Below are 56,566 nucleotides of genomic sequence, written 5' to 3' on the forward strand. Positions count from 1 at the left end.
AGCCTCATCGAGGTCGACGGCGAGACCGTCGGCTCGGCGCTGATCGGTCAGTCGTTCACCGATGCCGAGGGGGCCGCCCTCCCCGAGTGGTTCCAGTCCCGCCCCTCGGCGGCGGGCGACGGCTACGACGCGGCGGCCTCCTCGGGCAGCAACCACGGGCCCGAGAACCCCGATCTGATCGCGGCGATCGAGCAGCGCAAGGCCGCGATCGCCGAGGCCGACGGGGTCGACCCCGCGAGCATCCCGATGGATGCGCTCACGGCCTCGGCCTCAGGGCTCGACCCGCACATCAGCCCGGAGTACGCCCGCCTGCAGGTGGCGCGGGTGGCCGGAGCCCGCGGTCTCGACCCGTCGGAGGTCGCCGCCCTCGTCGAGCGGTTCGTGCAGCCGGCCGACCTGGGCTACCTCGGCGAGCCCACGGTGAACGTGCTGCAGCTGAACATCGCGCTGGCCCGGCTCGACTGACCCGCGCCGCGCGGCGGGTGCTCGATCTACAACGTTGTATGATCGAGCACCGACTGCGAAAGGGGCGAGGATGGCGGCGACGCTGCACGACGTGGCCCAGCGGGCCGGTGTGTCGATCAAGACCGTCTCCAACGTGGTCAACGACTATCCCCACGTGAGCGCGGTCACCCGCGCCAAGGTGCTCGAGGCCATCGACGAGCTCGGCTACCAGCCGAACCTCTCGGCCCGCAGCCTCCGCTCGGGGCGCAGCGGCGTGATCGGCCTGGTGCTGCCCGAGCTCAGCCTCAGCTACTTCGCCGAGCTCGCCGATGCCGTGATCGCCCGCGCCGAGAAGCACGGCCTCGTGGTGCTGGTGGAGAAGACGGGCGCCGACCGCGACCGCGAGATCGCCGTGCTGTCGAGCCCCAGGATGCGCCTGACCGACGGCCTCATCTTCAGCCCGCTCGGCATGGGGCAGGGCGACGCACCTCTGCTCGCGGTCGACTACCCCATGATCCTGCTCGGCGAGCGCATCTTCGGCGGCCCGGTCGACCACGTGACGATGCGCAACGTCGAGGCGGCCCGCGCCGCCACCGAGTTCCTGCTCGACTCGGGCCGGCGGCGCATCGCGGTGGTGGGTGCGCACCGCGGCGAGGTGCTCGGATCGGCGGCTCTGCGCCTGCAGGGCTATCGCGAGGCGCTCGAGGCTGCGGGTGTCGACTACGACCCGGCGCTGGTCAGCCACACCACGCTCTGGCATCGCTCGAACGGCGCCGAGAGCATGCGCGAGCTGATCGGCGCGGGGGTGGAGTTCGACGCGGTGTTCGGCCTCAACGACGCCCTCACGCTGGGTGCGATGCGGGTGCTGCAGGAGGAGGGGCTGCGCATCCCCGACGACGTGGCGGTGATGGGCTTCGACAACATCGAGGAGGCGCAGTTCGCGGTGCCGAGCCTCTCCACCGTCGATCCCGGCCGTACCGAGATCGCCGAGACGGCGGTCGACCTGCTGGTGGAGCGCCTGGGCGGCGCGGCCGCGCGGCCGCGCGAGCCGAGGGAGCTGCTCGTCGACTTCCGCGTGGTGGCACGCGAGTCGGCCCCGGAGCCCGCCCGCGCGTGAGCTCCCGTCGGCGGCGCGGTTGACAGCGTCGGCACCCGGCGTTACCGTGTCATTTACAACGTTTACTTACAACGTTGTAAACGCACCCGTCCTGACAACGTCGTCCCGCCGTCGACACAGAGGTCGCCGGTAGAAAGGCTCATCATGAAAAAGCTCCTCGCGTCGGCAGCGCTGCTGTCGGTCGCGGCTCTCGCGCTCTCGGCCTGCTCGGCCGACTCGGGTTCGCCGTCGGGTGACGGCCCCGTCGAACTCACCTTCTGGCACGGCTACACCGAGGCCGACGGCGACGTGCTGCAGGGCATCGTCGACGACTTCAATGCCTCGCACGACGACGTGGAGATCACCACCGAGGTGAAGACCTGGGCCGTCATCGACGACACGCTGCTCACCGCGCTGACCGCCGACGAAGGCCCCGACATCGTGGCGATGCCGGGCGAGCGACTGCCCGTCTACGCGTCGAAGGGCGCCTTCGCCGACCTCACCGACTTCTACGCCGACCCCGACTCCAACACGGCGGAGCTCAACCCCCAGGCCGTCGAGATGGAGACCGTCGTGGGCACCCCCTACGGTGTGCCCACCGGCTTCGTGCCGCTCGCGGTCTACTACAACAAGGCGCTCTTCGCCTCGGCCGGAGTCACCGAGTTCCCCACCACCTGGGACGAGTGGGTCGCCGCCGCCAAGCAGCTCACGGTCGACGAGAACGGCGACGGCACCCCCGAGCAGTACGGCATGGTGCTGCCCGACCACGCCACCGTCGCGAACGGTGTGTGGCCGAGCCTGTTCTACGGCAACGGCGGCGACATCGTGGCCGACGGCACGGATGCGGTGATCGACTCGCCCGAGAACGCCGAGACCCTGGAGTACTGGAGCAAGGCCGTCGCCGACGACAAGATCTCGCCCACCGGGGTCGACGGCGTCGGTGCCGACGAGCTGTTCAGCTCGGGCAAGGTCGCCATGACCATCGGCGGCCCGTGGATGGCCTCGATCGCCACCGAGAACGACATCGACTACGGCATCGCGGCCATCCCCGCGGGCCCCGTCGACCAGGCGGCCTCGGCCATCGGCGTGTCCATGGCCATCACGGCTCAGGCCGACGACGCGAAGGTCGCTGCGGCGAAGGAGTTCTTCTCCTACTTCTTCGAGCCCGAGGTCGCCACCGCGTGGTCGCTCGGCTCCGGCTGGCCGCCCCTGCGCACCGACATCCCGGCGGCCGACGTGGAGTCGAACCCCACCGTCGCCGCGCTCACCGCCATCTCCGACACCAGCCGCGCGCTCCTGCCCGGTGTGGTGAACAGCTCCGACGTGCTCACCGAGGTCGACGTGGTGACGCAGAAGGCGCTGGCCGGAGGCGACGTGCCCGAGCTGCTCGGCGAGGCCCAGACGGCCATCCAGGCCGCCCTCGACGACCAGTAACCGCATCCACCGACTCGCGTGCGGGTGGCGGAGAACCCACCGCCGCCCGCACGCCGAAGGACCACCATGACCGCACCCACCGCCTCCCGCCCGCGCTACCGGCCCCCGGCGCAGCTCGGCGGCCGCGGCCCGATCCGCGGCCGGGCCAAGCGCAGGCTGCAGATCGCCGCCTTCCTCGCCCCGGCGCTCGCGATCCTCGCGCTGTTCGTCTTCTGGCCCATGCTCTCGGCGCTGCGCCTGTCGTTCACCGACGCGAGCGGCTTCGGCCGCGAGCAGTACATCGGCCTCGAGAACTACGTCGAGGTGTTCACCGACCCCGACATCGTGCGGTCGATGGGCAACACCCTCCTCTACGCGGTGCTGTTCGCCCCCGCCGCGATCGTGCTGGCGCTGCTGCTCGCCATGGCCATCAACAGTCCCCGGCTGCCGCTGCGGGGCGTGTTCCGCACCTGGCTGTTCCTGCCGTTCATCGTCTCCCTCGCGGTCGCCGCCTTCGCCTGGCAGTACCTGCTCGACCCCCAGGTGGGCCTGCTCAACTACTGGCTGCAGGTGTTCGGGGTGCGCATCGGCAACGTGCTGCAAGACCCCGTGCTCGCAATGCCGACCGTGGCGCTGGTGGCGGTGTGGAAGAGCTTCCCGTTCTACATGATCGTCTTCCTCGCCGGCCTCCAGGAGATCCCCTCGAGCCTCTACGAGGCGGCGAAGATGGATGGCGCCGGGCCGTGGTCGAGGTTCCGTAACGTCACGCTCCCCCTGCTCGGCAACACCACCGGCTTCGTGGTGATCATCGCCACGATCGCCGCCCTCCAGGCCTTCGACCAGATCTACGTGATGACCGGGGGCGGCCCCTACAAGAGCACCCAGACCGTCGTGATGCAGATCTACCAGTCCGGCTTCAAAGACCTCGACCTCGGCTTCGCGTCGGCCCTCAGCTACGTGCTGCTGGTCGCGACGCTCGTGCTCAGCCTGGTGCAGTTCTTCATCACCAGCCGCCGAGAGAAGGACGCCTCCTGATGACCTCGCTCTCCTCCCGCGTCGCGGCCCGCCGGGTCGGTTCGGGCCTGTTCTTCGTGGCCATGCTCGTGGTGGCGCTGCTCGTGCTGCTGCCGATCGTCATCATCGTCTTCACGGCCTTCAAGCCGGTGGCCGAGGTCAACGCCTTCCCGCCCTCGCTGGTGCCGGGCGACTGGACCCTCGACAACTTCACCCGCATCTTCACCGAGCTGCCGTTCGCCCGCCTCATCCTCAACAGCTTCGTCTTCGCCGGCGGGGTGACGCTCTGCGCACTGGTGTTCGACTCGCTCGCCGCCTACGCCCTCGCCAGGATGGACTTCAGAGGCAGCCGGGTGCTGCTGGTGATCATCGTGGCGAGCCTCATGATCCCGTTCCAGGCCACCCTCATCCCGATCTACCAGCTGGTGGCGGAGTTCGGCTGGGTGAACACCTTCTGGGGCCTCATCATCCCGCGGGCGGCGGATGCGTTCGGCATCTTCTTCCTGCGCCAGTTCTTCCTCTCGCTGCCCCGCGACCTCGACAACGCGGCCCGCATCGACGGGGCGAGCGAGTTCCGCATCTTCCGCAGCATCGTGCTGCCCAACGCGGTGCCCGCCCTGCTCACCCTCGGCATCTACACCTTCGTCAACAACTGGAACGACCTGCTCTGGCCGCTCGTGTTCACGACGAAGCAGGAGATGGGCACCATCACCTCGGGACTGACCCTGCTCACCGGCCCGAGCGGCATCGTGCCCTACGGCGTGATGATGGCCGGCTCGCTCATCGCGGTGGTGCCGCTGGCCGTCATGTTCCTCTTCGTGCAGCGGCGCTTCATCGAGAGCGTCGCCAGCACCGGACTCAAGTAGAAGGAGACCCCGTGTCCCGCTGGTACGACGACGGCCGCCTGCACTTCGGCCTCGGCATCGAAGACACCTTCGTGCCGCAGGAGCGCCCGGGTGAGCGCGCCATCGACGAGTACGCACTCACCGACCACGACGAGCTCGTCGAGTCCGACCTCGCGCTCGCGGCCTCGGTGGGGGCGGAGTTCCTGCGCTGGGGGATCCCCTGGTACCGGGTGAACCCCGAGCCCGGACGGTTCGACTGGCAGTGGCTCGACCGGGCGATCGACGCCTTCGAGGCCTCGGGGGTGCGCCCCGTGATCGACCTGCTGCACTACGGAACGCCGCTCTGGCTCGACGAGCAGTTCGCGCATCCCGATTACCCGGCCCGGGTGGCCGAGTACGCGCACGCCGTCGCCGCGCGCTACGCCGGCCGGGTGAGCGACTACACGCCGGTGAACGAGCCGATGATCCACGCGCTGTTCAGCGGGGAGTACGCCTACTGGCCGCCGTACCGCAGCGGTGCAGCCGGACTGGTGGAGCTCACCGGCGCGCTGGCCAGGGGCTTCGTGCTCACCCAGCGGGCGGTGGCCGACGCCCTCGGCGACCGTGCCGTGTTCGTGCACGTCGACGCCACCCTGCGCTACGCGGGCGACGTGGATGCGCCCGAGCACCGCGAGACGGCGGCACGGCTGACCCGGCAGGCCTTCCTCGTCGAAGACCTGGTGACCGGGGGAGTGGGCCCCGCGCATCCGCTGGCCGGCCTGCTCGCCGAGCACGGTCTGGGCGACGACGGGCTCGCCTGGTTCGCCGAGAACGCCGTGCAGCCCGACGTGATGGGGGTCAACTACTACCCGAGGCACTCCACCGAGCTGTTCGAGGCCGGGGTGCACCACGGTGGCGGCTTCGCCGACCCACGACCCACGCTCGACGACGGCACGGCGGGGCTCGTGGCGTCGCTCAGCACCTATGCGGAGCGGTACGGGGCACCGGTGATGCTCACCGAGACCTGCGTGACGGGCTCGGTCGCCGAACGCTGCGCCTGGCTCGACGACTCGGTCGCGGCCCTGCGCCGCGCGAAGGAGGACGGTCTGCCGCTGGTGGGGTACACCTGGTGGCCGCTCTTCGACATGTACGAGTGGACCTACCGCCACAGCGATCGCCCACGCGCCGACCACCTGCTCACCATGGGCCTGTTCGATCTCGTCGAGAACCCCGACGGCCCGCTCATCCGCCGCCGCAACCCGGTGGCCGACCGGTTCGCCGCCTTGGCCGCCGAGGCCGCCGCCGCACCCGCCCCCGCGCCCACCACCGAGGACTGACATGACCACCGCACGACTCTTCTTCGACACGCGCCTGCCCGTGGGCGCGGTCAACCGCCGGCTGTTCGGCTCCTTCGTGGAGCACCTCGGCCGCTCCGTCTACGACGGCCTCTACGAGCCGGGGCACCCCGCGGCCGACGAGCGCGGCTTCCGTACCGACGTCATCGAGCTGGTGCGCGAGCTCGGCGTGAGCGCCATCCGCTACCCGGGCGGCAACTTCGTGTCGGGCTTCCGCTGGGAAGACAGCGTGGGCCCCGTGGCCGAGCGCCCCACCCGGCTCGACCTCGCGTGGCACTCCACCGAGACCAACGAGGTGGGGCTGCACGAGTTCGCCTCCTGGCTCGAGAGCGTCGGCAGCGAGCTCATGCTCGCCGTGAACCTCGGCACCCGGGGCACGCTCGAGGCGCTCGACCTGCTCGAGTACTCCAACCTCGCCTCGGGCAGCGCGCTTGCGGACCGTCGAGCGGCGAACGGCCGCGAGGCTCCGTTCGGAGTGCGGATGTGGTGCCTCGGCAACGAGATGGACGGCCCGTGGCAGCTCGGCCACCGCTCCGCCGACGACTACGGCAAGCTCGCCGCGCAGACCGCCCGCGCCATGCGCGCCTTCGACCCCGATCTCGAGCTCGTGGTGTGCGGCTCGTCGAGCGCGCACATGCCCACCTTCGGCGAGTGGGAGCGTGTGGTGCTCAGCCACAGCTACGACGACGTCGACTACATCTCGTGCCACGCCTACTACGAGGAGAAGGACGGCGACCTCGCCGGCTTCCTCGCCTCGGCGGTCGACATGGACCGCTTCATCGAGACCGTGGTGGCCACCGTCGATCACGTGAAGGCCGTCAAGGGCAGCGACCACGTGGTGAACCTCTCGTTCGACGAGTGGAACGTCTGGTACAACGAGCGCTTCGAGAAGGTCGACAAGATCACCGGCGTCGACAACTGGCCGGTGGCCCCGCGGCTGCTCGAAGACGCCTACACGGTCGCCGACGCCGTCGTGGTGGGCAACCTGCTCATCTCGCTGCTGCGCCGGGCCGACCGGGTGACCAGCGCATCCCTCGCCCAGCTGGTGAACGTGATCGCCCCGATCATGACCGAGCCCGGCGGCATCGCCTGGCGGCAGACCACGTACTACCCCTTCGCGCTCACCTCGGCGCTGGCCACGGGTACGGCGCTCACCACCGTGATCGACGCGCCGGGCTACGACTCGGGCCTCTACGGCGAGGTGCCGCTGGTCGATGCGGTGGCCACTCACGACGAGCAGGCGGGCCGCATCGCCGTGTTCGCGGTGAACCGGTCGCTCGACGAGCAGGTTGAGTTGGAGTTCGCGGTGCCGGCCGGTTACGCGCCCGCGGGCGCGCGGTCGCTGTGGGACGACGACCCCTACGCGGTGAACACCCTCGCCGACCCCGAGCGGGTGGGGATGCGCGACAACACGACCCTCCACGCCGACGAGACCGGCGCGGGGCGGATCGCCCTGCCGCCGGTCTCGTGGACGGTGATCGTGCTGGAGCGCCGCGACTGAGCTGCCGCGCCGCGGCGCGACTCAGGCGCTCGGCGGCTCAGGCGATGAGGTAGTCGTGCAGCGCCTCGTCGCGCAGCATCCCGAGTGCGCGACGCTGGATCTGGCGGGCCCGCTCGCGCGACACTCCGAGCACCTCGCCGATCTGGTCGAACGACATCGGGTCCTCCCCGTCGAGCCCGAACCGCATGCACACCACGCGCGCCTCGCGCGGGGGCAGGGTGGCGAGGGCGGCGGAGAGGTCGGCGTGCTGCAGCGACGCAGCGGCGGCGTCGAACGGCTGCGCCTGCGTGGTGTCCTCGATGAGGTCGCCCAGCTCGGCGTCGTCGTCGCCCACCGGCGTGTGGATCGACACGGTCTCACGACCGTGGCGCATGAGCTCCACCACCTTCTGCGGCGGCAGGTCGACTGCGGCGGCGACCTCCTCGACCGTGGCCTCGCGGCCCAGCTCCACCATGAGCCGGCGCTGCATGCGCGTGATCGACGAGATCTTCTCCGAGGTGTGCACCGGGATGCGGATGATGCGCCCGCTGTCGGCCAGCGCCCGGTTGATCGACTGCTTGATCCACCACGAGCCGTAGGTCGAGAACTTGAAGCCCGCCTGGTAGTCGAACTTCTCCACCGCGCGCACCAGGCCGATGTTGCCCTCCTGGATGAGGTCGAGGAACGGCAGGCCCCGCTCGAGGTAGCGCTTGGCGATCGAGACGACCAGTCGCAGGTTGGCCTGGATGAGCATCCGCTTCGCCGCCTGCCCGTCACGGGCGAGCCACTGCAGCTCGCGGCGGAGGGTCGCGTCCATCACGGGGGTGCCGGCGAGCTTCGCGTCGGCGAGCACACCCACCTCGATGCGCCGGCCCAGGTCGACCTCGTCCTCGGCGGTGAGGAGGGCCGTACGGCCGATCTGGCGCAGGTAGTCCTTGACCGGGTCTTCGGATGCGCCGCGGATGTCGCTGAGATGGGCGCGCGGCTCGGCGTCGTCGATCTCGGGTGCTGCCGGGGTCTGAGTGCGTGACATGTTCATCTCCGTTACTACTTCGACAACTTCTTCACTGGCGACTTGCTGTGCGACTTCGATGTTCGGGTGCCCGTCGTAACGGCAGGCTATGCCCCCTGGCGGTGCCCCCCAAAATGGGGTGGAGGGGGGTTGACAAGAGATCTCTCAACCGGCTAGTGCCTAGTCTATCTAAATACTCGATCGTAAAACTGTCCAGGTCGACCCCCTAGAATCACGGCATGGACGGGCGGATGCAGAGGGTCGCTCGCGGCCTCGTGGCAGCCGCCTTCTCGCTCTTCGTCGCAGCCTTCTCGCACGTGGTGGCGGGTGGGGGCGCTCCCGCCGGTGCGGGGCTGCTGCTGTCGATCGCCTTCGCCTCGATGCTCTGCGTGCTCCTGTCCCGACGTCGTCCTTCGCTGCCCGCGCTCGTGGTGGCGGTCGTGCTGAGCCAGCTGGTCTTCCATCTCTTGTTCGGAGTGGGAGACGGCGGCGGATCGGGCTTCGCCGTCACCTCGGTGGTGCACGGCGACCACGTCATGCAGGTGCTCGTCGCCGACCCGGTGTCGGGTGGTGATGCGCACGGGCACGCCGACCTCGGCATGTGGGCCGCCCACGCGGTGGCGGCCGTCGTGACCGTCGTCGCCTTCTGGCGGGGCGAGCTCGCCGTGCGGCGCCTGCGGGGCCTCGCGCGGGGAGTCGCCGTGCCGGCGGCGGTGCACGCCTTCGGGCGAGTCGCCGCCGCGGCGGTGCGTCTTGCGCGGGCCGGCGGGTTCGCCGGATGCACATCGGCGGTCGTGCACGCGGCGGAGGGGCTCGCGGCGTGGGGGCTCCGGGTTCGGCGTGCTGCCGGCCGGTGGGTTGTGCTCCCGGGGTCGCTGCGCGATCTCGGTGTGGTGTTCTCGCGGCTGCGGTTCAGGGGTCCTCCCGCGGTGGCCGCGCTGCACGGTCTGCGCTGACCCGCCCGATCCTCTTCTTCTCCGAGTGCTGAACTCCGCCGCGGGGTGATCGAGCGGTCTCCGGTGCGCGCGTGTGCGCATCCCGCTCATCCCGCCCGCATCCGGGCGGTTCACCCCACTCTCGAAGGACCTCATGAAGAACTCGTTCGCGCGCGCCGCCGGCGCCGCATCCGCTCTCGTCGCCGGGGCTGCGCTCGCCCTCGCGGCGCCGCTCTCCGCCTCCGCCCACGTGCACGTCGACCCCGCCCAGGCGGAGGCCGGCGGCTACACCGTCATCACCTTCCGGGTGCCCACCGAGTCGGCCACGGCGTCGACCACCTCGGTCACCGTCGACCTGCCCACCGACACCCCGTTCACGAGCGTGAGCTACCAGCCCGTGCCGGGGTGGAGCGCCGTGGTCACCACCGCTGAGCTGCCCTCGCCGGTGACCGTGGGTGACGCCACCCTCACCGAAGCGCCCGTGTCGGTGACGTGGACGGCCGACGACGGCGTGGGCATCCTGCCCGGGCAGTATCAGCAGTTCCCGCTCTCGGTCGGGCCCGTTCCCGACACCGGCAGCGTGCTGCTGCCCACCCACCAGCAGTACTCCGACGGCACGGTCGTCGACTGGGACGAGGAGACCCCCGCCTCGGGCGAGGAGCCCGAGAACCCCGCCCCGGTGCTGTACATCGGTGACGAGGCGCCCACCGAGGGGCACGATCACGAGTCCGCCTCGGGCGTCGGTGCCACCACGGGCACTGACGGTGCCGAGGGTGCCGAGGGTGCCGAGGGTGCGGACGGTCAGGTCGCATCGATCGCGCTGGGCCTCGGCATCGGTGGATTCGTGCTCGGGGCGGGTGCCCTGGTGCTGGCGGCCGCCGCCCTGCTGCGCAGGCCCGGCGCCGGTGCCGGCGCTCGCGGGAACGGTACCGCCCGATGACCGCCACGACGTCTCCTGCGCTGATGTCCCGACGTGCTCGTCTGGCCGCGCTCGTGGCCGCGGCGGCGCTCGCCGCAGCGGGGGCGGTGCTCGTGTCGACGCCGTCTCCGGCCTCGGCCCACGACTTCCTCGAGTCGACGAACCCGGCGGCCGACCAGGTGGTGACCGAGGCGCTGCCCGAGGTCTCGCTCACGTTCAACGAGCCGCCGCTCAGCGACCTCGGGGCGGGCATCGCCGTCGAGGTACATGCGCCCGACGGCAGCAACGTGGCGGGCGAACTCGCGATCGTGAACAGCACACTCAGCGTGCCCGTCACCTGGCCGGCAGCCGGGGGCTACACCGTGCTCTGGCAGACAGTCTCCTCCGACGGTCATCCGGTCTCGGGCGAGTTCGGCTTCGAGTACCAGGGGCCGGTGACCGCGCCGGTCACACCGACGCCGACTCCCACACCCTCCGCGCCCGGCTCCGCGCCGGCATCCACTACCCAGGCGACCCCGGAGACCGGGGCGGCGTCGGATGCCGCAATGTCCACCCCGGCCGCCTCCCCCGGCGACGAGGGCGTGAGCGTCCCGCTCGTGCTCGCGGGCGTGGCCGCCGCGGTCGTGGTGCTCGGTGTCGTGCTGGCCGTGGTGCTCACGGCCTCGCGCCGCTGTCGGCCCGGAGGCCCCTCGGCGGGCTGACCGCTGTTCGGGAGGAGGAGCGGAGGAGCCTCGGCCATGCGGCACGGGGTTGCCCGATTCTCCTCCCGAACTGCTGCGCACTCGGTAGCCTGTCTCGGGTGGGCTTCTCACCGATCGGGCTGATCGTGAGTCTCGCCGTGCTCGCACCGAATCTCCTCCTGCTGCCGTTCCCGCCGCGAGACCAGCCGGCCGCGCGGCGGATACCGCCTGTGCTCACCTGGGTCGAACGCGCCGGGCAGGGGCTGTGCCTGGTCGTGCCCGCCATCACCGAGCCCGGAGCCGTCGTGTGGTGGTGGGCACCCGTGGTGGCCGCCGCCCTCGCGGGCTACTGCGCGCTGTGGCTGCGCTACCTGCTCCGCGGGCGGTCGCACGCCCTGCTCTTCGAGCCCGTGTGGCGAATCCCGGTGCCGATGGCGCTGCTCCCCGTGGTCGCCTTCCTCGCCACCGCCGCCTGGCTCGGCAACCCCTGGATCGCGCTCGCCGCCGTCGTGCTCGCGGCCGGTCACATCCCGATCTCCCTGCTCACCGCCGGCGCGACGGCCTCGCGGTGACGGCGCCGAAGGAGAGCGGTGGCGACCGGGTCGAGCTCTGGTGGCTGCCGGTCGGCGCGGGAGGGCACGTCGTGGTGCACACCAGCCGGTGGTGGGAGCTCCTCCGTGCCCGCCTCGAGCGCCGGCCACCCCGCCCGCTGTTCCACGCCGCCCTGGAGCTCTTCGTCGGCGACCGCCGCTACGTCATCGAGATGACGCCCGCCTGGGGCCAGCCGTCCGCGGCCCGCGGCGTCGTCGTGTCGGGGCCGGTGGGCCTGCGCCCGCTCGGCCGTCTCCGACTCTTCCGCTACACGATCCGCGCGTGGCCCGAGGGCGTGCTCCCCGACCGGGGCTACGCGGTCTCCACCCCCACTGTCATCCCTCTCGCACGTTCCGTGGCGAATGAGCTCCTCGCCGAGGTCTCCCGCGTGCCGGCCCTCACTTGGGGCCGTCGACCGACCGACGCCGACGACATGTGGAGCAGCAACTCCGTCGTCTCCTGGCTCCTCACCACCGCGGGCCTCGACGCCACTCGCCTCAGCCCACCGGCAGACGGCCTAGCCCCGGGTTGGTCGGCCGGCATCCTCGTCGCCACCACCACACGCCGCTGACGCGGCCACCGTCGGTGCCTCCCGTCACGGGGTGGCGCGCGGCACGAGGCACCATCCGCCGCTGACGCGGCCACCGCCGGTGCCCCGCGTCACGCGGTGGAGCGGCGCACCAGCGAGAAGGCGGCGGTGTGCACGTCGACCGGGGGCGCCTCGTCGGCGGCGGCACCCCCGGCGGCGGCCGACATGCGGAGCACGAGCAGGTCGACGGCGGTGCGGGCCACCCAGTCGCGACCGGAGTCGACGGTGGTGAGCCCGGGCACGGAGTAGGCGGCGTCTTGCACGTCGTCGAAGCCCATGAGCGCCACGTCGTCGGGCACGCGCAGCCCGTGGTGGGAGAGCTCGCTCATGGCGCCGAGCGCTATGGCGTCGTTGAACCCGAACACGGCGTCGAACGCGGCGCCCGAGGCGAGCAGGCGCCGCACGCCGTCGGCCCCGCCGGCCCGGTTCCAGACCAGCGGCCCGATGGTCAGCGCGGGATCGACCGGCAGCCCGGCCTCCGCGAGGGCGCGCAGATAACCGTGCTGGCGCTGGGCGGCCGCGGTGGGGGAGAGGTCTTCGTCGAAGCCCAGGGCGGCGATGCGGGTGTGCCCGGCGTCGATGAGATGGCGGGTGGCGGCGTGTGCGCCGGCCTCGTTGTCGACGCTCACGAAATCGAACCGGCCGCGGTGCACGCGGTCGCCGATGAGCACGGTGGGCACGTCGATGCGGGCGGAGTCGATGTCGGAGGGCTCGAGCGCGAGCGGGCCGAAGATGAGTCCGTCGACCGATCGCCCGCGTGAACCGTTGAGGATCTCGAGCTCGTGCTCGCGGTCGCCGTCGGTGACCTCGACGAGCACGTTGAGGTCGTGCAGTTGCGCGGCCGAGACCACGGCCTGCGCGAGCTCGGCGAAGTACGGATGCGCGAGCTCGGGGATGGCGAGGCTGATGGTGCCGGTTCTGCCCGAACTGAGGTTGCGGGCCGAGATGTTCATCTTGTAGTTGAGCTCGACCACGGCCGCCTCGATGCGCGCGCGGGTGTCGGGCCGCATGTAGCGGTAGCCGTTGAAGTAGTTCGAGACGGTCTTCTTCGACACCCCGGCCCGTGCCGCGACATCCGCCATCGTGGCTGCCATCGCACCAGGTTAGTACATCGGTGCACTTTTTCTCTTGCGGTCTAGTACACCGGTGTACTACCGTGGGCCGGGCACACACCGTGCCACACGACGATCCCGCTCGATGAGGAGTCCCATGGCCCCCGCAGTCCACACCGTGGCCGCCCCCGCCGTTCCCGCCGCCCCCACCGCGCGGCGCCCGCTCGACCTGCGGGCGATCACGCTGAGCGGTGGCGACCTGCTCGGCGACTGGCAGCGGCTGAACCGCGAGGCCACCATCCCGCACTGCATCGAGCGCCTCGAGACCACCGGGGTGATGGACAACCTGCGCCGCCTCGTCGGCGAGTCCGACGCGGAGTTCCGCGGCCCGCTCTTCGCCGATTCCGACCTCTACAAGACGCTCGAGGCCATCGGCTGGGAGGCCGTGCGCACCGGGTCGACCGAGTTCGACCCCTTCGTCGACGAGGCGGTGCGCCTGCTCACCGACGTGCAGGAGCCCGACGGCTACCTCGACAGCTACTACCAGGGCCCCCACGCCGGCGAGCGGTTCACCGATCTCCCCCAGGGCCACGAGCTCTACAAGCTCGGCCACCTCGTGCAGGCCGCCATCGCCTTCGCCTATGCGGGCCGCGACGACCTGCTCGCCCTCGCCCTCCGCTACGTCGAGCTCGTGCACACCACCTTCGGCGAGGGCGCCCGCGGCGACCTCGACGGCCACCCCGAGATCGAGACCGCGCTGGTCGAGCTCTCCCGCCTCACCGGCGACCCCCGCCACCGCGAGCTGGCTCGCCGCATGGTCGAACTGCGCGGCCACCGCACCATCGGCGAGGGCGCCTTCGGCGGCGCCTACTACCAAGACCTCGTGCCCGTGAAGGAGGCCAGGGAGGCCACCGGTCACGCCGTGCGCCAGCTCTACCTGCTCGCCGGCGTCGCCGACCTCGAGCTCGACGACCCGGCCTCGGGTTACGCCGACACCCTCGACGCCCTCTGGCACGACGTGCACGAGAAGAAGCTCTACGTGACCGGCGGCCTCGGCTCCCGGCACCGCGGCGAGGCGTTCGGCGACCCCTACGAGCTGCCCGCCGACCGCGCGTACTCCGAGACCTGCGCCGCCATCGCGAACCTGCACTGGAACTGGCGGATGCTCCTCCGCGGCGGCGACGCCCGCTTCGCCGACGAGATGGAGCGCGGCCTCTACAACGCCATCGCCGTCTCCACCTCGGTCGACGGCCGCTCCTACTTCTACTCCAATCCCCTCCAGCTGCGCACCGGCCACGACCACGAGGAGGACGCCCCGTCGACCCGCCTCGACTGGTACAACTGCGCCTGCTGCCCGCCCAACCTCGCGCGTCTGCTCTCCTCGATCACGGCCTACCTGGCCACCGAGACCGATGACGCGGTGCAGCTGCACCTCTACGCCACCGGCGAGATCGCCCTGGGCGACGGGGTCACCGCCACCGTGCGCACCGAGCTGCCGTGGGACGGCCGCGTGGAGATCAGCCTCGACGGGCCCGCTCCGAAGGCGCTCGAGCTCCGCATCCCCGCCTGGGCCGAGGGCGCGACGCTCGCGGTCGACGGCGGCGAGCCGCAGGAGGCGGCGCCGGCGAACGGATACGCGCGGGTCGAGGCGGGAGCGCGCAGCATCGTGCTCGAGCTGCCGGTGACCACGGTGATCGAGACGGCGCACCCCTGGGTCGACGCTGCCCGGGGCACGGTCGCCGTGCGCCGCGGCCCCGTCTACTACGCGCTCGAATCGGCAGACCTCCCCGAGGGCCTGACACTCGAAGACGTGGTGCTGCCCGCCGACCCCCGCCCCGCCGACGGCGGATGGGACGACGCACTCGGCGTGCCGGTGCTCGCGATCGAGGGTGCGAGCCGCCGACCCGCGGCCGGCGCCCTCTACGCGGCCCGCGGTCGCGCATCCGGAGCCGGCTCGCCCGGCGCACCCGAGCTCGGCGCGCTGCGCGCCATCCCCTACTTCCGGTGGGCGAACCGCGCCCCCGGAGCCATGCGCGTCTGGCTGCCCACGAGCTGAGCAGCCGGATGCGGCCGGCTCGCCGGCCAACCCTTACACACGAGAGGACACACGCAATGAGGCGTCACACCACACTGCTCGTCGCGATGACGGCCGTCGCCGCCACGGCGATCGGGCTGAGCGGATGCTCCAGCTCCGGCTCCGACTCCGGAACCGGCGAGGCATCCGGCACCATCAGCGTCTGGACCCGCGACTCGCAGGCCAGCTTCATGAACAAGCTCGCCGACGAGTTCAACGCCACCCACGACGACCTGAAGGTCGAGGTCACCCTCGTGCCGGCGGCCGACTTCGTGCAGAAGTTCGGCACTGCGGCCGCGGGTGGCAACGCGCCCGACGTGGCCTCGATGGACCTCGTCTACGCGCCGTACTTCGCCTCGGCCGGAGCCCTGGCCGACATCACCGACCGGGTCGACACGCTGCCCTACGCCGGTGACATGAGCCCCGGGCACACCGCGCAGGGGCAGTACGAGGGCAAGACCTACGCGCTGCCGTTCACCGGCGACGTGTCGGTCATGTACTACAACAAAGACCTGTTCACGGCAGCCGGACTCGACCCCGAGACGCCGCCGACCACCATGGCCGAGGTGCAGGCCGCCGCGGAGGCGATCACGGCTCTCGGCGACGGCGACTACGGCTTCGCGTTCTCGGGCGCCTGCGGCGGCTGCAACATCTTCTCGATGACGCCCTACACCTGGGCCAGCGGTGGCAACGTGCTCTCCGATGACGGCAAGGACGCCCTGCTCGACAGCGCCGAGGTCACCGACATGCTCACCATGTACCGCGACCTCTGGCAGGGCGGCGCGATGCCCGAGCTCGTGCAGTCCGACAGCGGCTCGAACGCCGGAGACGCCTTCAAGCAGGGCAAGGTGGGCATCTTCAACTGGGGCAACTTCTACCTCAGCTCGCTCACCGACCCCACCGAGGGCGCCCAGTTCGACTGGGGTCTGGCGCTCATCCCGGGCGCCGAAGCCGGCCAGACCGGCTCGTTCGCAGGCGGCGACGACATCGCCATCACGGCGGGCGCGAAGAACCCCGACGGCGCCTGGACATTCCTCGAGTGGGTCACCGGCGACGAGGGCCAGAAGGTGATCGCCGACAACGGCGTCATGCCCACGAGGCTCGACCTGCTCGACAGCCTCTACGTGCCGCAGGACCCGCGCTACGAGGTGTTCGCCGAGGCGCTCGCCGTGGCGAAGGTGCCCTACAGCGTGATCGAGAACGAGCTGTTCAACGACTCCAACGGCGTGTGGTCGACGATGATCCAGGAGGCCGTGTTCGGCTCCGGCACCGTCGAAGAGGCCCAGGCCAAGGCGCAGAAGGCGGCGCAGGCGCTGCTCGACGAGTCGAACCAGTAGCAGTATCCGCCGGTGGGGCGGACCGGAGCCGGTCCGCCCCACCCCCGTTCGAGGAGGAACGAGATGACCGCACTCCCGCAGCTCGCCGAGCCGCCACGGAGACGACGACGCAGCATCGGCCGCCGCCGGGGCATGCTCGGCCTCGTGCTCAGCCTGCCCGCCTTCGGGCTGCTCGGGCTGTTCTTCATCTGGCCGCTCATCCGCACCGTCTTCATGTCGCTGCACGACTGGCCGCTGCTCGGGGTGCCCGAGTTCATCGGCTTCGGCAACTACGTGAAGGCCTTCAGCGACGACCAGTTCCTGCGCGCCGTGGGGTTCACCTTCTTCTACACCCTGGTGATGACCCCGATCCTGCTCGTGCTGGCGTTCGCGCTGGCCTTCCTCGTGCGTCGCGGAACCCGCGCGCACCGGTTCTTCCAGACCATCTACTTCCTCCCCGTCGTGATCGGGCTCGCGGCCGGCAGCTACATCTGGCTGTTCATGTGGCAGTCCGACATCGGTCCCACCACGCAGCTGCTCGGCTCGGTGGGTCTGGTCGACCCCACCAAGAACTACTTCGCCGACTTCTGGACGGCCTTCGCGATCGTGGTGGGCATGGTGACGTGGAAGGTCGTCGGCCTCCAGATGCTGCTCGTGCTGGCCGGCATCCAGGCCATCCCCGACGAGGTGAACGAGGCCGCCCGCATCGACGGCGCCAGTGCCTGGCAGAGCTTCTGGTACATCACCGTGCCGCTGCTGCGCCCCACGCTGGCGCTGGTGCTCGTGTTCTCGGTGGCCGGGTCGCTGCTGGCGTTCGACCAGTTCTACATCATGACCACGGGCGGCCCCGCCGGCTCCACCCTCACCGCCGTCTACGAGATCTACCGCAACGGCTTCGTGAAGTTCGACGTGGGCTACGCGTCGGCCCTCTCCATCCTGCTCATGGTCGTGCTGGGCCTCGTCAGCGCCGGCCAGATGCTCCTGCTCAGGAACTCGGACAACTCATGACCCGCACAGAATCCCGCCCCTCGCCGGCGACCGCCGCCTTCTCGGGCGTCGACCCCGACACCATCCCGCGCGGCCGCCCGCGCATCCTGCCCACCGCCGCGTGGTGGGTGGTGGCGGTCTGCCTCGCCGTGCTCTTCCTCTACCCGATCTGGGTGATGGTCTCCAACGTCGACGTCGCCGACCTGCTGAAGCTCACCGACGCCAGCCGCGGGCTCAGCATCTTCCAGAGCCTCGGCAACTCGGCCTTCGTGTCGATCACGGCCACCCTGGTCACCCTCGTCGCGAGCACCTTCGCGGGTTACGCCTTCGCGAAACTGCCCTACCGGGGCAGCACGGTGGCCTTCTTCGTCATCCTCGTCACCTTCATGGTGCCGTTCCAGGCGGTCATCACCCCGCTCTACATCGTGCTGCGTGACATCGGCCTGCAGAACAACCTCGTGGGTGTCGCCCTGGTGATCGCCACCTTCAACCTGCCGCTCAGCACCTTCCTCATGCGCAACTCCTTCGCGGCCATCCCCTCGTCGCTCGAGGAGGCGGCACAGATCGACGGCGCCGGGCCGTTCACCGCCATGTGGCGCATCATGCTGCCCGTGGCCGTGCCCGGGCTGGTGTCGGCGACCCTGCTGTCGTTCTTCGCGGCCTGGAACGACTTCTTCGCCGCCCTCATCCTCATCACCGACCAGAAGCTCTACACGCTGCCGGTGAGCATCGGCATCCTCTCCACCGACAACCAGTTCGGCGTCGACTTCGGCCTCATGCAGACCGGGGTGCTGATCACGGTCATCCCCTGCGTGATCATCTACCTGGTGCTGCAGCGCTACTACGTGGCGGGCCTGCTGGGAGGTGCCCTCAAGTGAGACTGCCCCGTTCGCTGCTGCTCGGCTCCGCCACCGCCGCCTACCAGATCGAGGGGTCGGTGGCCGCGGATGGGCGTGGCCCGTCGATCTGGGACACCTTCAGCCACACCCCGGGTCGCGTCGCGCACGGCGACACCGGCGACGTGGCCGACGACCATTACCGCCGGCTCGACGCCGATCTCGACCTCATGGCCTCGCTCGGGCTCGAGGCGTACCGCTTCTCGATCGCGTGGCCGCGCATCCGGCCCACCGGCTCGGGCGCGGTGGAGCAGCGCGGGCTCGACTTCTACTCGCGCCTCATCGACGGGCTGCTGGCCCGCGGCATCAAGCCGGTGGCCACGCTCTACCACTGGGACCTGCCGCAGGGCCTCGAGGATGCGGGCGGCTGGCTCTCGCGGGCGACGGCGGAGCGCTTCGCCGAGTACGCTGCGATCGCGGGTGCTGCTCTCGGAGACCGGGTGCACCAGTGGACGACCCTCAACGAGCCGTGGTGCTCGGCCTACCTCGGATACGGATCGGGCGCGCACGCCCCCGGCATCACGGGGCGCGAGTCGTCGCTCAGGGCGGTGCACCACCTCAACCTCGCGCACGGTCTCGGGGTGCAGGCGCTGCGCTCGGTGGTGACGCCGTCGGCGGCGGTGTCGGTGACCCACAACCTGCACGTGGCCAGGCCAGAGGGCCCGACCGGGGAGGCCGCGGTGCGGGCGGTGCTCGCCCTGGCGAACGAGGTGTTCCTCGGGCCGCAGCTCGACGGCGAGTATCCGGCGTCGGTGATCGAGACGACGGCCGGGGTCACCGACTGGGGGTTCGTCGCCGAGGGCGACCTGGCGCACATCCGGCAGCCCGTCGACGTGCTGGGCGTCAACTACTACGCCACCAGCAGGGTGCGCCTGTGGGACGGTTCGGGCGAGCGGCAGACGGCCGACGGGCACGCGCCCTCCGACGAGGGCACGACCTGGCCGGGCGCGGAGCACGTGGAGTTCCTGCCGCAGCCCGGGCCGCACACCGCGATGGGCTGGAACATCGACCCCGACGGGCTCTACGACCTCGTCATGAGCCTGCACCGCCGCTACCCCGCGCTGCCGCTGGCGATCACCGAGAACGGCGCCGCCTTCGACGACCGGGTCGCGGACGGCGAGGTCGACGACCCCGAGCGGATCGACTACCTCCGTCGCCACCTCGCCGCGCTCGCCCGGGCCGTCGGCGACGGCGCCGACGTGCGCGGCTACTACCAGTGGTCGCTGCTCGACAACTTCGAGTGGGCCTACGGCTACTCCAAGCGCTTCGGCATCGTGCGGGTCGACTACGACACCCTCGAACGCCTCCCCAAGGCCAGCGCCCGCTGGTACGCCGACCTCATCAGAACGAGAGAACTCGACGCATGACCGTCTCCACCAGGCTCCTCCACGACGGCTGGTCGTTCACCGCGGAGGGCGCCTCGGTGCCCGCCACCGTGCGCGCCGCGGCCCTGGCGCCGGGCGCGATCCCCGCGACCGTGCCGGGCAGCGCCACCACCGACCTGCTCGCCGCCGGGCTCATCGACGACCCCTACCTCGACGACAACGAGCGGTTGCAGGGGTGGATCGGGGTGACCGACTTCTGCTACCGCACGGTGTTCTCGGTGGACGCAGGTGCGCTCGGGCGGGAGCACCCCGAGCACCCTGAGCGCCAACAGCAGCACGAGCTCGTCTTCGAGGGGCTCGACACGGTCGCCGAGGTGAGTCTGAACGGGGTGGAGCTCGCGAGTGTGCGCAACATGCACCGCACGTATCGCCTCGACGTGGGCGCGCAGCTGCGCGAGGGGCCGAACGAGCTCGTCGTGGCGTTCCGGTCTCCGGTGAAGGCCGCCGACGAGGCGAGCCTCGCGCTCGGGTACCGCCCTCACACGAACCACCACCCCTACAACGCGATCCGCAAGATGGCGTGCGGCTTCGGGTGGGACTGGGGCATCGACACGTCGACCAGCGGCATCTGGCGGCCGGTGCGGCTGGAGAGCTGGAGCGGGGCGCGGCTGGGTGCCGTGCGGGTGGCCGGCACGGTGGTCGAGGGGGTGCCGACCGCGGTCGCGGTGGTGGAGGTGCGGGGGAGCGGTGCGGCCGGTGGCTCGGGCGCGCTCGGCGCCGGGCTCGAGGTCGAATTCGAGGTCGCCGGGCGGGCGGTGACGGCGGCCGTGGAGACGGAGGCCGGGGCGGGCGAGGTGCGGCTCGAACTCGCGATTCCGGATGCGCGGCTGTGGTGGCCGCGCGGGCACGGCGAAGCGGTGCTGCACGACTCGGCGGTGGTGCTGCGGGAGGCGGGGCCTGCGACCGGCGAGCCCCGTGCATGCGAGTCGCCCCGCGCATCCGTGCCGCTCGACCGGGTGGAGCGCCGCATCGGCTTCCGCTCGGCCGAGTTCGTGGCGGAGCCCGCCGAGACGGGCGGAGCGGTCGAGCTGCGGGTGAACGGGCGGCCGATCGAGGTGCGGGGTGCCAACTGGATTCCCGACGACGCCTTCCCCCACCGCGTCGACCGCGCGCGCCTCGCCGACCGGCTGGGGCATGCCGAGTACGCCGGCATCAACCTGCTCCGCGTGTGGGGCGGCGGTGTCTACGAGTCCGACGACTTCTACGGGCTCTGCGACGAGCGCGGCATCCTCACCTGGCAGGACTTCCTGCTCGCCTGCGCCGCCTACGCCGAGGAGGAGCCGCTGCGCTCCGAGTTCGAGGCCGAGGCGCGCGACGCCCTCATCCGCCTGGGCTCGCATCCGTCGCTCGTCGTGATGAACGGCAACAACGAGAACATCTGGGGCCGGCAGGACTGGGGCTGGGAGGCGCCGCTCGACGGGCGCACCTGGGGAGCCGGCTACTACTACGAGCTCTTCCCGGCGCTCGTGGCCGAGCTCGCCCCGCACATCCCGTACACCCCGGGCAGCCCTTTCAGCCCCGACCGCGACGCGCACCAGAACGCGGAGTCGACCGGCACGATGCACATCTGGGACCTCTGGAACGAGCGCGACTACCCGCACTACCGCGACTACCGGCCCCGCTTCGTGTCGGAGTTCGGGTGGCAGGGGCCGCCGACCTGGTCGACCCTCGTGGAGTCGGTGCACGACGACCCGCTCACCCCCGAGTCGCCCGGCATGCAGGTGCACCAGAAGGCGCTGAAGGGCAACGACAAGCTCACCGCGGGGCTGGTGGCGCACCTGCCGCTGCCCGACGACATGGCCGACTGGCACTGGGCGATGTCGCTCAACCAGGCGGTGGCGGTGCGCACGGCGATCGAGTGGTTCCGCTCGCTGGCGCCGCACTGCACGGGTTCGATCGTGTGGCAGCTCAACGACTGCTGGCCGGTCACCTCGTGGGCGGCGCTCGACGGGGCCGGCCGCCGCAAGCCGCTGCTGCACGCGCTGAGGCAGGCGCACGCCGAGCGGATGCTCACGGTGCAGCCGCGCGACGTCGGAGGGCTCGAGGTGGTGGCGCTGAACGACACGGGCGAGGCGTGGGCGGGCGAGCTGGTGGCGGAGCGGGTGGGCTTCGACGGGGCGGTCCTGGCACGGGAGACGGTGCGGGCCGAGGCGGATGCGCGGGGTGCGAGCCGGTGGACGCTGCCCGTGGCGGTGGCCACGGTCGGCGATGCCACCGGCGAGCTGCTCGTCGTGCGGCTCGGTGACGCGGTCGCGCATCACTTCTTCGCCGAGGCACGCGAGTCGGCGCTCGTCGATCCGGCGCTGCAGATCGACGCCGTGCCGGCGGCCGGCGGCGAGGGCGGCGCGGGCGGCGCGTGGACGGTCACCGTGACCGCGGGGGCCCTCGCTCGCGACGTCACCCTGCTGGTCGACCGGGTCGCCGCCGACGCCCACGTCGACGGCGGGCTCGTGACGCTGCTGCCGGGCGAGAGCGCGGTGTTCGCGGTGCGCGGGGCGGTCGGGGTGGAGGCCGGCGCGTTCGCGCATCCGGGTGTCGTGCGCACGGCCAACGACCTCGTGGCGGGGCGCCGCTGAGGAGACGCTGAGGGGCACTGGCAGTGCCTCTCGGGGTGGAGGCGGGAGGCGTAGCGTTCAGCACATGAGCACTCCCGTCTTCACCCTGAACAACGGCGTCGAGATCCCGGTCATCGGGCTCGGCGTCTACCAGAGCGCGCCCGAGGAGACCGCGGCCGCGGTCGACACCGCGCTCCGCACCGGCTACCGCCACATCGACACCGCGGCCGCCTACCGCAACGAGCGCGAGGTGGGGGAGGGCATCCGTCGTTCGGGCGTCGACCGCTCCGAGATCTTCGTCGAGACCAAGGTGTGGGTGAGCGACTACGGCTACGACCAGACGCTGCACGCCTTCGGGAAGGCCACCGGCAAGCTCGGCTTCGACACGCTCGACCTGCTCATCCTGCACCAGCCCGCGCCCGCCCGTTTCGAGCAGACCATCGCGGCCTACAAGGCGCTCGAGACCCTGCTCGACGAGGGGCGCGTGCGCTCCATCGGTGTGAGCAACTTCACGCCCGCGCAGCTCGACCGGTTCCTCGGCGAGGTGTCGGTGGTGCCCGCGGTCAACCAGGTCGAGCTGCACCCCTATTTCGTGCAGCCCGCGCTGCAGGCGGCGGATGCGGAGCACGGCATCCTCACGCAGGCCTGGTCGCCGATCGGCGGCATCACCTTCTACCCCGGCTGGGGAGACGACCGGCGCAGCGTTCTCGACGACGAGACCATCGGGGCGATCGCCGCCGCGCACGGCAAGTCGGCGGCGCAGGTGATGCTGCGGTGGCACCTCCAGCAGGGCCGCTCGGCCATCCCCAAGTCGACCAACCCGGTGCGCATCGCCCAGAACTTCGACGTCTTCGACTTCGAGCTCTCCGCCGCCGAGCTCGCCTCCATCGACGCCCTCGACACCGGCCGCCGCGGCGGCCCCGACCCCGAGGTCGACCGCCCCGCCTTCTACGACTTCGTCATCGACGAGGCCTGACCGCGCCGCGCCCGAACGCGAGGGATTGTCGCAAACCCCTGTTCGCGATATCCTCTCCCCTGCAACCCGCATTAGCGGGGAGAAGTGGACTCGGCAGCCTTCCGGACGGTGGGTGAGCCGAGTCTCGCGTTTAACCGCGGTATCTGGTCGCGCCGCCGATGAGCGGCTCGACCAGTTTGCTCCACTCCCCACCCTTGACGGCCGCCCAAGCGACGGCATCAGGAATCCAGAGCAGGGGCTCGGTGGAGGCGCGAGCGTGACTGTAGCTCACGACCTCCCGGAGTCCTCGCCGATCGAACTCGCGGGCTAGCCTGGGGTGGTGAGCAGACCGGGCCGGCAGACGTCGCGGGGTGGGGCGCGGGCGCTGCATGTGCGGCCGGGGCTCATCGCGCTGGTCGCGGCCGGCGGGGTCGTGGGCACGGCCTTGCGCGAGGCGGTGGTGCTGCTGATCGGGCCGACGGGCGACTTTCCGCTCGCGATCTTCCTCATCAACGTCGTGGGCGCGTTCGTGCTCGGCGCGTTGCTGGTGGCGCTCGCCGGCCTCGGCGACGACACGGGCCGGCGTCGCCTCGTGCGCCTCGGCGTCGGTACAGGGGTGCTTGGCGGGTTCACCACGTACTCCGCGCTCAGCACCGACACAGCACACCTCCTGTCGGGCGGGGGTGCCGGCGTCGGTGTCGCACTCGTCTACGGCCTCCTCACGGTGCTCGTCGGCGGCGCCGCCAGCTGGCTCGGGATGTTCGTGGGCGGCTACGCAGACCGTCGCCTGCGCGCACGGGTACCCGTCGATCCCGACGAGATGCCGGAGGCCGGCCGGTGACCGCGCTGGTGTTCGTGGCGCTCTCCCTCGCGGGCGGACTCGGCGCCGCCCTGCGGTTCGTGGTCGACGGCGTGGTCAAGGCGCGCATCCGCTCGTCGTTCCCCGTGGGCGTGATGCTCATCAACCTCTCGGGATCGCTGCTGCTCGGCTTCTTCACCGGCCTCGCACTCGGCGCGGTGCTCTCGCCGGAGTGGCTGCTCATCGTCGGCACCGGCTTCCTCGGCGGCTACACCACCTTCAGCACCGCCAGCTTCGAGACCGTCCGCCTCCTCCAGACGGGCCGCCTCACCGCCGGCCTCCTCAACGGCCTCGGCATGCTCGCCGCCACCGTCTCCCTCTCCTACCTCGGCCTCTGGCTCGGCACCCTCCTCGCCGGGTAAAGACAGCAGCACGTACTGAACTCTCGTCAGTCCGCACAGCGTCGCGTCAACACGGAATTGATCGCGCTGTACTGGCGGATAGGCGGGGTGATCGATGCTCGCCAATCATCGGGAGGGTGGGGCAGCAAGGTCATCGCACGGCTTGCCGGAGATCTGCGGACGGCGTTCCCGGAGATGAAGGGGTTCTCACCCAGGAACCTCACCTACATGAGAACGTTCGCCGCGGCGTGGCCGAACTCAATTGCGCAACACGCTGTTGCGCAATTGCCGTGGCTGTACGTGCTCGACTTCCTCGCCATGACCGGCGCCGCGAAGGAGCGCGAACTCGAACAGGCGCTGGTCGACCGCATCATCCACACGCTACGCGAGCTGGGCGACGGCTATGCGTTCGTGGGTAAGCAGGTGCACTTCGAGGTCGACGGCGACGACTTCTTCGTCGATCTGCTGTTCTTCCACGTCGAGCAGCTCCGCTACATCGTCGTCGAACTGAAGTCGGGCAAGTTCTCGCCCGAACACCTCGGGCAACTGGGGTTCTACGTAGCGCTTGTCGATGACAAGCTCCGCCGCCCACAGCATGCCGAGACCGTGGGCCTGCTGCTCGTCTCAGACAAGAACGATGCCGTCGTCCGCTACTCCCTCGGCGCGCACGCGACTCCGATCGGTGTCGCCGGCTACGAAATGCTGCCCCCCGCGATCCGCGGAGCCCTCCCCTCGGAGGGGCGCCTACTCGCAGCCCTGGCGCAGTCGGTCGCTCAGTAGAGCTTCTCCCGGGCCGCTTCCACGAAACGCGGCACGCCGGCGCGGGTGAGCGCGAGCAGGAGGTCGTCGACGGTCATCGCCGGCGAGTCGTACCCGTCGACGAGTTCGACCAAGGCGCGGAGTGTGGGCGCGTGGTAGAGGTCGAGCTGATCCAGCAGGAACTCGTCGGGGTGGACGACTTCGAGATCGAACGGCTCGACGGATGCGGCCGGGAAGTCCTTCGTATTGAAGGTCACGAGCACTTCGGCACCGCCCCGGACAGCGGCTGCGAGGACGTGCCGATCCTTGTGGTCGTTCGTCATCGTGGGCACCAGGTCGTCATAGCCACTGACCATCGCATCGGCGAAGTAGCGCTCCATGGTGCCGACACGTCTCTCGACGAGCTTCGGGTCTTCGCCGTTCTTCACGAGATTCTTCGCCAGCTCGAACAGGATGTCCCTCGACCACAACGGCCGGAACAAACCGCGGTCGGCCAACTCGAGGATGAAGTCATTCAGCAGCGCCCCGTAGAGAACGTTGGTGTCGAAGAAAGCGGGAAAGCTCACTCAGCGTCGAACTCCTCGAGACGCTTCACGACGGCCGGATTGCCCACCTGCACCTTCGCTCCGAGGCTGTCACGCTGCAACTCCCTCAGCGCAGCGCGGCGCTCGGCGCGGAAGCTCGACTGATAGGCGACCAGATCCTCCAATCGGACACGGCGGTGACGGCCGGGTTTGTCGTACGCGATGTCACCGGCCTCCAGAAGGCGCACCAGCGTCGGACGGCTGATGCCGAGGAAGTCCGCGGCCTGCTGAGTCGTCATGGTCATGCCCTGCGGCACGATCGTGATGCCCTGGCCCGCGGCGAGCGCATTCGTCACCTGGTCGAGGATGCGGAAGATCTCATCAGGGATCGGGCGGGCCGCACCCTGGGGGTCGACCAGCGCGGCCTTGGACGAGTTCTTCGTGAGAAAGAGCTCGAGCTCACGCATCAACTCGGCGAAGTCGAGAATCTCCTCGCGCGCCTCGGCCTCGGGGAGGTAAGTCTGTGCCTTTCGGGCACCGCGCTGCGCATCGATCGGCGTGCTCATGACGCTAGTCTAGCCAGGCAAAACGAAAAAATCGAACACGCCAGCGGCGCTGACGCCGCGGGTCACGCCGCCTTCGCGCGCACCGGCAGTATGAGCAGCAGCCCCACGAGCAGCACCAGCACGATGCCCAGGATGCCCCAGTACTGCGCGTTCGCCCCAGGCCCCAGCACGGCGACGCCGATGCCGATGAACAGCGTGAACATCGCCGGCGACAGGAAGGTGGCCGCCTTGCCGGTGGTGGCGTACAGCCCGAAGATCTCGCCGTCGCGGCCGGCCGGGATGCGGCGGGCGAGGAACGAGCGGCTGGCGGCCTGGGCGGGCCCCACGAAGGCGCAGAGGGCGAGCCCGAAGATCCAGAACACGGTCTGCCCGGCGTCGTGCAAGAAGAACACGGCGGTGCCGCACACCACGAGCCCGACGAGCGACCCCACGATGACGGGCTTGGCTCCGAAGCGGTCGTCGAGCAGCCCCACGAGGATGGTGGACGCCCCCGCCACCACGTTGGCGGCGATGGCGAACACGATCACCTGCCCCGACGAGAACCCGAACGACCCGGCCGCCAGCACCCCGCCGAAGGTGAACACCCCGGTGAGTCCGTCGCGGAACACGGCGCTCGCGATGAGGAAGTACACCGTCTGCCGGCTCTCGCGGAACAGCGCCCGCACGTCGCGGAACAGCACCCCGTACGAGGCGAAGAACCCCACCCGGCCCCCACGAGCATCCGCCCCCGCCCCCGCGGGCGACGAGTACTCGGGCACCGCGAGCAGCACCGGCAGCGCGAACAACCCGAACCACACCGCCGACGCCAGCACCGTCACCCGCACGGGCAGCCCGTCGGTGGACGGCACCCCGAACAGCGCGGTGCCGCCGATGGGCTCGATGAACCCGAAGTACACGATGAGCAGCAGCACGATGCCCCCGACGTACCCCATCCCCCATCCGAACCCCGACACCTTGCCGATGGTCTTCGGCGTGGAGACCTGCACGATCATGGCGTTGTAGTTCACGCTCGCGAACTCGAAGAACACGGTTCCGGCCGCGAGCAGGAAGAGTCCGAGCCAGAGGTAGCCGGGGTCGGGCGCCACGAAGAACATGAGCGCGCTGAGCGCCACCACGATGTAGGTGTTGACCGCCAGCCAGAGCTTGCGCCGCCCGCGCCGGTCGGAACGCTGCCCGGTCACCGGCGCCAGCAGGGCCACGAGCACGCCCGCGATCGTCATCGCGATGCCGAGCTGCGCCGACACAGCGGTCTCCCCGCCGAACGAGTCGCTGGTGAGGTAGACGGTGAAGACGAAGGTGGTGATGACCGCGTTGAAGGAGGCGGAGCCCCAGTCCCAGAGGCCCCACGCGAGCACGTGCGACCGCTTGGGAGCGAGCCCGTCGGATGCGGCGGCTGCGGCTTCGAGGCTGGTCGCCGCCGGGAGCGTCGGGGCGGTGGATCCGTCGGTCATGTGCACACAGTAGACCCCGCGTGTGAACTTCCCGGTGAACGGCGACGAGGCGCCCCCGGATGCTCGGGGACGCCTCGTGCGAGGGGCGGTGCGGTGCGCCGCGGGTCAGCAGCTGCCGTTGCGGGCCAGGTACTCCTCGAGCCCTGCGGCGTCCTCGGTGGTGAGGATCTGCAGCGGGATGGAGATGGTCGCCTCGGTGGCCTCGCCGTCCAGGGCCGCGAGCGCCTGCTGCACGCCCTGGTAGCCTTCGCCGTACGGGTCCTGCGCGATGAGCGCCTGCACCGAGCCGGCGTTCAGCGCATCGACCTCGGTCTCGGCGGCGTCGTAGGCGACGACCTTGACGGTGCCGACCGCTCCGGCCTCCTCGAGACCGGTGACGGCGCCGATGGCGTTGACGTCGTTGGCCACGAAGATGCCCGCGAGGTCGGGGTCGCTGGCCAGGGCCGCGGTCACGAAGCCGGCGGCGGCGGTCACGTCGTTGAGGGCGTACTCCTCGCCGATGAACTCGATGTCGGGGTAGTTCTCCTCGAGCTCCTGCTTGAAGCCGTCGACGCGCACGTACTGGGCGTCGGTTCCGGGGGGCGAGCTGATGGCCATGACCTTGCCCGAGCCGCCGATCTGCTCGGCGAGGGCCTGGGCGGCGAGGCGGCCGCCCTCGGTGTCGTCGGAGGCGATGCGCGAGACCGACACGCTGTCGTCGGTGATCTTCTGGTCGAGCTCGACGATGGGGGTGCCCGCGTCCTTGATGGACTGGAGACGCTCGGTGAGGGCGTCGACGTCGGTGGGCACCACGAGCAGCGCGTCGGGGTTCTGGGCGGCGACGGTGTCGAGCACGGGCAGCTGGGTGGCGGCGCCCCAGGTGTCGGGGGCGGCGACCGTGAGGGTGGCGCCGAACTCGTCGGCGGCGGCCTGGGCGCCGCAGGCCATGGCCTCGTAGAAGGGGCTGCCCTTGGTGCCGGGCACGAGGGTGATGGCGGCGGCACCGTCGGTGGCGGCGGGGGAGTCGCCACCGGCCGAGCAGCCGACCAGGGTGAAGGCGAGGGCGACGACGGCGCCACCGCCTAGGAGGGTGGATTTCAGGTTCACGGGGTTGGGCCTCTCTCGGGAATCGCCTCGGTTCCGGCGACAGGAATGTAATCGATTACAAACACCATAGCAACGCTCTGTTTCGCTCATGTTTCGAGTTGCCGCGATTTTCGGGCCGCTCAGGATGCGCGGTCGGGCCCCGCGCATCCGCCCCACCCGAGCGCGGTGAGAGTGAACAGGCGAGCCGCCTCGTGCGCGGCCTCGACCGGCACGGACTCGTCGACGGTGTGCACCGTCGCGGGGTCGCCCGGGCCCCACACCACGATCGGCACCCCGGGCCCGAGCGCGTCGATGAGCACCGAGGCGTCGGTGAAGTACGAGGCCGGCCGGCCGGAGACGGCGGCGGGCAGCGAGGCGACGAACGGATGCTCGTCGCCGGTCCACACGGCGGCCAGCGACAGATCGGTGGAGACCTCGTCGATGCCCTCCAGCTGCCGCCACCACTCCACCAGCTCGCGTGCGTCGTCCACCGTGCGCAGGTCGATCGTGGCCGAGGCCCGGTCGGGCACGATGTTCGTGGCCGAGCCGCCGCGTATCGTCCCCACGTTCACCGACTCGGGGCCGAGCCTCGGGTGCGAGCGCAAGGGGAGTTCGCCGAGTCGCGCCAGTGCCGCGGCCAGCCGCAGCACGGCGTTGACCCCGCGCTCCGGCGTGCTGCCGTGCGCGGCGAGCCCCCGGCTGGAGACGGTGAGCCACGTCGCGCCGCGATGGCCGAGCACCACGTCGTTGCCGGTCGATTCCGGGATGACGACCGCGCCCACGCGGTGCGGTGCGAGCAGGCGGGCGAGAGCCGGGGCGCCGAGGCACCCGACCTCCTCGCCGGTGGTCACGCCGATCGCCACGGGCGACCCGTGCCGCCACGCCTCCCGCGCCGCGAGCAGCGACGCGGCCAGGCCGGACTTCATGTCCGAAGCGCCGCGTCCGAACAGCCTGCCGTCGTGCACCTCCGCGGCGAACGGCGGATGCACCCAGGCGGCGTGGTCGGCCACCGGCACCACGTCGACGTGGCCGGCGAAGAGCAGCAGCGGCGACGCATTCGAGGCGTCGGCTGCGGTCGCGAGCAGGGCGGCGGGCCGGCCGGCCTCGTTCTCGATCCGCACCCTGGCGCCGCGCTCCCGCAGCCATCCGGCCACCCACTCGAGCGCGAGCACCTCACCGTCGGTGCCGGAGGTGCTGTCCCGCATCACCAGCTGCCGGGTGAGATCGATCACCTCGCCGGTCGCGCTCACGACGCCTCATCTGCGGATTCCGACGCGACGGACTCCTTCTCGGCCACCTTCGCCGGGGAGGAAGCCCGCAGCACCTCGAGGGCGGCGTCGATCGCCCGTCGCAGATGCCGCCCGTCGGCCGCCACCACCCGCACCGCGACACCCGCGCCGAACGGCAGCTCGCTCGCGGCACCGTACGCACTGTGGTCGCCGAACGACCCGGCCCACTCCTGCCAGCCCTTGCCGGCGGCGCTGCCCGCGAGACCGGCGGCCACGATCAGGCCGAACGCCCGCATCCCGCTCGGAAGCTGCCCGGTGTGCACGCGCATCCGCTCGACCGCCCGCCGCTCGCCGTCGCACTCGACGACGGTCTCCGACCGGTAGTGCGCCATGCCGCCGTCGACGGGCTCCAGCACGACCGACTCCACCGACACCGCCACCCCGTCGCCGAGCACCGAGACGGTGCTCTCCTGCGCGAAGTCGGCCTCGTCGAAGAGCACGCGCGGCTCGGCGAGGTTCTCGATCCATGCACCGGGCGCCGCCTCGATCCGCAGGTACTCGCCCGAGCCGCGCCCACCGAGGGCCCGGTGCACCGAGATCGCGCCCTGACCGAGCACGAGCGCGTGCGCATCCTGCCGCGCGACGAGCCGTTGGGCGAGCCGGTCGCCGGTGATGATGCCGCCGCTGCCGGACTGCACGATCACCCGGGCGGGGTCGCCGCCCTCGCGGTGGAACACCCGGCCGACCGAATAGGGCCAGGTGTAGTCGCGCCGGGAGAGCGCGGTGCGTCCCTGGCGGGCGGCGAACTCGAGTTCGAGCCGCCCCGCGATCACCAGGCCGTCCGGGCCGTCCGGGGCGTGCCGGCCGTCCACGCCGTCACCCCCGCTCACGGCGCCAGCGGCGGCCGGCGCATCCGCCACGGCCGCGCCCGCTCGAGAGCCCCCGCGGCCGCGTAGAGCACCCGCTCCCGCCGCGGTGTGGTCGCGAGCTGCAACCCCACGGGCAGCCCGCCGGGGGTGAACCCCGCCGGCACCGACAGCGCGGGCTGGGCCAGCGCGTTGAACGGATAGGTGAACAACCACTTCAGCAGGCTCGAGGCGGGACCGCCTTCGAGCCATGACGGAACGGTCTGACTGTGGGGAAAGGCCGCCGATGCGAGCGTCGGCGAGGCCAGCACGTCGAATGACGACATGAACCGCGCGTACTCCGCCCACAGCCCCGCGAGCCGCCCCCTGGCCCGTTCGACCTCCGAGCTGCGCAGCACCCGTGCCTCGTCCATCAGTTCGAGCAGGTCGTCGGGCAGGTCGCCGTAGCGCTCCTGCTCGGCGTCGAGCAGTGGCAGCGCTCCGGCGGCGGAGGGCACCCAGATGCCGGTCCACATCACCGCGGCGAAGTCGTCCGGCCACTCCGGAGAGGCCTCGATCACGATCGCGCCCGCCGACTCCAGCGCCCGCACCGCCCCCTCGCACGCCTCGAGCACGGAGGGGTCGACCCGCTCCCCGGTGCCGAGCGAGGGCGACCAGGCGATCCGCATCCCTCGCACCCCCTCGCCGACGGCCGAACGGTAGCCGCCCGCGGGTGCGGGCACGCTCAGCGGGTCGGCCGGGTCGTCGCCGGCCACCACGTCGAGCATGAGGGCGTTGTCGTCGACGGTGCGCGTGAGGCAGCCGTGGAACACGTTCGTGCCGGTGAGCGAGGGCACGATGGTCTGCGGAATCACCCCGAACCCGGGCTTCATGCCCACGAGTCCGCAGAGCGAGGCCGGGATGCGCACCGAGCCGGCGCCGTCACCGCCCTCCGCGATCGGTCCGAACCCCGCGGCCACGGCGGCGGCCGATCCCCCGCTCGACCCGCCCGGCGTGAGCCCGGCTCCCCACGGGTTCTCGGTCTGGCCGTAGAGCGGGCTCCTGGTGCCGGCGGTGTAGCCCACGGGTGGTGCGTTGGTGTGACCGAGGAACAGACCTCCCGCTTCGCGCAGCCGTCGCACCACCACGGCGTCGTGCTCGACCACGGCGTGCAGCTGCGTGCGCAGCCCGCCCCGGGTCTGCGGTAGCCCCGCCACGTCGGTGAGGCCCTTCACACTGAACGGCACGCCGTGCAGGGGGCCGCGCACCTGCCCCGCGGCGGCCTCGGTGGCCAGCGCGCGGGCCTCGGCGAGCACCTGCTCGGGTTCGAAGGCGATGTAGGCGTTGATCTGAGGGTCGAGCCGCTCGATGCGCGCGACCGTCTCCTCGGCGACGTCGACCGGGTCGAACCCGCCCGCGGCGTAGCCCGCGGTGAGCTCGGTGGCGGAGAGCCACGCGAACCGGTCGGTGTCGCCGGCCGTCATCAGAACAGCACCTCGTCGACGAGCATCCTGGCCACCGCGTCGACCCCGCTGTTCGAGCGGCAGTCGGTCGCGAGCACGGCCCGGCCGCCGCGCACCTCGGAGGCCTCGGCGAGCATGAGCTCGAGGTCGACGCCCACGTAGGGGGCGAGGTCGGTCTTGTTCACGATGAGCAGGTCGGAGCGGATGACGCCCGGGCCGCGCTTGCGCGGGATGTCGCCGCCCCCGGCCACGTCGATGACGAACAGCCAGTAGTCGACGAGGTCGTCGGAGAAGGTGGAGGCGAGGTTGTCGCCGCCCGACTCGATGAGGATGACGTCGGTGCCGGGGAACAGTGCCTCGAGCTCGTCGGCCGCCTCGATGTTGAGGGTGGGGTCTTCGCGGATGACGGTGTGCGGGCAGGCCCCCGCCTCCACGGCGAGCACCCGTGCCGGGTCGATCACGCCCGAGCGGCGGATGCGCTCGGCGTCTTCGGCGGTGACGAGGTCGTTGGTGATGACCGAGGCGGTCTTGCCGAGTGCGGCCAGCGCGGGCACGAGGCGCTCGACCAGGGCGGTCTTGCCCGAGCCGACGGGGCCGCCGATGCCGATGCGGGCCGTAGCGACCGCGCCACCCGACGTCGAGGCGGCCGAGGCGGCCGGAGAGGGGGTGAGAGTGGTCATCGCAGCAGATACCTCCGGGAGAGTGGGACTGACAGGGCGGGCACGGTCTCGAGCACGGCGCCGTCGACGGTGACCTGGAAGGTGCGCGGGTCGACGTGCACCTCGGGCAGGGCGTCGTTGCGCACCATGTGGGCTTTGGTGAGGTGGCGCGTCGAGGTGATGGGCAGGATGGGCTTGGCCAGCCCGAGCCGGTCCACCGCGCCCGAGTCCACGGCGAGCTGCGACACGAACACCGCGCTCACCAGGGGGCTCGCCTTGCCGAGCGCCCCCCACATCCGGCGCTGCACCACGGGCTCCGAGAGCGGGATGCTGCCGTTGGCGTCACCCATCGCCGCCCACACCACCATCCCGGCCTTCAGCACGTGGGAGGGCTTCACCCCGAAGGAGGCGCGTGGCCAGATGACGAGGTCGGCGAGCTTGCCCGGCTCGATCGAGCCGACGTGCTGGTCGATGCCGACCGCGATGGCGGGGTTGATGGTGAGCTTGGCCACGTAGCGCTTGATGCGCTCGTTGTCGGCGCCGGGCCGGGTCTCCTCGGCCAGCGCCCCGTGCCGGTCCTTCATCACGCTGGCCAGCTGCCAGCACTTCGCCACGTTCTCGGCGAGCCGGCCCATGCCCTGCGTGTCGGTGCCGAAGAGCGAGATGGCGCCGATGTCGTGCAGGTAGTCCTCGGCGGCCATGGTCTGGGGCCGGATGCGCGACTCGGCGAACGCGACGTCCTCCGGCGCGCTGGGGTTGAGGTTGTGCCCGATCATCGCCATCGGCACGCCCTCCTCGAGCGCGGCCGGGGTGAACGGGTTCGTGGGGTTGGTGGAGGAGGGGATGACGTTGGGGTACGACACCACCCGCAGAAGGTCGGGGGCGTGCCCGCCGCCCGCACCCTCCACGTGGTACATGTGGATGGTGCGCCCGGCGACCGCGGCCATGGTGTCCTCGGCGAAGCCGAACTCGTTGATGGAGTCGGTGTGCAGGTGCACGGCGAAGTCGTTGCGGTCGGCGGCCACGAGCGATCCGTCGATCACCGCGGGCGAGGCCCCGAAGTCCTCGTGCACCTTCACCGCCATCGCCCCGCCCGCCACGGCCTGCTCCACCGCGTGCGGGTCGGAGCCGCCGCGGGCGAGCAGCGCGAAGTTCACGGGGGAGTCCTCGGCGCCCTGCAGGAAGCGGCCCATCACGTGGGCGCTGCCCGAGCCCACCTCGAACACCGGCCCGGGCGACGAGCCGATGAGCGTGGTGGTGCCGCCGGCGAGGGCGTGCTCGGTCTGCTCGGGCGACTGGATGTGCGCGTGGCACTCCACCGCGCCGGCGGTCACGATGATGTCGTGGCCGTTGATGGGGGTGGTGCTCTGCCCGACGATGAGCCGCGGGTCGACGCCGGGCATGGTGGCGGGGTTGCCGGCCTTGCCCACGCCCACGATGCGGCCGTCCTTGATGCCGATGTCGCCCTTCACGATGCCGAGCACCGCGTCGATGACCGTGGCGTTCTGGATGACGACGTCGAGCGCGCCGTCGGCCGCCGTCGCGTTCGCGGCGATGCCCTCGCCGTCGCGGAGGGACTTGCCGGCGCCGATGAGCAGTTCCCAGCCGGGGCGCGCGTAGTCGTGCTCGATCTCGGCGACGAGCGAGGTGTCGCCGAGCCGGATGCGGTCGCCCGCGGTGGGGCCGTAGACGCGGGCGTAGTGGTCGGGGGTCATGCCCTTCATCGGGTCTCCTCGCTCTCGGCGGCGGCAGCGGCGGCTGCGGCGTTGTCGGCCGCGGAGTCGGCCGACGCGGCCGCGAGATAGCCCCGCTCCCGGGCCGCGGCGAACGCGCGCTCCCGCACCTCCGAGTCGTCGAGCGCCCCGTTCACGAGGCCCGCCTGCCCCAGCACCACCCGCTCCCCGCCGATCGGCGTGAGCAGCACCCGCTTCGGGATGCCCGGTTCGAAGCGCTGCCCCTGCCCCGCGGGCACCGCCAGCCGCATCCCGTAGGCCTGTTCGCGGTCGAAGTCGAGGGCTCGGTTGACCTCGAAGAAGTGGGTGAGGCTGCGCACCTGCACGTCGCGGTCGCCGCGGTTGACCACCTCGAGCTCCAGCAGCGAGGCGTCGTCGAACATCTCGCGCGCCTCGCCGGGCGTGATCACCTCGCCGGGGCGGAACTCGTCGCGGCCCGGGGGCACCGGGTCGTAGACCGCGAGCAGCTTGGTGCCCTCGGCCATCGGCAGCTCGATCATGACGAGCGGGATCATCGACGCCACACCCTCTTGCAGCTGCTCGGGCGTGAGCATGCGCGACACCCGGTCGCGGATCTCGGCGAACGGCACATCTTGCCGGGCGAGCAGCATCGCCTCGTCAGTGAGGTAGGCCACGGCCTCGGGATGCGACAGCAGGATGCCGAGCCGGAGGTTGCGCCGGGCGAACTCGGCGGCGGTGAAGATGGTGAGCCGGTCGAGCTCGGTGGGGGAGAGGTTCACGGTGTCGTCCTCGGAGCGGGGGTGGTCAAGAGGCGAAGAGCTTGAGCTCGGCGAGCGAGTGGCGCTCGAGCGCGATGTCGGTGACGGGGGTGAAGGCGTGCGGCACCGCGTCGGCGGCGACCGGATGCGCGAGCAGCGGCTCCACCAGGCGGCGGGCCTCGAGCAGGGCGGTCTGCGCGGCGCGGTGCCCCACCACGCCGAGCCGCACGGCGCTCGAGGCCTGGCCCGAGAGCAGGGCCCAGCAGGCCACGGCCTCGGAGTCGGCGAGCGAGACGCCCTGCTCGGCGTGCACGAGTCCCTGCGCCACGGCCAGGTGCCCGCATCCGGTGGTCGAACGGGCCAGATCGCGGTAGCGGGCGGCGGCGAGCGAGCCGAGCCTGGCCCAGGTGCCGAGGAGGCCGATGCCCGCCCGGCGCGAGGCCGAGCGGGCACGCTCGCCCGGAGTGGTGATCTCGGTCTCGCGGTCGAGCGCGAGCCGTGCGTCGTCGGAACGCGGAGTGTCCAGGCCGAGGGCGTGGCTCCGCACGAGAACCACACGGTCGAAGGTGTTCCAGCGCAGCGCGACCGAGTCGGTCAGGAAGCGGGTCAGCGTGTCCGCATCCGTCACGAAGCCGTCGGCCACGAGCGTCTCGAGGCCCGACGAGAACGAGGTCGCACCCGACGCGAACGCCGGGTCGGCTTGCAGCAGCGCCCCGAGGGAGCTGGTCACCCCACGACCTCGATGGCGCCCGACTCGAGCCACGAGGCGATGCGCACCTCGTACTCCTCGCGCGGGGCGTCGAGCAGCACGGTCATGGTGTCGCCCTCCATGCGCACCCGCCAGTGGAGGTGGCCTGCGTGCCAGCCGAGCTGGATGGCCCCCTCGAGCCCGGTGGGGCGGAGCAGGAGCGTCTCGCCCTCCTCCGCCTCCACCACCACGGCGCGGTCGGCCTCGAACAGCAGCACCGAGCCGTCGCGAAGCTCTTGATCGCGCGGCAGCGCGATGCCGTACTCGAGCCCGTCGGAACCGGTGGCCTTGAACCGGCGGCGGCCGAGCTCCTTCGTGGGCACCACGAGGGTCACCACCCGGCCGGCGTGCTCCAGCTCGTGCAGGCGGTCGTGGACGGCCTCGTCGGAGTGGTGGCCGACGATCGCGTGGAAGGTCTCCATCGGGCGCCTCCTATCCGGCCGACGCGGGGAGTCCGGCGAGGTCCTCCAGGTAGCCGATCGACCATGACGAGAGTCTGTCACGCCAGGCTGCGGCCAGCACCCCGCCCTCGCCCTCGGCGTTGTCGCGCTCGAACCGGGCGAAGTCGGTGACCTCGATCACCTCGCAGCCGTCCCAGGCCACGCCCTCCGCATCCATCGACCCGGTCACGGCGAAGTCGAGGAACGACACCACCGAGGGCATCGACTCCATCACGCCGCGTACGTAGGAGAGCGACCAGTCGCGGTAGCTCTCGATCGTGTCGCCCTCCTTCAGGGCGAAGTAGGTGACGACGAAGCGCCTCACTCGCCGGCCGTCCAGCCCACCAGCTGCGACCAGAACGGGCCGTAGGAGGCCCAGGCCATGAACTCGGGGCTGCCCCAGTGCGGCGAGCAGTCCGAGGCGAACGCGGCCACGCGGCCCTCGCCGTAGGAGCCCGTGACGATGAAGGGGTCGGTGCCGACCGTGGCGATGGTCTCGGCGCCCGCCTTGGCGACGAAGCGGTTGTAGCCGAGGAAGTACGGCCACTCGCCCTCGATGCCGGCGAAGATCGCGTGGTCGGCGGCGGTCGTGGTGGGCACCACGCCCTCGGGCGACTCGACGCGGTCGTCGTGCACGAGCAGCTCCACCGGCAGCACCTCGGCCAGCGGGGTGAGCGAGTAGCGGCCGCGGCCCTCGAAGCCCGAGAACGACATGTAGCCGCCCACCATGAGCAGGCCGCCGCCCGCGCGCACGAAGTCGCCGATGACGGCGAGGCGGTTCGGGCGACGCTCGCCCTTGACGAACACGGCGTTCGGCAGCAGGAAGGAGTCGGCGGGCACGTCGCTCAGGATGATGGTGTCGTACTTGGCGCTGAGCTCGGCGGCGTCGTAGGGGAAGTGCTCCACCACGATGTGGTTCGGCATGTAGTCGACCTGGTGACCGGCCTCCTTGAGCACCCGGATGAGGTCGTCGGCACCCTCCTCGTAGCCCGAGGTGGTGTAGGCGGCGAGGCCTTTGGTGTGCTGGGCGAAGGTGTTCCAGCTCTCGCCGACGACGAGGACACGACTGTTCATGGGGATTCGTTTCTTTCTGTTGTGGATCTGGTGGTCGATGAAGCGGGTCAGGCGCTCGTGTGGAGGAAGGCGAGCGGGTTGTGGGCGGTGAGCTGCAGGGCGGTCTCCTCGCCGAAGCGCTCCGCGAGCTGGGGTCGGATGGTGCGGGCGATGTGCCGGTAGCCCCAGCCGCCGTTGGTCACGAGCGAGTTGCGGTGGTTGATGTCGTGCGAGAGCAGCAGCTGCGGGCCGAAGCCGCCGGCCAGGAAGTGCTCGATCGCGTCGAGCCGCTCCGAGTCGTCGGGGTAGGCGTCGCCGTTGACGAATCGCGAGCGCCCGGTGCCGAAGTTGTCCATCTCGACGAAGGCTCCGGCCCGCATGATGTCCTCGAGCTGGGGCAGGTCGATCTCGCAGTCCAGGTGCGAGATGGCGATGCGCGACGGGTCGGCTCCGGCCTTCTCGGCGATGCCGATGGCCTGCAGGGCGCGCTTGGCGAAGGGATGCACGTGGATGTTGAAGGGCAGGCCGGTGGCAGCCTGCACCCGGCCGGCGGCGCGGAGCGAGGTGGCCTCGACGTCGGTGATGTCCCAGCTCGTGCCGATCTCGCCGATCACGCCGGGCATCAGCCCGCCCTCGTAGCCCTCGGCGATCTGGCGCAGCCAGCGCTCCACGAGCTCGTCCTCGCCGAGCTCCAGCTCGGAGGCGGGCAGGGCCGGCTCGAGGTAGCGGCCGGCCGAGATCACCACGTCGACCCCGGCGAGCTCGGCGGCCCGCACGGCCATCTCGGCGTTCGGGCCGGAGCCGAGCACGGTGAGGTCGACCACGAGCTGGGTGCCGGCCTCGCGGGCCAGCCGCAGCTCACGGGCGCTGAGGTACCAGTCGCTGAGAAGCAGGTTCTGCCGCAGGGTCGACTGCGGATGCGCGTGGAGGGTCTCGGGGGCCGTCGCCTCCACGAGCGCCTGGTCGTCGAAGTCGCGCCAGTCGCCCTCGCCCTCCCACCACACGCGGGAGTCGACCACGATGTGCTCGTGCGGCAGCACCACGCCGCCGTCGGCGCGCACCTCGCGGGGCCCGCGCGCCGTGATGACGCGGTAGCTCTCACGGTTCTGACGGCTCATGCGATGTCCTCTTCTCTCGGCGAACGCGGCCCGCTCGTGGAATGCGGTTCCGTCGCGGTGCGCAGCTCTCTCGCGGAACGCAGCGGCCACGACACATGGGCCTCGGCGACGCGCCAGCCCTCGTCGGTGCGCAGCCACCACTGCGACTGCCGCCCCGTGCGCCGCTCGCCCGGGTACCACGACACGAGGTGCACGCTGGCGAGGTCGTCGCCGTAGGCGTTCACCCGGCGGCTGACGGTGTCGCGCAGCACGGGGGTCGCGCCGGCCTCGCGGCGGAACCGCGCGATGGCCTCCCACCCCTCCAACTCTTCGTCGTCGCCGAAGCGCAGGGTGGACTCCGAGCGCCAGAAGGCGTCGACCAGGGCCTCCACGTCGCCGGCCGCGAGTGCGGCCTCGTAGGCGTCGGATGCGGCGGTCACCTCGGCGATCACCGTCGCGTCGTCGAGCGCGATCATGCGACCTCCGCCCCCAGCTCGTCGGCGCCGCAGCGCTCGACGAGCATCCGGGCGACGGCGAGCAGCGTGCGCTCGGAGCCCGAAGCGCCCGCGAGCTGCACGCCGAGCGGGAGCCCGTCGTGAGCGGCGCCGGAAGATCGGCGGCGGCGGATCGGGACAGAGACGGCAGGGAGGCCGAGCAGCGAGAACGGCGCGGTGAACACGCCGAGAGAGGGCTCCCGGCCCCGCACGCCCTGATCTCCGAGGCGCACCTCCCGCTCGCCGATCAGGGGAGCGACCACAGGCGTGGTGGGCAGGACCAGCACGTCGACCGACTCGAACAGCGCCGCGTAGCTCTCCCGCAGCACCGCGCGGTACCGCTCCGCGGTCACCAGTGCGCCCGCGGGGAGCAGCGCTCCCGCGGTGAGGCCGATGCGGGCGCTCGCGCCGAATCGAGCGCGGTCGCGGCGCAGGCGGTCGTGGTGCACCTCGGCGCCCTCGGCCGCGGTGATGAGCAGCGAGGCGTCGAGCGTGCGGTCGAGCGGCGGCAGCTCGACCGTGGCGCTGCCGAGCAGGCCGAGCGCGCCGAGGGCGGCGTCGACCGCGGCCAGGGCCTCGGCTCCGGCCCAGCCCTGGGGGCCCGCCGCCGCCACGCGGGGGGAGTGGGTGGCGGCGGCGGTGTCTGGGGCGACCGCGTCGAGCACGGCCTCGGCCCGCTCGACGGTGTCGGTGAACCACGAGACGTGGTCGAGGCCGGGCGCGAACGGTGCCATGCCCTCGGTGGAGACCACGCCGTAGCCGGGCTTCAGGCCCACCACCCCGCAGAGCGAGGCGGGCACGCGGCCCGAGCCGTTGGTGTCGCTGCCGAGTGCGACGGGAACATCGCCGAGCGCCACGGCCGCGGCCGATCCTCCCGAGGAGCCGCCGGCGATGCGCGCGGGGTCGTGCGGGTTGCGGCAGGTGCCGAAGTGGTCGTTGATCGTGGTGAAGCCGTGGGCGAACTCGTCCATCGCGGTCACCCCCACCGCCACCGCGCCGGCCGCCTCGAGGGCCCGCACCACGGCGGCCGAGCGTGCGGCGGGGGCGTCGTCGGCCGTGAGCGCCGAGCCGCTGCGGGTGACTCGGCCGGCGAGGTCGAAAAGGTCTTTCACCGCGAAGGGCACGCCCGAGAGCGGGCCCGGCCGCGCATCCCGTGCCGCCGCCGCGACGTCGAGCACGTCGTAGACATGACCGTAGCCCTCACGGTGGGCGGCGAGGCGTTCGGCGGCGTCCGTCACCGAGGCGGTCGCGACGCTCACGCGCCCGCCTCGATCAGCTCGCGCAGCAGCTGCCAGCGGTGCACGTGCTCGTCGACGGCGGCCTGCACGAGCGGCTGCTCGTCGGCCGGCACCACGATCCCTGAGGGCACCGCGATCTCCTCCGGCACGGTCAGCGCCTCGAGCGCGCCTTGCGGCGACGCTGGTCGTAGTAGACGGCGGCGATGAGCACGGCGCCCACGGCCACGTTCTGCCAGAACGGCTCGATGCCGATGATGGTGAAGCCGTTCTTCAGCACGGTCGGGATGAACACGCCCACCACGGTGCCGAAGATCGAGGCCACGCCACCGAACAGGCTCGTGCCGCCGAGCACCACCGCGGCGATGGTGTCGAGGTTCTCGGCCGAGTGGCCGTTGATGGTGGTGGCGCCGAAGCGGGCCACCGAGAGCCAGCCGGCCAGTCCCGCGAGGAGGCCGGAGAGGGCGTAGACCTTGATGAGGTGCAGACGCACCGGGAGACCGTTGCGGCGGCTGGCCTCCTCGTCGGAGCCGATGGCGAGGGTGTAGCGGCCGAAGCGCGTGGTGTTGAGCACCAGCGCCGAGAGCACCGCGATCAGGGCGGCGATGATGACGAGGTAGGGGATGACGCCGAACAGGCGCCCCGACCCGACGGTCTGCGTGAGCGAGGTGGGCAGGCCGCGCAGGTCGTTGCCGCCCGTGATGATCTGGGCGAAGCCCATGGCCATGCCCATCGAGCCGAGGGTGACGATGAGCGGCGGCACCTTGGCCACGGCGATCAGCACGCCGTTGAACACGCCCCACAGCGCACCGGCGATCAGCCCGGCGATGAGGCCGCCGACCACCGCGACCACGCTCTCGGGGTCGCCCAGCAGCTCGCCCAGCGTGAGTGTCGACTGCGTGGCGATCACGCTCGCGAACACGAGCACCGAACCCACCGAGAGGTCGATGCCGCTCGTGGCGATGACGAAGGTCTGCCCCACCGCGAGGATGAGCAGGATGGAGGCGTTGATCGCGATGTTCGTCCAGTTGAACTGGGTGGCGAAGGCCTCGGGCCGCATCACCGTGAAGATGAGGGCGATGAGGATGAAGGCGAGCAGGATCCAGATGCTGCTCTGCTTGCCCGCGAGCTTCAGCAGGCGGATGAGGCGGTTGCCGTCCTGCGGCGTGTCCAGGGTGGTCATTTCGTTCCCTCGAAGGTCGCGGCGCCGGTCATGGCGGAGATGAGGTCGTCGCTCTTGACGTGCCCGGCGGTGAACTGCGCCACCCGCTTGCCGAGCCTGAGCACCTCGATGCGATCGCTCACGGCGAGCACGTCGGGCATGTTGTGGCTGATGAGCACCACGGCGATGCCCGACTCGCTCACCCGGCGGATGAGGTCGAGCACCCGGCGGGTCTGCTCCACGCCGAGGGCGGCGGTGGGCTCGTCGAGCATGATGAGCTTCGTGGCCCAGACGGCGGCGCGGGCCACGGCCACGCTCTGCCGCTGACCGCCCGAGAGGTTGGCCACGGCGGTGCGCGGGTCGCGCAGGTTCACGCCCAGCCGGGTGAAGTTCTGCATGGCCTCGGCGAGCATCCGCTTGTTGTCGAGGGCGCCGAACCAGCCGAGGGGCGCGGGCTTCATGAGCTCGCGGCCGAGGTAGAGGTTGGCCGAGGCGGAGAGCTCGGGGGCGAGTGCGAGGTCTTGGTAGACCGTCTCGATGCCGAGGTTCTGCACGTCGACCGGGCTCTTGGGGTGGATCTCCTCACCGTCCAGCAGCAGCTCGCCGCCGTCACGCTGCACGGCACCCGAGAGGATCTTGACGAGGGTGGACTTGCCGGCGCCGTTGTCGCCGATGAGCGACACCACCTCGCCGGGATAGACCGTGAAGTCGGCTCCACCGAGCGCCTCCACGTGACCGTAGCGCTTCACGACGCCACGGGCCTCCAGCAGCGGCTTCGCTGTGCCGGGTGCAGTCTCGGCCATCTCCGCCTTCCTTTCCGTCGAGCTCGTCGATTCCAGAAATGTAATCGATTGCAGATACGATACGGGGGAAATGTTTCCACCAGATTTCCGGATGCTCCGAGCCAGGCAATCGATTTCAGAACCGGGGTGCGATCGTGCACGATAGTCCCGGACAGGGGAGGATCATGGCGAGATCGACGATCGGCGACGTCGCCCGGCTGGCGGGCGTCTCGACCGCGACGGTGTCGCGCGTGCTGACCGGCAGCGTGCCCGTGAGCGCGCAGCTGCGCGAGAAGGTCAACGCCGCGGCGACCGCCCTCGACTACACCGTCAACACGACGGCACGCGCGCTGCGGCGCGATCGCACGCTGTCGGTGGGCATGGTCGTGCCCGACCTGTCGAACCCGTTCTTCACCCTGCTCGTCGACGGCGTCGAGCGCCGGCTTCAGGGCCTCGGGCTCACGCTGCACCTGTGCAGCTCCGGCGGCGATCCCGCCACCGAGGCCGCGCGCATCCGTTCGCTGCAGCAGAGCCAGGTGGAGGTGCTGGTCGTGGCGGCCGCGCACGTCGAGCAGAGCGGGCCGGTGCTCCGCGAGGCCATGCGCCGCACCCCCGTCGTGCAGCTCGACCAATTCGCCGACGGCGTCGACGGCGACTGGATCGGCGTCGACGAGCGGCTCGGCATGCGGCTCGTGCTCGAGCACCTCGCGGAGCAGGGTGCGCGCACGGCCGCCTACATCGGAGGCCAGCCGCACGACTCCTCGGCGCGGGTGCGGTTCGAGGCGGCGCGGTCGGAGGCCGCCGCCTTCGGCATCAGACTCGAGGCCGACGAGCGGCTCCTCGGCGCGTTCAGTTCGGGCTGGGGCGACCGCGCGGCCCGGCTGCTCGTCGAGGCGGGGCTGCCCGACGCCGTGGTCTGCGGCGCCGACGTGGTGGCGCTCGGCGTGCTGCAGGGCTTCGACGCCCTCGGGGTGCGGGTGCCCGACGACGTGCTGGTCACCGGCTTCGACGACATCCCGCTCAGCGCGCATCCGCGACTGTCCATCACCACGGTTCGGCAGCCGCTCGATCGGCTCGCCGAGCTCGCGGTCGAGGCCGTCGAGGAGATCGTCGACGGTGCCCCTGAGCGGCATCCGCACCGCATCGCCGTGGCGCCCGAGCTCGTCGTCCGCTCCAGTTCCATGAGGAGTCCGTCATGACCGTCGCCCTGTCCGCGCTCGTCCGCACCGAGGGCCGCGCCGCACTGCCTCAGCGCGTGCGCGTCGTCGCGACCCTCGCGGTGGTGGTGCTGCTGCACCTCGGGGGATTCGCCTTCCTGCTGCTCGCGGGGCCCGCGCTCGCGCCGCTCTTCGCGGTGGCCGTGATCGCCTACGGACGCGGCCTCATCCACGCCCTCGACTTCGACCACGTCTCGATGATCGACAACTCCATCCGCAAGTTCGTCGCCGAGGGTCGGCGGCCGGTGTCGGTGGGGCTGGCCTTCTCGGCCGGGCACTCCACCGTGGTGCTCATCACGAGCGCGCTCGTCATCGCCGGGTTCGCCGCGGTGACGGCGGCACTGGAGCCCGACTCGCCGGTGGCCGCGGTGCTCGGCGTCATCGGCCTCAGTGTCTCGGGCGCCTATCTGCTGCTGTGCGCGCTGGCCAACCTGCCTCGGCTGGTGGAGGGCGTGCGCGCCTACCGCCGCTTTCCCGAACTCACCGAGGCTGAGCGTGAGAGCGCACTCCGGCCGGGCGGCGGACTGATGTCGCGGGCGATGGGCGCCCCGCTGCGCTGGGTGCGGCACCCGCGGCACGTCTACCTCCTCGGCTTCGCGTTCTCGCTCGGGTTCGACACCAGCTCGCAGATCGGGCTGCTCGTGATCGTGGCCGGAGCGACCGTGTCGGGAGCCCCGCCGCTCGCGCTGATGGCGCTGCCGCTTCTGTTCACCGCCGCCATCACCCTGGTCGACACCCTCAACGGCATGTTCATGCTGCGCCTCTACGGCACCACGGCGGTGCCGGAGCGGCGGATGCTCGGCTGGAACATCGCCATCACCACCATCGGGGTCGTCGCGGCGCTCGTCGTGGCGGGGCTGGCCCTCGCGGAGCTGTCCGCGACCTTCGGCTGGACCGCGCTGAGCGACGCCACGGCCTGGATCGACACCGAGTGGGCCGGCTTCGGTCTCGTCGCGGTGTTCCTCGCCATCGGCGTGGTCGTGCTGGTGGGGCTGCGATCCCGCTCCCGGCGGCTCGCGAGGTCTTAGCGGGTTCATAGTCGCGCCACAGCGCGCCCCGTGCTGGGCCCGGTGTGATGGGCCCATGACCGAGAACATCCCTCCCGCATCGCCCGAGCAGCGCCCCTACGTGATCGCCCACACCTCCGACGGGCCCGTCGTCTTCATGCCGAGCACCCCCGTCGCGGTGGCGGAGCAGCCGCCTCGACGGGAGCGTCGGTCGAGGGCGCGGCGGCGGCGACTCGCGATCATCGCCGGTGCGGCGGCGGCCGCACTGGTGATCGGGGCGGGAACCGGCACCGCCGCCTTCGCGCTCGGCGCCCAGCAGGCGGCGGCCGAGGCGGCGGCGGCCACCGACCAGGGCTCCGCGACGATCGTCGAGGACTGGGGCTCGGCGGGGCCGCTCGATCTCGGGGCCCAGGGCGGCGCATCCGGCGGCTACGGGTCGTCGACCCTTCCCGGAAGCGGGTCGTACGGCGGCTACGGGGGATACGGCTCGGGCGGCTCGGCGTCGGGCTCGACGTCGGGTTCCACCTCGACCGACGCCGTGGCCGCGAGTGCCGAGCAGAGCGCGGGTGTCGTCACCATCGTCTCCGACCTCACCTACCAGGGGGCGCAGTCGGCCGGCACGGGCATCGTGCTCACCTCCGACGGCCTCATCCTCACCAACAACCACGTCATCGAGGGCTCGACCAGCATCGCGGTCACCGACGAGCTCACCGGCGTGGAGTACTCGGCCACAGTCGTCGGCACCGACGCCACCCACGACATCGCCGTCCTGCAGCTCGACGACGCCGACGGACTCACCACCGCGACCCTGGGTGACAGCGACACGGTCGCCGTGGGTGATGCCGTCACCGCGGTGGGCAACGCCGAGGGCACGGGTGACCTGGTCGCGGCCTCGGGCACCGTGACGGCGCTCGAGCAGTCCATCACCACCCAGAGCGAGTCGGGCATCGAGGGCGAGTCGCTCGAGGGCCTCATCCAGGTCGACGCCGACATCGTGTCGGGCGACTCGGGAGGGCCTCTGCTCAACGCGGACGGCGAGGTCGTCGGCATCGACACCGCGGCCTCCTCGGGCACCGCCGACATCACCGGCTTCGCCATCCCGCTCTCCGACGCGCTCGACATCGTGGCGCAGATCGAGGCCGGGGTCGACACGGAGTTCATCGAGATCGGCTACCCGGGCTTCCTCGGCATCTCGGTGGCCCAGGATGTGGCGACCGGCACCCGGGGCGGCGCGGGTTCGGGTACGGGTACCGGAACGAGCTCGGTGTCGGGCGCGACCGTCGCCGGCGTGATCGAGGGAACCCCCGCCGAGTCGGCCGGGCTCGCTGCAGGCGACGTCATCACCGCGGTGAACGGCACCGCGATCACCTCGGGCAGCGCGCTCTCCGATCTCCTCGGCGCCATGGAGCCGGGTGAGACCGTCACCCTCGACTACACGACGGCCTCGGGCACGGCCGCCTCCGTCACCGTCACCCTGATGCAGGGACCCGCAGCCTGAGCTCTCACTCAGCGATCGGCGTAGGGGAGCAATCGGTCCAGGCCCGCCGTGCCGGCGACGCCGTACAGCGCGTCGCCGGTGAGGATGAACAGCCGGGCGGAGCCGTCGGCCGGCACGAACGGCGTCTCGTCGCCCGTCCCCGTGCCGAGGAAGCCGGAGCTGTCGAGGATCTCGGGCATGGCGGCGGCCTGGGCCGGCGTGAGCGGTGCATAGACATAGGTCGCGGCCGATCCGCCGTCGCCCCATCGGCAGCTCCAGCCGCCGGCGCTCCTCACAGCGTCGTACACGCGCGCGAGATCGTCGTCGGCGGGCGGCCAGTCCGGGTCGAAGGCCGAACCCGCCTCCTCCATCTCGGTCAGGGCGGTGGTGGTGACCAGAGCGGAACAGGATTCTTCGTCTGTCCCGTGCTCGGCCCCCGCTCCGCCCGGCGCGGTGCACCCGGAGAGCAGTCCGGCGAACCCGGCGGCGAGCAGGACGGCGCTGATATGACGATAGCTCATGAACAACGACACTAGCAGGCGGGAATGCTGAGGGCTCGCTGAGAGTTGAGCCGATCAGACTCAAGTTTTGCGGATCAGACTTGACGCCGGAGAAGCCCGGTGGAAAACTTGATCACACAAGGCTCAAGTCTTGACAGGCTTACGAAGACACTCAGCACCACAACAGAAGGAGAACAGCCACCATGGCTCGTGCAGTAGGTATCGACCTCGGAACCACCAACTCGGTGGTCGCCGTGCTCGAAGGTGGGGAGCCCACCGTCATCGCCAACGCCGAGGGCTTCCGCACCACGCCCTCCGTCGTCGCGTTCACCAAAGACGGCGAGGTGCTCGTCGGCGAAACCGCCAAGCGCCAGGCCGTCACCAACGTCGACCGCACCATCTCCAGCGTGAAGCGCCACATCGGCACCACCTGGACCGCCGACATCGACGGCAAGAAGTACACCCCGCAGGAGATCTCGGCGCGCATCCTGGGCAAGCTCAAGCGCGACGCGGAGAGCTACCTGGGCGACACCGTCACCGACGCGGTCATCACGGTTCCCGCCTACTTCAACGACTCCGAGCGTCAGGCCACCAAGGAGGCCGGCGAGATCGCGGGCCTCAACGTGCTCCGCATCATCAACGAGCCCACCGCCGCCGCGCTGGCCTACGGCCTCGACAAGGGCAAGGAGGACGAACTCATCCTCGTCTTCGACCTCGGTGGTGGAACCTTCGACGTCTCCCTCCTCGAGGTGGGCAAGGACGACGACTTCAGCACCATCCAGGTGCGCGCCACCTCGGGCGACAACCGCCTCGGCGGCGACGACTGGGACCAGCGGATCGTCGACTACCTGATCAAGCAGTTCAAAGACACCACCGGTGTCGACGTCTCGAACGACAAGATCGCCAAGCAGCGCCTCAAGGAGGCCGCGGAGCAGGCCAAGAAGGAGCTCAGCTCCGGCATGTCGGCCAGCATCACGCTGCCCTACCTCTCGCTCACCGAGAACGGCCCGGCCAACCTCGACGTGACCCTCACCCGGGCCAAGTTCGAGGAGCTCACGAGCGACCTGCTCGCGCGCACCGAGAAGCCCTTCCGCGACGTGATCGCCGAGGCGGGCGTGTCGGTGAACGACATCGCGCACGTCGTGCTCGTGGGTGGTTCCACCCGCATGCCGGCCGTGGTCGAGCTGGTGAAGAAGCTCACCGGTGGCAAGGAGCCCAACAAGGGCGTCAACCCGGATGAGGTCGTCGCCGTGGGCGCGGCCCTCCAGGCCGGCGTGCTGAAGGGTGAGCGCAAGGACGTGCTGCTCATCGACGTCACCCCCCTGAGCCTCGGCATCGAGACCAAGGGCGGCATCATGACCAAGCTCATCGAGCGCAACACGGCCATCCCCACCAAGCGCAGCGAGACCTTCACCACCGCCGACGACAACCAGCCGTCGGTGGCCATCCAGGTCTTCCAGGGCGAGCGCGAGTTCACCCGTGACAACAAGAACCTCGGCACCTTCGAGCTCACCGGCATCGCCCCGGCCCCTCGCGGCATCCCGCAGGTCGAGGTCACCTTCGACATCGACGCCAACGGCATCGTGCACGTGAGCGCGAAAGACAAGGGCACCGGCAAGGAGCAGTCCATGACCATCACGGGCGGCTCGTCGCTGCCCAAGGAGGACATCGACCGCATGGTGCGCGAGGCCGAGGAGCACGCGGCAGAAGACAAGAAGCGCCGTGAGGCCGCCGAGGTGCGCAACCAGGCCGAGACCCTGTCGTACTCGACCGAGAAGCTCATCAAGGAGAACGAGGACAAGCTGCCGGAGGACGTCAAGTCCGAAGTGCAGGCCGACGTCGACGCCCTGAAGTCCGCGCTCGCGGGCGAGGACGACGACGCCGTGAAGACCGCGTTCGACAAGCTTAACGAGAGCCAGCAGAAGCTCGGTCAGGCGATCTATGCTTCTGCTCAGGCCGACGCCTCCGCCCCCGCCGGGGAGCAGAGCGAGCCGACCGAGTCGTCGTCGAATGACGACGACGTGGTCGACGCCGAGGTCGTCGAGGACGAAGACGAGCCGAAGGACAAGTAAGCCATGACTGACGACAACACCGAGGGTCGTCAGCCTGCCGACGAGTCGGGGGCCTCTGAGGAGACCCCCGACTCGTCCTTCATCCAGGCTGAAGGACCGGATGTGGAGACCTCGCTCTCCGACGCCGACCTCTCGTTCCTCTCGGGGCAGAGCTCGGCCGAGGAGCTGGCCGCCGAACGGCTGGCCGACCTGCAGCGGGTCACCGCCGAGTACGCCAACTACCGCAAACGCACCGAGGCCAACCGCGAGATCGAGCGCGAGCGCGCGGTCGGCGAGGTCGTGAAGGTGCTGCTGCCGGTGCTCGACGACCTCGACCGTGCGGCCAAGCACGGCGATCTCGAGGAGGGCGGGCCGTTCACGGCCATCGCCGCGAAGCTCCGCGGTGGGGTGGAGCGGGTGGGCCTCAAGCCCTTCGCGGCCGCCGGCGAGGAGTTCGACCCCCAGATCCACGAGGCGATCTTCCAGCAGCCCAGCGACGAGGTGACGGTGCCCACCGTCGCCGACGTGGTCGAGTCGGGCTACTACCTGGGGTCGACGCTGCTCCGCGCCGCCAAAGTCGTGGTCGCGGTGCCGAATGGCTAGCCAGGACTGGTTCGACAAAGACTTCTACAAGACGCTCGGGGTGTCGAAAGACATCTCCGACGCCGACCTGAAGAAGGCGTACCGCAAGCTCGCGCGCAAGTACCACCCCGACTCGAACCAGGGCGACGCCACCGCCGAGGCCAAGTTCAAGGAGATCAGCGAGGCCTACTCGGTGCTCTCCGACGCCGAGGAGCGCAAGGAGTACGACCAGATCCGCGCCATGGGCTCCGGGGCCCGGTTCACCTCGGGTGGTTCGGGCCAGGGTGGCGGCTTCGAAGACGTCTTCGGCGGTATGTTCGGCGGTGGTGGCGGCGGGGCTCGCGGCGCGAGCTACAGCTACCAGCAGGCGCCCGGCGGCTTCGACGACATCCTGGGCGGCATGTTCGGCCGTGGAGGCGGGCGTGGGGGCTTCGGCGCCTACGGCCCCACCCGGGGCCGCGACGTCACGGCGCGCACCACCATCGACTTCGTCACGGCGGTGAAGGGCGACACCATCCGCCTGCAGACCTCCGACGGCAAGCCGATCACCGTGAAGATCCCCGCGGGGGTCGCCGACCAGCAGAAGATCAAGCTGCGCGGCAAGGGCGAGCCCTCGCCCGACGGCGGCGAGGCCGGAGACATCGTGCTCACCGTCACCGTGCGCAAGCACCCGGTGTTCGAGCGCGACGGTCTCAACCTGCGGGTCAACGTGCCGGTCACCTTCGTCGAGGCCACCCTCGGCGCCACCATCGAGGTGCCCACCCTCGGCGGCAACCCGGTCAAGCTCAAGGTCGCGGCGGGCACCCCCTCGGGGCGCGTGCTGCGGGTCAAGGGCCGCGGGGTCGAGTCCTCCAAGGGCAAGGGCGACCTGCTCGCGGTGGTGCAGGTGGCGGTGCCCTCGCACCTCACCAGTGAGCAGCGCGAGGCCCTCGAGGCGTTCCACGCCGTGGAGACCGACGAGAACCCGCGCACCGAACTCCTCGCCAAGGCGAGGGAGTGACCTCACGGGCCGGATGCGCGGGGCTGGCTCCCGCATCCGGCCCGCCTCTTCTTCATCACCCACTGATTTCTGTACCCACCGACCACCTCGACACCCTGATTGGAGCCCCCGGCGATGGACGACGTCGACGAGAACTCGCCGCTGTTCGCCATCGCCGTGGCGGCCGAGCTGGCGGGCATGCACCCCCAGACCCTGCGGCAGTACGACCGCATCGGGCTGGTCAGCCCCACGCGCACGGCGGGCAAGTCACGGCGCTATTCCATGCGCGACGTGGTGCAGCTGCGCGAGGTGGCCCGGCTGTCGTCGGAGGGGGTGTCGCTCGAGGGGATCGCGCGCATCCTGCAGCTCGAGAACCAGGTGGCGGGGCTCGCCGCGCGGGTACGCGAGCTCGAGTCGGCGCTCGCCGAAGAGGTGCTCAACCGGCCCGGCCGGCGCGTGTTCGCGGCCGGCATCGAGGGCGAGGTCATCTCGCTCAAGCACGGCACGCGCACGCAGCGCCGCACCGAGGTCGTGGTGTGGAAGCCGGGTACGGGCCGGCGGCCGATCGACTCGTAAGCGCTTGACTTCTGAGAAATCCTCCGTCACTCTGAACGGGTGACGAATTCTCACCCGAAGCGGCGCGCCCGCCTGCTCGCGGGCGCGGTCATCGGTCTCCTGGTGGCGGTGCCGCTCCCGGCGCTCATGGTGACCTACACCCTCGTCGGCTACGCGACGTTCGAGGCGCTGCAGGTGCCATTCACCGTGTTCGCGCTCGTGGCCCTGGTGGCGGCGGTGCCGCTCGGTACCCTGATCCTCGGGCGGGCAGGCACCGCCCGCCCGCTCCTCGTGGCCGCAGTCGCCTTCGCCATCACCCTCGCGGCCTTCTGCCTCATCGGTGCGGTGATGGTCGCCGTCATCGTCTTCGTCACCCTTGTCGCCCTGGGTCTGCTGTGGTCGGCCGAAGTGCTCGAGCCCGCGGTGTGGGTCGCAGCGCTCATCGTGCTGCTCGGCACCCTCCCGGTCGCCATGAGCAGCACGGCGGCCCTGGCCCGAGCCACCGACCGCCGCGCCCGCCGGCGGGTGCTCGAGGCAACACCCGTCGTCTCCGAGCCGGCGGCCGCCCCGCCACTCCCGCAACGGGCCGCACCGTGAGCGAGGGCCCGCACACGCTGCCGCGCGAGCGGGCCATCCGCCGGCTGGCGGGCCTCGTGCTCGGCCTGCTCGTCTCTGCGCCCATCGTGTTCGCCACTGTCGTCGCGAGCAGCTTCGGTGAGAGCATGATCGCGGCGCTCGAGACCCCGTTCGTCGTGTTCGGGGTGGGGGCGGTGGCTGTGGCGGTACCCCTCACCGGGATGCTGCTCCGCGCATCCCACGCTCAGCGCCCCTTCGCCGCCGCGGCTGCCTCCTTCGGCATCGTGCTCGTCGCGGCCGCGCTCCTCGCGCTCGCCGCGGCCGCCCTCGTGGCCGGCAGCACCGTCTTCACCATGCTGGTGTGCTGGGCGCCCGAATGCTTCCGCGCCGCCGTCTGGGTCCCTTCCCTCCTCGCCGTCGCCGGCACCCTCACCACGAGCATCCCCGTCACCCCCGCCCTCGCCCGACGCCTCACCCGCCCCGGCGGTCCACGGGGCACTGAGCCGCCGCCCGCCGCCGCCCGCGGGCCACTCATCTGATGCCGGGCGGCACGCGCCGGTGGTCAGCTCCACGCCCTGCCGGCTGGGCGGGCCTGATCATCGGACTCGCGACGGGGCTCTTCTGGATGCTCGCCGGGCTCGCTGTCTCGCAGACCCTGGCCCTGACCACGCTCTCCGCAACCGTCGTCGGCGTCGTCGTTCTGGCGCTAGCCGTCGTGCCGGCCTCCTTAGTTGCTACGTCGTGCGGGTGCGCCGGCTCCCGTGCTCGCACTGCTGGCACTCGGCGCCACCGCTCTGATCGTGTCCACCGTCGCCGCGACCTTCGGCTCGGTGGCGTTCGTCATCGTGATGCTCGTGCTCGCACCCTTCCGGGTCGACCTGACGACGAGCGTCTACCTCGCCTCGACGCTCTGGGCGACGATCGCGAGCGGCGCGGGAGTCGCCCTGGTCGGCTGGGCCTTCGTCGAGGTACGGGTGGGCCGCCCACAATCGCCGCCGCAATCCTTGCGCATCTGAGCGACTACGGTGGAGGGGTGCCAGAGTTCTCGTTCGATGCGCTCCGGCGGTTCCCCGACGTCGAGGCCGAGAACCTGTTCGCCTCCGACGCGGCCGACCGGCTGCTGCTCGACGAAGCTGCACCAGCGCTCGAAGCCACCGTGGCCCACCCCGGCCGGGTGGTGGTCATCGGCGACGACTACGGGGCCCTCACGCTCGCCGCCGCCGCGGTCATCGGCGTCGACGGCATCCGCGTGCACCAGGATCCGCTCTCGGGCGAGCGTGCGCTCGACGCCAATGCCCGCCGCCTGGGCGGCGACAGCCTGGTGGGCCGCTACCGCCACCTCCCCCTCGGCCGTGAACTGCTCGAAGGGGCCACCGTCGTGCTGCTGCGACTGCCCCGCGGTCTCGCCGAGCTCGACGCTCAGGCACGCGCCATCGCCGCCTGGGCCGAGCCGGGCGTGGTCGTCTACGCCGCCGGCCGGGTGAAGCACATGACCATCGCCATGAACGAGGTGCTCGGCCGCTCCTTCGGCACCGTCGGTGCCACCCTCGCGCGCCAGAAGTCGCGGGTGCTGGTGGCCTCGGCCCCGCGCGAGGGCGTGCTGCCCGCCGAACCCGAGTGCGAGACGCATCCGGAGGCCGGCCTCACCCTCTGCGCCGTTCCCGGCGCCTTCGCCGGGGCCAAGCTCGACATCGGCACCCGCTTCCTCCTCGAACACCTCGAGGGCGCGAATCCGGATGCGCGGGTCGCCGTCGACCTCGGCTGCGGCACCGGGGCGCTCGCGGTCCGCCTCGCTCGCACGCGCCCCGAGCTGCGCGTGATCGCCACCGATCAGTCGGCGGCGGCGGTCGACTCGACCCGGCTCACCGCCTCGGCGAACGGTGTCGAGCTCGAGGTGGTGCGTGACGACGCGCTGAGCGGCTTCGAGCCCGGCTCCGCCGACCTCGTGCTGCTCAACCCGCCCTTCCATGTCGGTTCCACCGTCCACGCCGGCATCGCGCTCAAGCTGTTCGAGGCCGCCGGCCGCGTGCTCGCCTCGGGCGGCGAGCTGTGGACGGTCTTCAACTCGCACCTGGCGTACCGTGCGGCCCTGTTGCGAGCGGTCGGCCCCACCCGTCAGGTCGCGCGCAACGCCAAGTTCACGGTGATGGCCTCCACGCGCCGCTGAGCGCGGTGGTGCGTGCTCGCACGCCGCGCTTCAGCGCCCCCTCGGCGAGCAGCAGCAGGGTGGCCAGCCCCACGAGGGTCGCGCCGATCACGATCGACGGGATGCGCGCATCCCCGGCGACGCGGGGAACCAGGTCGAATGGCTCGGCGAGTCCGATCAGCATGAAGAACGCCGTGGAGTAGACCGCGGTGCGCACGCTCCACAGCTGCCGCACGCCGGCGACGCCGAGCAGCGTGAGGAGCCAGAGGCCGTACCACGGGTGGATGACCGGCGACAGCGCCACCACCGCGGTGAACACGGCGAGCAGCAGCCAGAGCGGCTCGGCGGTGCGCCGCGCCGTCACGAGCCAGGTCGCCACCCCGGCGCCTACCAGCAGCAGCGCCACCTTCACCACCGTCTGCACGAGCTCGCCGTCGAGGCCGAGACCGTTCGCGAGGCCACCGACCCCCATGCCCAGGATGTTCGCCGGCGCGTACCACGACGACACCGCGGTCGGGGTGGTCAGCGCGAGCAGCCACCCTGTGCCCACGCCGATGCTCCAGCCGAGCACCACCACCGAGCCGATACCGACCGCGGCGACCGCCAGCCAGCGCCGCACGATCATCCCCCAACCCGCTGCGCTACCCGCCCAGATCAGTCCGATGACGGGAAGCGCCACCACCGCGATCGGCTTGACGCCGATGGCCACGGCCACGAGCAGGGCGCCGAGCACCGGGCGGTCGCGCAGGGCGTAGTAGACGCCGGCGAGCACGAACCCGAGCATGATCGAGTCGTTGTGGCCGGCGACCACGAAGTTCATGAGCACGAGCGGGCTCGCGGCTACCAGCCACAGCGTCACCGCGCCGTCGCCGCCGCGGAGCCGTGCCAGCCGCCACGCGTAGACCGCCATCAGGGCCAGACCCGCGGCGGCGAGCATCCGGAACACCATGACGGCCACCTCGGTCGGCAGCGCGTCGGTGCTGAGCACGACGGCTCGTTCTAGCCACACGAACACGGGGCCGTAGGGCGTGGGGGTGTCGGCCCACAACGGGTCGACGCCGATGCCGAACCAGCCGGCCAGATCGGCCATGCCCGTCGTGTAGGGGTCGAGGCCCGCGGCCATGAGCCGGCCCTGGCCCACGTAGGCGAACATGTCGCGGCTGAACAGGGGGAGGGTGAACAGGAGCGGCGCGGCCCAGGCGGCCGCCGACCCCGCGACATGGGCGGGGGTGGGGCGCCGCCGCGAGCGGTCGAGCAGCGCGAGGCCGAGTGCGAGCCAGGCGGTGAAGAGCAGGAGTGCGCCGGCGACCACGAGCAGGCCGAACACCGTCACGCTCGCGCGGGTGCTGCGCAGCGCCTCCAGCGGGGCGATCGCGTTGAGCAGTGACGACGGGCCGATCCAGCCGACTCCGTACGAGCCGGCGAGCAGGCACAGCGACCCCGCCAGTCCCACCAGCAGGCGGAGGCGGGAAGGGATGACCGGCACGGTTCCGTTCCTACCACGGTCGAATGAACGCCGGTCGAACGTTCGGCACCCACTAGTGCGCAAAGGTCGCTCGTGCTAAAGTTGAGTCATATCCACTCAAGTTTCGAGAACCGAGAAAGAGAGAAGACTTCACCGAGATGGCAACGAACCAGGGAGCTCCGAGCGGCGACGAGCAGAAGAGCGCGCTCGAGCAGTACGGCGTCAACCTGACGGAGATCGCGGCGAGCGGCAAGCTCGACCCGGTCATCGGGCGCGACGCCGAGATCAGGCGGGTCAGCCAGGTGCTCACCCGCCGCACCAAGAACAACCCCGTGCTCATCGGCGAACCCGGTGTCGGCAAGACCGCCGTCGTGGAGGGACTGGCCCAGCGCATCGTCGCGGGCGACGTGGCCGACTCGCTGAAGGGCAAGCAGCTGGTGTCGCTCGACCTGGCGGCGCTCGTCGCGGGCGCCAAGTACCGCGGCGAGTTCGAAGAGCGCCTGAAGGCGGTGCTCAAAGAGATCAACGACGCCGACGGCGAGATCATCACCTTCATCGACGAGCTGCACACCCTCATGGGTGCGGGCGGCGGCGAGGGCTCGGTCGCGGCCTCCAACATGCTGAAGCCGATGCTCGCCCGAGGTGAGCTGCGCCTCATCGGCGCCACCACGCTCGACGAGTACCGCGAGTTCATCGAGAAAGACGCCGCCATGGAGCGCCGCTTCCAGCAGGTGTTCGTGGGTGAGCCCTCGGTCGAAGACACCATCGCGATCCTCCGCGGGCTGAAGGAGCGCTACGAGGCGCACCACAAGGTGTCCATCGCCGACGCCGCGCTCGTGGCCGCCGCATCCCTCTCCAACCGCTACATCCCGGGCCGGCAGCTGCCCGACAAGGCCATCGACCTGATCGACGAGGCCGCGTCGCGGCTGCGCATGGAGATCGACTCCGCCCCGGTCGAGATCGACGAGCTGCGTCGCTCGGTCGACAGGCTGAAGCTCGAGGAGCTCGCCCTGAAGAAGGAGAAGGACGACGCGTCGAAGGAGCGGCTCGCCGCGCTGCGCGCGCAGCTTGCGACGCGGTCGGCGGCCCTCGAAGAGCTGCAGGAGCGGTGGGAGCGCGAGCGCAGCGCACTCAACCGGGTCGGCGAGCTCAAGGAGAAGCTCGACAACGCGCGCATGCGCGCCGAGAGGGCCCAGCGCGAGGGCAAGCTCGAGC

At 71.2% G+C, this 56,566-nt stretch carries 58 protein-coding genes (2 of these 58 only partly in view); 34 read left to right on the forward strand and 24 right to left on the reverse strand.

All coding sequences use genetic code 11. The features are described 5' to 3' along the window. The 7 genes from kdpC to arfA form a co-directional block, all read left to right on the forward strand. Positions 1 to 465, forward strand: partial view of a potassium-transporting ATPase subunit KdpC gene (kdpC, locus tag N1031_RS04345; protein ID WP_259478361.1) — the 3' portion only. It extends 141 nt beyond the left edge of the window; only the last 465 of its 606 coding nucleotides appear in the window; its start codon lies off the left edge, out of view; it ends in the stop codon at positions 463 to 465. Positions 466 to 535: 70 nt separating this feature from the next. Further along, the gene (locus N1031_RS04350; protein ID WP_259478362.1) at positions 536 to 1,561 is read left to right on the forward strand and encodes a LacI family DNA-binding transcriptional regulator; all 1,026 of its coding nucleotides are present in this window, start codon (positions 536 to 538) and stop codon (positions 1,559 to 1,561) included. Positions 1,562 to 1,705: 144 nt separating this feature from the next. Next, positions 1,706 to 2,974, forward strand: coding sequence for an ABC transporter substrate-binding protein (locus N1031_RS04355; RefSeq protein ID WP_259478363.1), 1,269 nt, complete (start codon positions 1,706 to 1,708; stop codon positions 2,972 to 2,974). 66 nt (positions 2,975 to 3,040) lie between these two features. After that, on the forward strand, positions 3,041 to 3,988 hold the full coding sequence (locus N1031_RS04360; RefSeq protein ID WP_259478364.1) for a carbohydrate ABC transporter permease: 948 nt from the start codon (positions 3,041 to 3,043) through the stop codon (positions 3,986 to 3,988). Then, positions 3,988 to 4,833: a carbohydrate ABC transporter permease gene (locus tag N1031_RS04365; RefSeq protein WP_259478365.1), complete on the forward strand. Its 846-nt coding sequence runs from the start codon at positions 3,988 to 3,990 to the stop codon at positions 4,831 to 4,833. The genes N1031_RS04360 and N1031_RS04365 overlap by 1 nt, the downstream gene beginning before the upstream one ends. 11 nt (positions 4,834 to 4,844) lie before the next feature. After that, positions 4,845 to 6,128, forward strand: a complete 1,284-nt coding sequence (locus N1031_RS04370) for a family 1 glycosylhydrolase (RefSeq protein ID WP_259478366.1) — start codon at positions 4,845 to 4,847, stop codon at positions 6,126 to 6,128. A 1-nt stretch (position 6,129) separates the two neighbouring features. Then, the gene (gene arfA, locus N1031_RS04375) at positions 6,130 to 7,647 is read left to right on the forward strand and encodes an arabinosylfuranosidase ArfA (protein ID WP_259478367.1); all 1,518 of its coding nucleotides are present in this window, start codon (positions 6,130 to 6,132) and stop codon (positions 7,645 to 7,647) included. Between the two features lie 37 nt (positions 7,648 to 7,684). Here the strand turns inward: arfA and N1031_RS04380 are convergent, their stop codons facing one another. After that, positions 7,685 to 8,659 (reverse strand): sigma-70 family RNA polymerase sigma factor, encoded by a 975-nt coding sequence (locus N1031_RS04380; protein WP_259478368.1) that lies wholly within the window; start codon positions 8,657 to 8,659, stop codon positions 7,685 to 7,687. A gap of 218 nt (positions 8,660 to 8,877) precedes the next feature. Here N1031_RS04380 and N1031_RS04385 point away from each other — a divergent pair, with 218 nt between their 5' ends. The 5 genes from N1031_RS04385 to N1031_RS04405 all read left to right on the forward strand — a co-directional run bounded on the left by N1031_RS04385 (position 8,878) and on the right by N1031_RS04405 (position 12,334). Beyond that, entirely contained in the window at positions 8,878 to 9,594 is a 717-nt protein-coding gene (locus tag N1031_RS04385) for a hypothetical protein (RefSeq protein ID WP_259478369.1), read from the forward strand. 73 nt (positions 9,595 to 9,667) lie between these two features. Then, complete coding sequence (locus tag N1031_RS04390; RefSeq protein ID WP_310795664.1) at positions 9,668 to 10,513, forward strand: YcnI family copper-binding membrane protein; 846 nt, start codon at positions 9,668 to 9,670, stop codon at positions 10,511 to 10,513. A gap of 23 nt (positions 10,514 to 10,536) precedes the next feature. Further along, positions 10,537 to 11,193, forward strand: coding sequence for a copper resistance CopC family protein (locus N1031_RS04395; RefSeq protein WP_259478370.1), 657 nt, complete (start codon positions 10,537 to 10,539; stop codon positions 11,191 to 11,193). Between the two features lie 98 nt (positions 11,194 to 11,291). Then, entirely contained in the window at positions 11,292 to 11,744 is a 453-nt protein-coding gene (locus N1031_RS04400; protein WP_259478371.1) for a hypothetical protein, read from the forward strand. Next, positions 11,741 to 12,334 carry a hypothetical protein gene (locus N1031_RS04405; RefSeq protein ID WP_259478372.1) on the forward strand — a complete coding sequence of 198 codons (594 nt, stop codon included), beginning with the start codon at positions 11,741 to 11,743 and terminating at the stop codon, positions 12,332 to 12,334. Before N1031_RS04400 ends, N1031_RS04405 begins: the two co-directional genes overlap by 4 nt. Positions 12,335 to 12,423: 89 nt before the next feature. On the opposite strand, the gene N1031_RS04410 is transcribed toward N1031_RS04405, so the two are convergent. Next, the gene (locus N1031_RS04410; RefSeq protein ID WP_259478373.1) at positions 12,424 to 13,446 is read right to left on the reverse strand and encodes a LacI family DNA-binding transcriptional regulator; all 1,023 of its coding nucleotides are present in this window, start codon (positions 13,444 to 13,446) and stop codon (positions 12,424 to 12,426) included. 115 nt (positions 13,447 to 13,561) lie between these two features. On the opposite strand from N1031_RS04410, the gene N1031_RS04415 reads away from it, so the two are divergent. The 10 genes from N1031_RS04415 (at position 13,562) to N1031_RS04460 (ending at position 25,552) form a co-directional block, all read left to right on the forward strand. After that, positions 13,562 to 15,460, forward strand: a complete 1,899-nt coding sequence (locus N1031_RS04415; protein WP_259478374.1) for a glycoside hydrolase family 127 protein — start codon at positions 13,562 to 13,564, stop codon at positions 15,458 to 15,460. 56 nt (positions 15,461 to 15,516) lie between these two features. Beyond that, positions 15,517 to 16,815, forward strand: coding sequence for an ABC transporter substrate-binding protein (locus N1031_RS04420; RefSeq protein ID WP_259478375.1), 1,299 nt, complete (start codon positions 15,517 to 15,519; stop codon positions 16,813 to 16,815). 63 nt (positions 16,816 to 16,878) lie between these two features. Continuing rightward, a complete protein-coding gene (locus tag N1031_RS04425) occupies positions 16,879 to 17,802 on the forward strand; it encodes a carbohydrate ABC transporter permease (protein WP_259478376.1) in 924 nt (307 codons plus the stop codon). Continuing rightward, the gene (locus N1031_RS04430) at positions 17,799 to 18,659 is read left to right on the forward strand and encodes a carbohydrate ABC transporter permease (RefSeq protein ID WP_259478377.1); all 861 of its coding nucleotides are present in this window, start codon (positions 17,799 to 17,801) and stop codon (positions 18,657 to 18,659) included. The genes N1031_RS04425 and N1031_RS04430 overlap by 4 nt, the downstream gene beginning before the upstream one ends. Beyond that, positions 18,656 to 20,044 (forward strand): GH1 family beta-glucosidase, encoded by a 1,389-nt coding sequence (locus tag N1031_RS04435; protein WP_259478378.1) that lies wholly within the window; start codon positions 18,656 to 18,658, stop codon positions 20,042 to 20,044. Before N1031_RS04430 ends, N1031_RS04435 begins: the two co-directional genes overlap by 4 nt. Continuing rightward, positions 20,041 to 22,638 carry a glycoside hydrolase family 2 protein gene (locus N1031_RS04440; protein WP_259478379.1) on the forward strand — a complete coding sequence of 866 codons (2,598 nt, stop codon included), beginning with the start codon at positions 20,041 to 20,043 and terminating at the stop codon, positions 22,636 to 22,638. Before N1031_RS04435 ends, N1031_RS04440 begins: the two co-directional genes overlap by 4 nt. A gap of 64 nt (positions 22,639 to 22,702) precedes the next feature. Next, entirely contained in the window at positions 22,703 to 23,593 is an 891-nt protein-coding gene (locus N1031_RS04445) for an aldo/keto reductase (protein WP_259478380.1), read from the forward strand. A 319-nt stretch (positions 23,594 to 23,912) separates the two neighbouring features. After that, entirely contained in the window at positions 23,913 to 24,413 is a 501-nt protein-coding gene (locus N1031_RS04450) for a fluoride efflux transporter FluC (RefSeq protein ID WP_259478381.1), read from the forward strand. Beyond that, positions 24,410 to 24,793, forward strand: a complete 384-nt coding sequence (gene crcB, locus N1031_RS04455; RefSeq protein ID WP_259478382.1) for a fluoride efflux transporter CrcB — start codon at positions 24,410 to 24,412, stop codon at positions 24,791 to 24,793. The genes N1031_RS04450 and crcB overlap by 4 nt, the downstream gene beginning before the upstream one ends. A 15-nt stretch (positions 24,794 to 24,808) precedes the next feature. Next, positions 24,809 to 25,552: a PDDEXK nuclease domain-containing protein gene (locus N1031_RS04460; protein WP_259478517.1), complete on the forward strand. Its 744-nt coding sequence runs from the start codon at positions 24,809 to 24,811 to the stop codon at positions 25,550 to 25,552. Here the strand turns inward: N1031_RS04460 and N1031_RS04465 are convergent. The 20 genes from N1031_RS04465 to N1031_RS04560 all read right to left on the reverse strand — a co-directional run bounded on the left by N1031_RS04465 (position 25,546) and on the right by N1031_RS04560 (position 42,817). After that, complete coding sequence (locus N1031_RS04465) at positions 25,546 to 26,097, reverse strand: PIN domain-containing protein (RefSeq protein ID WP_259478383.1); 552 nt, start codon at positions 26,095 to 26,097, stop codon at positions 25,546 to 25,548. The genes N1031_RS04460 and N1031_RS04465 overlap by 7 nt on opposite strands. Continuing rightward, complete coding sequence (locus N1031_RS04470) at positions 26,094 to 26,621, reverse strand: helix-turn-helix domain-containing protein (RefSeq protein WP_259478384.1); 528 nt, start codon at positions 26,619 to 26,621, stop codon at positions 26,094 to 26,096. The genes N1031_RS04465 and N1031_RS04470 overlap by 4 nt, the downstream gene beginning before the upstream one ends. A 62-nt stretch (positions 26,622 to 26,683) precedes the next feature. Then, positions 26,684 to 28,072 carry an MFS transporter gene (locus N1031_RS04475; protein ID WP_259478385.1) on the reverse strand — a complete coding sequence of 463 codons (1,389 nt, stop codon included), beginning with the start codon at positions 28,070 to 28,072 and terminating at the stop codon, positions 26,684 to 26,686. A gap of 105 nt (positions 28,073 to 28,177) precedes the next feature. Next, a complete protein-coding gene (locus N1031_RS04480) occupies positions 28,178 to 29,158 on the reverse strand; it encodes an ABC transporter substrate-binding protein (RefSeq protein WP_259478386.1) in 981 nt (326 codons plus the stop codon). 119 nt (positions 29,159 to 29,277) lie between these two features. Next, a complete protein-coding gene (locus N1031_RS04485; protein WP_259478387.1) occupies positions 29,278 to 30,387 on the reverse strand; it encodes a M20 family metallopeptidase in 1,110 nt (369 codons plus the stop codon). Next, positions 30,384 to 31,256, reverse strand: coding sequence for an urease accessory protein UreD (locus tag N1031_RS04490; RefSeq protein ID WP_259478388.1), 873 nt, complete (start codon positions 31,254 to 31,256; stop codon positions 30,384 to 30,386). The genes N1031_RS04485 and N1031_RS04490 overlap by 4 nt, the downstream gene beginning before the upstream one ends. Then, a complete protein-coding gene (locus N1031_RS04495; RefSeq protein ID WP_259478389.1) occupies positions 31,253 to 32,695 on the reverse strand; it encodes an amidase in 1,443 nt (480 codons plus the stop codon). The genes N1031_RS04490 and N1031_RS04495 overlap by 4 nt, the downstream gene beginning before the upstream one ends. Further along, entirely contained in the window at positions 32,695 to 33,354 is a 660-nt protein-coding gene (ureG, locus tag N1031_RS04500; protein ID WP_259478390.1) for an urease accessory protein UreG, read from the reverse strand. Before ureG ends, N1031_RS04495 begins: the two co-directional genes overlap by 1 nt. Continuing rightward, entirely contained in the window at positions 33,351 to 35,057 is a 1,707-nt protein-coding gene (gene ureC / locus N1031_RS04505; protein WP_259478391.1) for an urease subunit alpha, read from the reverse strand. Before ureC ends, ureG begins: the two co-directional genes overlap by 4 nt. After that, complete coding sequence (gene ureB / locus N1031_RS04510; RefSeq protein WP_259478392.1) at positions 35,054 to 35,806, reverse strand: urease subunit beta; 753 nt, start codon at positions 35,804 to 35,806, stop codon at positions 35,054 to 35,056. Before ureB ends, ureC begins: the two co-directional genes overlap by 4 nt. A gap of 25 nt (positions 35,807 to 35,831) precedes the next feature. Then, entirely contained in the window at positions 35,832 to 36,515 is a 684-nt protein-coding gene (locus N1031_RS04515; protein ID WP_259478393.1) for an urease accessory protein UreF, read from the reverse strand. Then, a complete protein-coding gene (locus N1031_RS04520; RefSeq protein WP_259478394.1) occupies positions 36,512 to 36,955 on the reverse strand; it encodes an urease accessory protein UreE in 444 nt (147 codons plus the stop codon). Before N1031_RS04520 ends, N1031_RS04515 begins: the two co-directional genes overlap by 4 nt. Positions 36,956 to 36,965: 10 nt before the next feature. Beyond that, positions 36,966 to 37,298 (reverse strand): RedY/HapK family protein, encoded by a 333-nt coding sequence (locus N1031_RS04525; protein WP_259478395.1) that lies wholly within the window; start codon positions 37,296 to 37,298, stop codon positions 36,966 to 36,968. Continuing rightward, complete coding sequence (locus tag N1031_RS04530; RefSeq protein ID WP_259478396.1) at positions 37,295 to 38,047, reverse strand: glutamine amidotransferase; 753 nt, start codon at positions 38,045 to 38,047, stop codon at positions 37,295 to 37,297. Before N1031_RS04530 ends, N1031_RS04525 begins: the two co-directional genes overlap by 4 nt. A 47-nt stretch (positions 38,048 to 38,094) precedes the next feature. Next, a complete protein-coding gene (locus tag N1031_RS04535; RefSeq protein WP_259478397.1) occupies positions 38,095 to 39,144 on the reverse strand; it encodes a phosphotriesterase family protein in 1,050 nt (349 codons plus the stop codon). After that, positions 39,141 to 39,599 carry an AtzH-like domain-containing protein gene (locus N1031_RS04540; RefSeq protein WP_259478398.1) on the reverse strand — a complete coding sequence of 153 codons (459 nt, stop codon included), beginning with the start codon at positions 39,597 to 39,599 and terminating at the stop codon, positions 39,141 to 39,143. Before N1031_RS04540 ends, N1031_RS04535 begins: the two co-directional genes overlap by 4 nt. Continuing rightward, positions 39,596 to 40,876, reverse strand: a complete 1,281-nt coding sequence (locus N1031_RS04545; RefSeq protein ID WP_259478399.1) for an amidase family protein — start codon at positions 40,874 to 40,876, stop codon at positions 39,596 to 39,598. The genes N1031_RS04540 and N1031_RS04545 overlap by 4 nt, the downstream gene beginning before the upstream one ends. Further along, the gene (locus N1031_RS04550; protein WP_259478400.1) at positions 40,873 to 41,004 is read right to left on the reverse strand and encodes a hypothetical protein; all 132 of its coding nucleotides are present in this window, start codon (positions 41,002 to 41,004) and stop codon (positions 40,873 to 40,875) included. The genes N1031_RS04545 and N1031_RS04550 overlap by 4 nt, the downstream gene beginning before the upstream one ends. Positions 41,005 to 41,006: 2 nt before the next feature. Beyond that, on the reverse strand, positions 41,007 to 42,035 hold the full coding sequence (locus tag N1031_RS04555; RefSeq protein ID WP_259478401.1) for an ABC transporter permease: 1,029 nt from the start codon (positions 42,033 to 42,035) through the stop codon (positions 41,007 to 41,009). Next, positions 42,032 to 42,817 carry an ATP-binding cassette domain-containing protein gene (locus tag N1031_RS04560; RefSeq protein WP_259478402.1) on the reverse strand — a complete coding sequence of 262 codons (786 nt, stop codon included), beginning with the start codon at positions 42,815 to 42,817 and terminating at the stop codon, positions 42,032 to 42,034. The genes N1031_RS04555 and N1031_RS04560 overlap by 4 nt, the downstream gene beginning before the upstream one ends. A gap of 164 nt (positions 42,818 to 42,981) precedes the next feature. On the opposite strand from N1031_RS04560, the gene N1031_RS04565 reads away from it, so the two are divergent. Genes N1031_RS04565 through N1031_RS04575 form a run of 3 tightly spaced genes read left to right on the forward strand, consistent with a single transcriptional unit; the run spans position 42,982 to position 46,518 of the window. Then, positions 42,982 to 43,995, forward strand: a complete 1,014-nt coding sequence (locus tag N1031_RS04565; protein WP_259478403.1) for a LacI family DNA-binding transcriptional regulator — start codon at positions 42,982 to 42,984, stop codon at positions 43,993 to 43,995. Beyond that, positions 43,992 to 45,041: a HoxN/HupN/NixA family nickel/cobalt transporter gene (locus N1031_RS04570; protein ID WP_259478404.1), complete on the forward strand. Its 1,050-nt coding sequence runs from the start codon at positions 43,992 to 43,994 to the stop codon at positions 45,039 to 45,041. Before N1031_RS04565 ends, N1031_RS04570 begins: the two co-directional genes overlap by 4 nt. A gap of 55 nt (positions 45,042 to 45,096) precedes the next feature. After that, on the forward strand, positions 45,097 to 46,518 hold the full coding sequence (locus tag N1031_RS04575) for a S1C family serine protease (RefSeq protein WP_259478405.1): 1,422 nt from the start codon (positions 45,097 to 45,099) through the stop codon (positions 46,516 to 46,518). Between the two features lie 8 nt (positions 46,519 to 46,526). On the opposite strand, the gene N1031_RS04580 is transcribed toward N1031_RS04575, so the two are convergent. Further along, positions 46,527 to 47,018, reverse strand: a complete 492-nt coding sequence (locus N1031_RS04580; RefSeq protein WP_259478406.1) for a hypothetical protein — start codon at positions 47,016 to 47,018, stop codon at positions 46,527 to 46,529. A gap of 182 nt (positions 47,019 to 47,200) precedes the next feature. Between N1031_RS04580 and dnaK the strand changes: the two genes are divergently transcribed. The 8 genes from dnaK to N1031_RS04620 all read left to right on the forward strand — a co-directional run bounded on the left by dnaK (position 47,201) and on the right by N1031_RS04620 (position 53,907). After that, complete coding sequence (gene dnaK, locus N1031_RS04585; RefSeq protein ID WP_259478407.1) at positions 47,201 to 49,069, forward strand: molecular chaperone DnaK; 1,869 nt, start codon at positions 47,201 to 47,203, stop codon at positions 49,067 to 49,069. Positions 49,070 to 49,072: 3 nt separating this feature from the next. Then, positions 49,073 to 49,651 (forward strand): nucleotide exchange factor GrpE, encoded by a 579-nt coding sequence (locus N1031_RS04590; protein WP_259478408.1) that lies wholly within the window; start codon positions 49,073 to 49,075, stop codon positions 49,649 to 49,651. Then, positions 49,644 to 50,630, forward strand: a complete 987-nt coding sequence (locus N1031_RS04595) for a DnaJ C-terminal domain-containing protein (RefSeq protein ID WP_259478409.1) — start codon at positions 49,644 to 49,646, stop codon at positions 50,628 to 50,630. Before N1031_RS04590 ends, N1031_RS04595 begins: the two co-directional genes overlap by 8 nt. Positions 50,631 to 50,744: 114 nt before the next feature. Next, positions 50,745 to 51,185, forward strand: coding sequence for a heat shock protein transcriptional repressor HspR (locus N1031_RS04600; protein WP_259478410.1), 441 nt, complete (start codon positions 50,745 to 50,747; stop codon positions 51,183 to 51,185). Positions 51,186 to 51,224: 39 nt separating this feature from the next. Next, positions 51,225 to 51,761 carry a hypothetical protein gene (locus tag N1031_RS04605; RefSeq protein WP_259478411.1) on the forward strand — a complete coding sequence of 179 codons (537 nt, stop codon included), beginning with the start codon at positions 51,225 to 51,227 and terminating at the stop codon, positions 51,759 to 51,761. After that, positions 51,758 to 52,279, forward strand: coding sequence for a hypothetical protein (locus tag N1031_RS04610; RefSeq protein ID WP_259478412.1), 522 nt, complete (start codon positions 51,758 to 51,760; stop codon positions 52,277 to 52,279). Before N1031_RS04605 ends, N1031_RS04610 begins: the two co-directional genes overlap by 4 nt. Before the next feature lie 222 nt (positions 52,280 to 52,501). After that, the gene (locus N1031_RS04615) at positions 52,502 to 52,756 is read left to right on the forward strand and encodes a hypothetical protein (protein WP_259478413.1); all 255 of its coding nucleotides are present in this window, start codon (positions 52,502 to 52,504) and stop codon (positions 52,754 to 52,756) included. A gap of 17 nt (positions 52,757 to 52,773) precedes the next feature. Then, a complete protein-coding gene (locus N1031_RS04620; RefSeq protein ID WP_259478414.1) occupies positions 52,774 to 53,907 on the forward strand; it encodes a class I SAM-dependent methyltransferase in 1,134 nt (377 codons plus the stop codon). On the opposite strand, the gene mptB is transcribed toward N1031_RS04620, so the two are convergent. Further along, on the reverse strand, positions 53,879 to 55,372 hold the full coding sequence (mptB, locus tag N1031_RS04625; RefSeq protein ID WP_259478415.1) for a polyprenol phosphomannose-dependent alpha 1,6 mannosyltransferase MptB: 1,494 nt from the start codon (positions 55,370 to 55,372) through the stop codon (positions 53,879 to 53,881). The two genes, N1031_RS04620 and mptB, sit on opposite strands and share 29 nt — an antisense overlap. A 137-nt stretch (positions 55,373 to 55,509) precedes the next feature. Between mptB and N1031_RS04630 the strand changes: the two genes are divergently transcribed. Beyond that, on the forward strand, positions 55,510 to 56,566 hold the 5' portion of the coding sequence (locus N1031_RS04630) for an ATP-dependent Clp protease ATP-binding subunit (protein WP_259478416.1). The gene runs 1,097 nt beyond the window's last position; the window shows 1,057 of its 2,154 coding nt (coding positions 1-1,057); its start codon is at positions 55,510 to 55,512; its stop codon lies off the right edge, out of view.

It is taken from the genome of Herbiconiux moechotypicola (genome assembly GCF_024979255.1).
GTDB classification, from domain to species: Bacteria; Actinomycetota; Actinomycetes; order Actinomycetales; family Microbacteriaceae; genus Herbiconiux; species Herbiconiux moechotypicola.

Coding starts and splice junctions, on each gene's coding strand:
- N1031_RS04350 (WP_259478362.1), top strand. CDS start 536: ATGGCGGCGACGCTGCACGACGTGGCCCAGCGGGCCGGTGTGTCGATC.
- N1031_RS04355 (WP_259478363.1), top strand. CDS start 1,706: ATGAAAAAGCTCCTCGCGTCGGCAGCGCTGCTGTCGGTCGCGGCTCTC.
- N1031_RS04360 (WP_259478364.1), top strand. CDS start 3,041: ATGACCGCACCCACCGCCTCCCGCCCGCGCTACCGGCCCCCGGCGCAG.
- N1031_RS04365 (WP_259478365.1), top strand. CDS start 3,988: ATGACCTCGCTCTCCTCCCGCGTCGCGGCCCGCCGGGTCGGTTCGGGC.
- arfA (WP_259478367.1), top strand. CDS start 6,130: ATGACCACCGCACGACTCTTCTTCGACACGCGCCTGCCCGTGGGCGCG.
- N1031_RS04380 (WP_259478368.1), bottom strand. CDS start 8,659: ATGTCACGCACTCAGACCCCGGCAGCACCCGAGATCGACGACGCCGAG.
- N1031_RS04385 (WP_259478369.1), top strand. CDS start 8,878: ATGGACGGGCGGATGCAGAGGGTCGCTCGCGGCCTCGTGGCAGCCGCC.
- N1031_RS04395 (WP_259478370.1), top strand. CDS start 10,537: ATGTCCCGACGTGCTCGTCTGGCCGCGCTCGTGGCCGCGGCGGCGCTC.
- N1031_RS04410 (WP_259478373.1), bottom strand. CDS start 13,446: ATGGCAGCCACGATGGCGGATGTCGCGGCACGGGCCGGGGTGTCGAAG.
- N1031_RS04415 (WP_259478374.1), top strand. CDS start 13,562: ATGGCCCCCGCAGTCCACACCGTGGCCGCCCCCGCCGTTCCCGCCGCC.
- N1031_RS04420 (WP_259478375.1), top strand. CDS start 15,517: ATGAGGCGTCACACCACACTGCTCGTCGCGATGACGGCCGTCGCCGCC.
- N1031_RS04425 (WP_259478376.1), top strand. CDS start 16,879: ATGACCGCACTCCCGCAGCTCGCCGAGCCGCCACGGAGACGACGACGC.
- N1031_RS04430 (WP_259478377.1), top strand. CDS start 17,799: ATGACCCGCACAGAATCCCGCCCCTCGCCGGCGACCGCCGCCTTCTCG.
- N1031_RS04440 (WP_259478379.1), top strand. CDS start 20,041: ATGACCGTCTCCACCAGGCTCCTCCACGACGGCTGGTCGTTCACCGCG.
- N1031_RS04445 (WP_259478380.1), top strand. CDS start 22,703: ATGAGCACTCCCGTCTTCACCCTGAACAACGGCGTCGAGATCCCGGTC.
- N1031_RS04470 (WP_259478384.1), bottom strand. CDS start 26,621: ATGAGCACGCCGATCGATGCGCAGCGCGGTGCCCGAAAGGCACAGACT.
- N1031_RS04475 (WP_259478385.1), bottom strand. CDS start 28,072: ATGACCGACGGATCCACCGCCCCGACGCTCCCGGCGGCGACCAGCCTC.
- N1031_RS04495 (WP_259478389.1), bottom strand. CDS start 32,695: ATGACGGCCGGCGACACCGACCGGTTCGCGTGGCTCTCCGCCACCGAG.
- ureG (WP_259478390.1), bottom strand. CDS start 33,354: ATGACCACTCTCACCCCCTCTCCGGCCGCCTCGGCCGCCTCGACGTCG.
- ureC (WP_259478391.1), bottom strand. CDS start 35,057: ATGAAGGGCATGACCCCCGACCACTACGCCCGCGTCTACGGCCCCACC.
- N1031_RS04520 (WP_259478394.1), bottom strand. CDS start 36,955: ATGGAGACCTTCCACGCGATCGTCGGCCACCACTCCGACGAGGCCGTC.
- N1031_RS04530 (WP_259478396.1), bottom strand. CDS start 38,047: ATGAACAGTCGTGTCCTCGTCGTCGGCGAGAGCTGGAACACCTTCGCC.
- N1031_RS04535 (WP_259478397.1), bottom strand. CDS start 39,144: ATGAGCCGTCAGAACCGTGAGAGCTACCGCGTCATCACGGCGCGCGGG.
- N1031_RS04540 (WP_259478398.1), bottom strand. CDS start 39,599: ATGATCGCGCTCGACGACGCGACGGTGATCGCCGAGGTGACCGCCGCA.
- N1031_RS04555 (WP_259478401.1), bottom strand. CDS start 42,035: ATGACCACCCTGGACACGCCGCAGGACGGCAACCGCCTCATCCGCCTG.
- N1031_RS04560 (WP_259478402.1), bottom strand. CDS start 42,817: ATGGCCGAGACTGCACCCGGCACAGCGAAGCCGCTGCTGGAGGCCCGT.
- N1031_RS04565 (WP_259478403.1), top strand. CDS start 42,982: ATGGCGAGATCGACGATCGGCGACGTCGCCCGGCTGGCGGGCGTCTCG.
- N1031_RS04570 (WP_259478404.1), top strand. CDS start 43,992: ATGACCGTCGCCCTGTCCGCGCTCGTCCGCACCGAGGGCCGCGCCGCA.
- N1031_RS04575 (WP_259478405.1), top strand. CDS start 45,097: ATGACCGAGAACATCCCTCCCGCATCGCCCGAGCAGCGCCCCTACGTG.
- N1031_RS04580 (WP_259478406.1), bottom strand. CDS start 47,018: ATGAGCTATCGTCATATCAGCGCCGTCCTGCTCGCCGCCGGGTTCGCC.
- dnaK (WP_259478407.1), top strand. CDS start 47,201: ATGGCTCGTGCAGTAGGTATCGACCTCGGAACCACCAACTCGGTGGTC.
- N1031_RS04590 (WP_259478408.1), top strand. CDS start 49,073: ATGACTGACGACAACACCGAGGGTCGTCAGCCTGCCGACGAGTCGGGG.
- N1031_RS04595 (WP_259478409.1), top strand. CDS start 49,644: ATGGCTAGCCAGGACTGGTTCGACAAAGACTTCTACAAGACGCTCGGG.
- N1031_RS04600 (WP_259478410.1), top strand. CDS start 50,745: ATGGACGACGTCGACGAGAACTCGCCGCTGTTCGCCATCGCCGTGGCG.